Source organism: Arcanobacterium bovis, from assembly GCF_004331995.1.
GTDB lineage: Bacteria > Actinomycetota > Actinomycetes > Actinomycetales > Actinomycetaceae > Arcanobacterium_A > Arcanobacterium_A bovis.
The window spans coordinates 1-57,671 of record NZ_SJDT01000006.1 but is presented as its reverse complement, the minus strand read 5'-3'; the positions used below and the strand labels follow the sequence as shown (position 1 = coordinate 57,671).

38 protein-coding genes, 3 tRNA genes, 1 pseudogene and 1 CRISPR repeat array are annotated in these 57,671 nt (G+C 51.3%); of the genes and pseudogenes, 14 read left to right on the top strand and 28 right to left on the bottom strand.

Annotated features, from left to right (window positions below):
- Nucleotides 1-154 precede the first annotated feature (154 nt).
- Nucleotides 155-754: a mycothiol-dependent nitroreductase Rv2466c family protein gene (locus EZJ44_RS07560; RefSeq protein ID WP_131281963.1), complete on the bottom strand. Its 600-nt coding sequence runs from the start codon at nucleotides 752-754 to the stop codon at nucleotides 155-157.
- Nucleotides 755-936: 182 nt separating this feature from the next.
- Here EZJ44_RS07560 and pepN point away from each other — a divergent pair, with 182 nt between their 5' ends.
- Complete coding sequence (pepN, locus tag EZJ44_RS07555; RefSeq protein WP_131281961.1) at nucleotides 937-3,486, top strand: aminopeptidase N; 2,550 nt, start codon at nucleotides 937-939, stop codon at nucleotides 3,484-3,486.
- A gap of 179 nt (nucleotides 3,487-3,665) precedes the next feature.
- On the opposite strand, the gene EZJ44_RS07550 is transcribed toward pepN, so the two are convergent.
- Both EZJ44_RS07550 and malQ read right to left on the bottom strand, forming a co-directional pair.
- Entirely contained in the window at nucleotides 3,666-3,929 is a 264-nt protein-coding gene (locus EZJ44_RS07550) for a hypothetical protein (RefSeq protein WP_131281959.1), read from the bottom strand.
- 30 nt (nucleotides 3,930-3,959) lie between these two features.
- Nucleotides 3,960-6,125 carry a 4-alpha-glucanotransferase gene (gene malQ / locus EZJ44_RS07545; protein WP_131281957.1) on the bottom strand — a complete coding sequence of 722 codons (2,166 nt, stop codon included), beginning with the start codon at nucleotides 6,123-6,125 and terminating at the stop codon, nucleotides 3,960-3,962.
- Between the two features lie 185 nt (nucleotides 6,126-6,310).
- Here malQ and EZJ44_RS07540 point away from each other — a divergent pair, with 185 nt between their 5' ends.
- Nucleotides 6,311-7,222: an acyl-CoA thioesterase gene (locus tag EZJ44_RS07540; RefSeq protein WP_131281955.1), complete on the top strand. Its 912-nt coding sequence runs from the start codon at nucleotides 6,311-6,313 to the stop codon at nucleotides 7,220-7,222.
- Between the two features lie 92 nt (nucleotides 7,223-7,314).
- Here EZJ44_RS07540 and EZJ44_RS07535 read toward each other — a convergent pair whose 3' ends face one another.
- The 5 genes from EZJ44_RS07535 to EZJ44_RS07515 form a co-directional block, all read right to left on the bottom strand.
- A complete protein-coding gene (locus EZJ44_RS07535) occupies nucleotides 7,315-7,515 on the bottom strand; it encodes a hypothetical protein (protein WP_131281953.1) in 201 nt (66 codons plus the stop codon).
- A gap of 56 nt (nucleotides 7,516-7,571) precedes the next feature.
- Nucleotides 7,572-9,254, bottom strand: coding sequence for an energy-dependent translational throttle protein EttA (gene ettA / locus EZJ44_RS07530; RefSeq protein ID WP_131281951.1), 1,683 nt, complete (start codon nucleotides 9,252-9,254; stop codon nucleotides 7,572-7,574).
- Nucleotides 9,255-9,409: 155 nt separating this feature from the next.
- Nucleotides 9,410-9,997 (bottom strand): single-stranded DNA-binding protein, encoded by a 588-nt coding sequence (locus EZJ44_RS07525; RefSeq protein WP_131281949.1) that lies wholly within the window; start codon nucleotides 9,995-9,997, stop codon nucleotides 9,410-9,412.
- Nucleotides 9,998-10,224: 227 nt separating this feature from the next.
- Complete coding sequence (locus EZJ44_RS07520; RefSeq protein ID WP_165496148.1) at nucleotides 10,225-11,730, bottom strand: GTPase; 1,506 nt, start codon at nucleotides 11,728-11,730, stop codon at nucleotides 10,225-10,227.
- A gap of 8 nt (nucleotides 11,731-11,738) precedes the next feature.
- A complete protein-coding gene (locus tag EZJ44_RS07515) occupies nucleotides 11,739-13,295 on the bottom strand; it encodes a GTPase (protein WP_165496147.1) in 1,557 nt (518 codons plus the stop codon).
- A gap of 314 nt (nucleotides 13,296-13,609) precedes the next feature.
- On the opposite strand from EZJ44_RS07515, the gene EZJ44_RS07510 reads away from it, so the two are divergent.
- Nucleotides 13,610-13,682 (top strand) — tRNA-Arg (locus EZJ44_RS07510).
- Between the two features lie 66 nt (nucleotides 13,683-13,748).
- On the top strand, nucleotides 13,749-14,408 hold the full coding sequence (gene orn, locus EZJ44_RS07505; RefSeq protein WP_277751404.1) for an oligoribonuclease: 660 nt from the start codon (nucleotides 13,749-13,751) through the stop codon (nucleotides 14,406-14,408).
- 268 nt (nucleotides 14,409-14,676) lie between these two features.
- On the opposite strand, the gene EZJ44_RS07500 is transcribed toward orn, so the two are convergent.
- Nucleotides 14,677-14,749, bottom strand: a tRNA-Lys gene (locus tag EZJ44_RS07500).
- A 202-nt stretch (nucleotides 14,750-14,951) separates the two neighbouring features.
- Between EZJ44_RS07500 and EZJ44_RS07495 the strand changes: the two genes are divergently transcribed.
- The 4 genes from EZJ44_RS07495 to EZJ44_RS07480 all read left to right on the top strand — a co-directional run bounded on the left by EZJ44_RS07495 (nucleotide 14,952) and on the right by EZJ44_RS07480 (nucleotide 19,810).
- Nucleotides 14,952-15,881: an ATP-grasp domain-containing protein gene (locus EZJ44_RS07495; protein ID WP_131281943.1), complete on the top strand. Its 930-nt coding sequence runs from the start codon at nucleotides 14,952-14,954 to the stop codon at nucleotides 15,879-15,881.
- A 211-nt stretch (nucleotides 15,882-16,092) separates the two neighbouring features.
- A tRNA-His gene (locus tag EZJ44_RS07490) sits at nucleotides 16,093-16,167 on the top strand.
- 219 nt (nucleotides 16,168-16,386) lie between these two features.
- Nucleotides 16,387-19,029, top strand: a complete 2,643-nt coding sequence (locus EZJ44_RS07485; protein WP_241658644.1) for a DEAD/DEAH box helicase — start codon at nucleotides 16,387-16,389, stop codon at nucleotides 19,027-19,029.
- Nucleotides 19,030-19,084: 55 nt separating this feature from the next.
- Nucleotides 19,085-19,810 carry a YggS family pyridoxal phosphate-dependent enzyme gene (locus tag EZJ44_RS07480; RefSeq protein WP_131281939.1) on the top strand — a complete coding sequence of 242 codons (726 nt, stop codon included), beginning with the start codon at nucleotides 19,085-19,087 and terminating at the stop codon, nucleotides 19,808-19,810.
- A 271-nt stretch (nucleotides 19,811-20,081) separates the two neighbouring features.
- On the opposite strand, the gene pflA is transcribed toward EZJ44_RS07480, so the two are convergent.
- The 6 genes from pflA to EZJ44_RS07450 all read right to left on the bottom strand — a co-directional run bounded on the left by pflA (nucleotide 20,082) and on the right by EZJ44_RS07450 (nucleotide 27,939).
- Nucleotides 20,082-20,969, bottom strand: coding sequence for a pyruvate formate-lyase-activating protein (pflA, locus tag EZJ44_RS07475; RefSeq protein WP_131281937.1), 888 nt, complete (start codon nucleotides 20,967-20,969; stop codon nucleotides 20,082-20,084).
- A 62-nt stretch (nucleotides 20,970-21,031) separates the two neighbouring features.
- The gene (gene grcA2, locus EZJ44_RS07470; RefSeq protein WP_131281935.1) at nucleotides 21,032-21,283 is read right to left on the bottom strand and encodes an autonomous glycyl radical cofactor GrcA2; all 252 of its coding nucleotides are present in this window, start codon (nucleotides 21,281-21,283) and stop codon (nucleotides 21,032-21,034) included.
- Between the two features lie 98 nt (nucleotides 21,284-21,381).
- Nucleotides 21,382-23,448 carry a formate C-acetyltransferase gene (gene pflB, locus EZJ44_RS07465; protein ID WP_131282080.1) on the bottom strand — a complete coding sequence of 689 codons (2,067 nt, stop codon included), beginning with the start codon at nucleotides 23,446-23,448 and terminating at the stop codon, nucleotides 21,382-21,384.
- Nucleotides 23,449-23,875: 427 nt separating this feature from the next.
- Nucleotides 23,876-25,492 (bottom strand): citramalate synthase, encoded by a 1,617-nt coding sequence (cimA, locus tag EZJ44_RS07460; RefSeq protein WP_131281933.1) that lies wholly within the window; start codon nucleotides 25,490-25,492, stop codon nucleotides 23,876-23,878.
- Nucleotides 25,493-25,643: 151 nt separating this feature from the next.
- The gene (locus tag EZJ44_RS07455) at nucleotides 25,644-26,783 is read right to left on the bottom strand and encodes a branched-chain amino acid aminotransferase (RefSeq protein ID WP_131281931.1); all 1,140 of its coding nucleotides are present in this window, start codon (nucleotides 26,781-26,783) and stop codon (nucleotides 25,644-25,646) included.
- A gap of 100 nt (nucleotides 26,784-26,883) precedes the next feature.
- Nucleotides 26,884-27,939, bottom strand: a complete 1,056-nt coding sequence (locus tag EZJ44_RS07450) for a 3-isopropylmalate dehydrogenase (RefSeq protein WP_131281929.1) — start codon at nucleotides 27,937-27,939, stop codon at nucleotides 26,884-26,886.
- A gap of 141 nt (nucleotides 27,940-28,080) precedes the next feature.
- Here EZJ44_RS07450 and EZJ44_RS07445 point away from each other — a divergent pair, with 141 nt between their 5' ends.
- The 4 genes from EZJ44_RS07445 to cas2 all read left to right on the top strand — a co-directional run bounded on the left by EZJ44_RS07445 (nucleotide 28,081) and on the right by cas2 (nucleotide 35,121).
- Nucleotides 28,081-30,357 (top strand): hypothetical protein, encoded by a 2,277-nt coding sequence (locus EZJ44_RS07445; protein WP_131281927.1) that lies wholly within the window; start codon nucleotides 28,081-28,083, stop codon nucleotides 30,355-30,357.
- A 252-nt stretch (nucleotides 30,358-30,609) separates the two neighbouring features.
- A complete protein-coding gene (gene cas9, locus EZJ44_RS07440) occupies nucleotides 30,610-33,882 on the top strand; it encodes a type II CRISPR RNA-guided endonuclease Cas9 (RefSeq protein WP_131281925.1) in 3,273 nt (1,090 codons plus the stop codon).
- Nucleotides 33,870-34,811: a type II CRISPR-associated endonuclease Cas1 gene (gene cas1 / locus EZJ44_RS07435; RefSeq protein WP_131281923.1), complete on the top strand. Its 942-nt coding sequence runs from the start codon at nucleotides 33,870-33,872 to the stop codon at nucleotides 34,809-34,811. The genes cas9 and cas1 overlap by 13 nt, the downstream gene beginning before the upstream one ends.
- Nucleotides 34,801-35,121 (top strand): CRISPR-associated endonuclease Cas2, encoded by a 321-nt coding sequence (gene cas2 / locus EZJ44_RS07430; protein ID WP_131281921.1) that lies wholly within the window; start codon nucleotides 34,801-34,803, stop codon nucleotides 35,119-35,121. The genes cas1 and cas2 overlap by 11 nt, the downstream gene beginning before the upstream one ends.
- Before the next feature lie 50 nt (nucleotides 35,122-35,171).
- Nucleotides 35,172-38,732: a CRISPR direct-repeat array (repeat unit 36 nt; unit sequence CAAGTCTATCAGGGAGTTAGGTAACTGATTCCCAGC).
- A gap of 171 nt (nucleotides 38,733-38,903) precedes the next feature.
- On the opposite strand, the gene EZJ44_RS07425 is transcribed toward cas2, so the two are convergent.
- The 8 genes from EZJ44_RS07425 to EZJ44_RS07395 form a co-directional block, all read right to left on the bottom strand.
- Nucleotides 38,904-39,218, bottom strand: coding sequence for a hypothetical protein (locus EZJ44_RS07425; protein WP_131281919.1), 315 nt, complete (start codon nucleotides 39,216-39,218; stop codon nucleotides 38,904-38,906).
- A 5-nt stretch (nucleotides 39,219-39,223) separates the two neighbouring features.
- Nucleotides 39,224-39,781, bottom strand: coding sequence for a type 1 glutamine amidotransferase domain-containing protein (locus EZJ44_RS07420; RefSeq protein ID WP_131281916.1), 558 nt, complete (start codon nucleotides 39,779-39,781; stop codon nucleotides 39,224-39,226).
- A 13-nt stretch (nucleotides 39,782-39,794) separates the two neighbouring features.
- Nucleotides 39,795-39,959 carry a hypothetical protein gene (locus EZJ44_RS08840; protein WP_206661876.1) on the bottom strand — a complete coding sequence of 55 codons (165 nt, stop codon included), beginning with the start codon at nucleotides 39,957-39,959 and terminating at the stop codon, nucleotides 39,795-39,797.
- A 226-nt stretch (nucleotides 39,960-40,185) separates the two neighbouring features.
- Entirely contained in the window at nucleotides 40,186-41,208 is a 1,023-nt protein-coding gene (locus tag EZJ44_RS07415) for a lipase family alpha/beta hydrolase (protein ID WP_131281909.1), read from the bottom strand.
- Nucleotides 41,209-41,451: 243 nt separating this feature from the next.
- Nucleotides 41,452-43,581, bottom strand: coding sequence for a beta-glucosidase family protein (locus EZJ44_RS07410; RefSeq protein ID WP_131281906.1), 2,130 nt, complete (start codon nucleotides 43,579-43,581; stop codon nucleotides 41,452-41,454).
- Nucleotides 43,582-43,813: 232 nt separating this feature from the next.
- Nucleotides 43,814-44,842: a ketol-acid reductoisomerase gene (gene ilvC, locus EZJ44_RS07405; protein ID WP_131281904.1), complete on the bottom strand. Its 1,029-nt coding sequence runs from the start codon at nucleotides 44,840-44,842 to the stop codon at nucleotides 43,814-43,816.
- Nucleotides 44,843-44,985: 143 nt separating this feature from the next.
- Complete coding sequence (gene ilvN / locus EZJ44_RS07400) at nucleotides 44,986-45,519, bottom strand: acetolactate synthase small subunit (protein WP_131281901.1); 534 nt, start codon at nucleotides 45,517-45,519, stop codon at nucleotides 44,986-44,988.
- Between the two features lie 9 nt (nucleotides 45,520-45,528).
- Entirely contained in the window at nucleotides 45,529-47,298 is a 1,770-nt protein-coding gene (locus EZJ44_RS07395; RefSeq protein WP_206661880.1) for an acetolactate synthase large subunit, read from the bottom strand.
- 489 nt (nucleotides 47,299-47,787) lie between these two features.
- On the opposite strand from EZJ44_RS07395, the gene EZJ44_RS07390 reads away from it, so the two are divergent.
- On the top strand, nucleotides 47,788-49,137 hold the full coding sequence (locus EZJ44_RS07390) for a threonine/serine exporter family protein (protein ID WP_241658639.1): 1,350 nt from the start codon (nucleotides 47,788-47,790) through the stop codon (nucleotides 49,135-49,137).
- A 93-nt stretch (nucleotides 49,138-49,230) separates the two neighbouring features.
- Here EZJ44_RS07390 and EZJ44_RS07385 read toward each other — a convergent pair whose 3' ends face one another.
- The 3 genes and pseudogenes from EZJ44_RS07385 to EZJ44_RS07375 form a co-directional block, all read right to left on the bottom strand.
- A complete protein-coding gene (locus EZJ44_RS07385) occupies nucleotides 49,231-50,859 on the bottom strand; it encodes an aspartate:alanine exchanger family transporter (protein ID WP_131281896.1) in 1,629 nt (542 codons plus the stop codon).
- A gap of 152 nt (nucleotides 50,860-51,011) precedes the next feature.
- Nucleotides 51,012-52,801: pseudogene (gene ilvD, locus EZJ44_RS07380) on the bottom strand (dihydroxy-acid dehydratase).
- Nucleotides 52,802-52,950: 149 nt separating this feature from the next.
- Complete coding sequence (locus EZJ44_RS07375) at nucleotides 52,951-53,694, bottom strand: class I SAM-dependent methyltransferase (protein WP_241658638.1); 744 nt, start codon at nucleotides 53,692-53,694, stop codon at nucleotides 52,951-52,953.
- A 150-nt stretch (nucleotides 53,695-53,844) separates the two neighbouring features.
- Here EZJ44_RS07375 and nhaA point away from each other — a divergent pair, with 150 nt between their 5' ends.
- On the top strand, nucleotides 53,845-55,209 hold the full coding sequence (gene nhaA, locus EZJ44_RS07370; RefSeq protein ID WP_131281894.1) for a Na+/H+ antiporter NhaA: 1,365 nt from the start codon (nucleotides 53,845-53,847) through the stop codon (nucleotides 55,207-55,209).
- 48 nt (nucleotides 55,210-55,257) lie between these two features.
- Here the strand turns inward: nhaA and EZJ44_RS07365 are convergent, their stop codons facing one another.
- Nucleotides 55,258-56,940 carry an FAD-dependent oxidoreductase gene (locus tag EZJ44_RS07365; protein ID WP_131281892.1) on the bottom strand — a complete coding sequence of 561 codons (1,683 nt, stop codon included), beginning with the start codon at nucleotides 56,938-56,940 and terminating at the stop codon, nucleotides 55,258-55,260.
- Between the two features lie 106 nt (nucleotides 56,941-57,046).
- Nucleotides 57,047-57,355, bottom strand: coding sequence for a metal-sensitive transcriptional regulator (locus EZJ44_RS07360; RefSeq protein WP_131281890.1), 309 nt, complete (start codon nucleotides 57,353-57,355; stop codon nucleotides 57,047-57,049).
- Between the last annotated feature and the right edge of the window lie 316 nt (nucleotides 57,356-57,671).

Genomic DNA, 57,671 nt, shown 5'->3' with positions numbered 1-57,671 from the left:
TGTGCTGATGGGGTGTGGGTGGCGCTGTCACGATTGTACAGCGCCACCCACACCCCATCTCTAGACAAATACTCGGCCGGTCAGGCGGATACTACTCGGTTTAAATACAGCTCAATACCGCGCTTCAATACCGCGCAGATTGTGCGCTTGTTACTCAGTCAAACACTGGACCAGTAGTACGCGTCCGCTTTAATTCAAAGAAACCAGGCACCCGCGCCAAGGCGAGTGTTCCATCCCAGAGCTTGACGGCGTCGTCGCCATGAGGAGCGGGAGACAAAACTGGACCGAAGAATGCAACGCCATCAACTGCGATAATAGGCACTCCGACGTCTTGACCTACCAGCGCGAGCGCCCGATCAGTCGATTCATCTCCATGCCGATCAAATTCGCCCTCCTTCGCGCGCTCAAGAATGCCTTGATCCAGATTGCATTCAGCGAGCGCGGCAGCGATAGTGGCTTCGCCTTTCTCAGCACCTTCGTTGAAAAAGCGTTTTCCCAGAGCCGTGTAGAAATCACCGAGTTGGTTAGGAATTAAGTGATGCACCCCCGCAGTTACCTGCGCGCCGAGTTTAACTTGCGCGAGATGTTCACGATAGTCAGCCGGGATGTCTTTTCCTTCATTGAGATGCCACAACCGGAATGGATTCCACTCAATCTCCAGATTTCGCAATTGCGAAACTTCAACGAGCCAACGAGAGGTAATCCACGTCCACGGGCAGGCTGGATCGAACCAAAATTCAACGCGCTCGGCCATCTTTCCTCAATTCTTCACTTCTCAATTCTCAAAACATGCGAATCAGCATGTATGACAACTAATACCTGATCACACATTCAGTATGGCACAATCGATTTTCCAATCGCCTCACCAACTTCGCACAAATTCACGATTGAGCTAGGCTTAAGAGTGGAAAATGCCCATGCAACGAGAGGAAAAACGTGCCAGGAGAAAACCTTACTCGGGTTGAGGCAGCCGAGCGCGCCGAACTTATCCAGACTCACTCATACCTAGTGGAACTCAATCTCACGGGAAGTGATACTTTTACCTCCCGATCCACGATCAATTTTGGTGCCAAAGCGGGGTGTTCATCCTTCGTTGATCTCATTGCCGAATCAATTGAACACATTTCTTTGAATGGCGTTGAACTGCCAGTTTCTAGCTATGCCGATTCCCGCATTCCGCTTGCGAATCTTGCAGAGACTAACGAGCTTATTGTTGAGGCTACCTGCAAGTATTCTCATACTGGCGAGGGCCTTCACCGCGCGATCGACCCCGCTGACGATCAAGCTTATCTATACTCCCAGTTCGAAGTACCAGATTCGCGCCGCATGTTTGCGGTATTCGAACAGCCGGATCTGAAAGCAAACTTCACTTTTGTGGTCACTGCACCTGAACACTGGAACGTCTTTTCTGTCTCGCCCACCCCAGAACCAACGTCGCATGGCGATGGCACTGCAACGTGGGAATTCACACCTACTGAAACGATTTCATCCTACCTGACCTGCATCGTTGCTGGTCCATATAAGGGCGTGGAAGGCGAATACACCTCAGTTGATGGACGCACAATTCCTATGGGTGTTTATGTGCGCGAATCTTTGTACGAATACCTTGATGGCGAAGAAATCATCGAGATTACCAAAGCGGGAATGCCTTTCTTCGAAGAGGCATTCGCTCAGCCATATCCGTTCCGCAAATACGATCAGATCTTCGTGCCCGAATATAACGCAGGCGCGATGGAGCATCCAGGCTGCGTGACGATCCTCGATGATTACGTATTCCGCTCCCGCCCATCTGAAGCTATCGTGGAACGACGTGCCGTCACCGTATTACACGAGCTAGCGCATATGTGGTTTGGCGATCTCGTCACCATGAAATGGTGGGATGACTTGTGGCTTAATGAGTCTTTCGCTGAATACATGAGCCATGTGGCGACGGCGCAAACCACCCGCTGGACGGACGCTTGGGTTACGTTCAATTCTTCCGAAAAGTCTTGGGCGCAGGCCCAAGATCAGCTTCCGTCAACTCACCCGATCGCTGCTGATATCCGCGATCTTGAAGATGTGATGGTCAACTTTGACGGAATCACTTACGGCAAGGGCGCATCCGTATTCCAGCAGCTCGTAGCATACGTTGGCTGGGATGGTTTTATCACTGGCGTTCAGAAATATCTCGCCAAGAAAGCGTGGGGAAATGCCACGCTCAACGATTTGCTGGTTGAACTTGAGGCCGCATCTGGCCGCGACCTGCACGAATGGTCCCGACTCTGGCTCGAAGAATCAGGTATCAATATTCTCAAACCAGAAATTGTGGACGACGGCGGTAAGCTCGTTTCGTTCTCAATCCGACAAGAATCCGATGGTAGGTCCTCGTTGCGTCCCCACCGAATTTGCGTGGGAGGATACAACATTGTTGACGGACGTTACCAGAAGGTTGCGCACGCTGAACTGGACATCGCTGGTGAACTCACTGAGGTTAAGGAATTTGCAGGCATTGAGCGCCCTGAACTAATCCTTATCAACGACGGCGATTTCGCGTATGCCAAGGTCCGGCTTGATGAAGTATCGCTACGAAATGCTGTGCAGAACATCAATTTGTTCACCGACCGCCTCACCCGCACGCTCGTGCTTTTCTCAGCGTGGGATATGTGCCGCGACGGCGAAATGCCAGCTACGGACTTCGCACACCTCATTCTCACTGCTTTGGAGACAGAAGATCACGGCACTGTGCTACGCACGATCCTCAATCAGTTAGCCACTGCCACAAATCTTTACTCAGCACCAGCTACGCGTTCTGAGCTGCAACTCGACGTGGCAACACGCCTCGCGGAGATTGCTGCTAATACCGAACCTGGATCGGATCGCCAGCTGCAGATCACAACCTCGGCTGTAGCCTTGGCTCATACCGACGACCAGCTCAAAACCATCGCAGGGTGGCTTGAAGGAGTCGATGTGCCCCAAGGTCTCGTGATGGACAACGCTATGCGCTGGTCCGTGTTGCAGCGCTTAGCAGCTGCTGGTCAGGTATCGGAGGACGACGTCGAGCGCGAGCGTTCCGAACGCGACAATACGGCGTCGGGCGCCGTTGCTGCTGCGCGGGCACGGGCAGCTATTGCTGATCCGGCAGCCAAACAACGCGCTTGGGACGATCTCACAGGCGGCGAAGTTCCAAACTCTTTACAGCGCGGATTAGCTTTAGGTTTCTCCGGTGGCGATGCAGCGCTTCTCGTACCATTCGTGGAGAAGTATTTCGCTAGCGTGGAACAGCAGTGGGCAGAGCGCACAAAAGAAATCGCTTCAAATATGATTTCATACTCCTTCCCCACGAAACTCGCTGGTCGCACCGATCTTGGTGTAGACATCGTCGAATATGGCCAGGCGTGGCTTGCAGAGCATCCCGATGCAGCTCCTGCAATGCTTCGACTCGTCTCAGAAGCGCTTGATGGCGCTCGACGTGCCATCACCGCCCAAGAATGTGACGCACAGCGTTAAAACTCTCGGGCTTAAAGGAGTAGGCAACTTTTGAGAGCTGGTGGGGTCGATTCGCGAATCGACCCCACCAGTCTTATGTGCGTTATCAAAAATTCTCTGTGCTTGCACACATTAGCGTTCCCAACAGGCAAAGCTCGAGAGAACGTCAATTTAACAAGTTGTGCTAAGCCAACAAGAGATTAATCGTCTGGTTCAGTATTGACGATCAGCGCTAATTCTTGCAATAACGGCTGCGCTTGAGCTCCAAGAATGAGTTGGATCTTATTGTGTTGAATAACAAGGCTCAACGCCATCGCTCTGAGGCGCACAATATCAAGAGCTGCAATGTTATGAACTGAAATTTCGATACGGCTTATCGCACCGTCAACCTTCGCAAGGTTGTCCAGCCCACCACATGCAGTGATAATACTGCTAGCGGTTAGTTCCTCATGTGCTTGCGCCATCAAAGCCACCTAATTTATGCATTACCTAATTTAGTGCCCAAGATTATTCTTAAAGCTCCGCACCAAGGAAAGCAAGCGTGGATTTGTAGACAGCTCCTCAACAAGCACAACTTTCTCTGTGCCATCTGCCAAAGGAATGCGCCAGTTCGGATACTCGCGATCAGTACCAGGTTGGTTTTGAGCGCGACGTTCGCCAACGGCGTCGGTCAATGAAATACCCAATAGTGCAGCCGGAGTTTGAGCGATATATCCGTGCAATGCTTCAACGATCTCTCGCTCAGAGGCATCCGCACCCAATAATTCGTATTCGCGAAGCCGATCTAGCACTTGCCCGCGCTCGCGGCGCGCCTCGAGGCGCGTCTGCTCTTCAGACTCTTCCAACAATCCCAGACGTGCGCGTAGATCCACATGTTCCTCGGCTAGATAGCCAGCTGCCGGTGGCAAATCATGAGTATTTACGGTAACAAGTACATCGCGTCGGTAAGCGCTCGCCTGCTTGGGGGCGCCGTCGTCTTCCTTTTCAAACCAGAACACAGAGGTACCCAAAATACCGCGCTCAGTCAGATACTCGCGTACCCACGGCTCCACAGTGCCCAAATCTTCACCAATGATAATGGCACCACTGCGGTATGCTTCCAGCAGCAAAATACCCACCATAGCTTCATGGTTAAATTGCACATAGGTGCCGTCCACAGGAGAATTACCAGCCGGAATCCACCAAAGCCGGAACAAGCCCATTACATGGTCAATTCGCAATGCGCCCGCATGGCGCAATACAGTGCGAACCATATCGCGCAATGGAGCGTATTCCATTGCTTCCAATTCGGTGGGCTGCCACGGTGGCTGATGCCAGTTCTGCCCCTGCTGATTGTACATATCTGGGGGTGCGCCTACGCCCACGTTCTTGGCAAATGCGTGCGGGATAGTCCACGTATCTGCACCCATCGGATGGACGCCAACCGCCAAGTCATGGCAAATTCCATATTCCATACCGGCCGACTTCGCCACCGATTGTGCTGTGCGAAGTTGCTCGTCCATAATCCACTGAAGCCATGCCCAAAAATCGATACGCTCTGCCAAACGAAGGCGTTCTTGAGCGACAAAAGGCGAGGATATGTCACGCAAACGTTCGGGAATCACACCATCATGTGCCTCATTTATCGCGCACCACAGGGCGAAATTCTCGAGCCCTTCGCCCTCAATTTGCCGAAAACGCTCAAAGGCTCGCTGACGAGCTTCCGAACGTTCCACATGGAAAATTACTTCAAGTGCTTCGCGCTTGGCTTCCCACACCTTGTTGCGATCAATGAGCTGATTTTCCAGAGAGGTCTTCTTTATCTCCTCTCCAGCCCAGGTCACAAGAGAGCGTTGCGGTGCGCTCATATAAGCGACTTCAAGAATATTTTCCGGCCTGATATAAATCGGGTTGAAGAACCGTCGCGTTGCAGGCAAATAGGGCGACGGCGACATGTCGCCAACAACCTCAGCGGCATGCAATGGATTGATGAGCAAGAAATCCGCGCCTAAATCACCGAAAGCTGAGCTCATTTCCGCCAGATCGTCGAGGTCACCAATTCCCCAAGAACGCTGCGAGCGCACCGAATAGAGCTGAGCCATCATTCCCCACGACCGCCCCCATGCTCGTTTACCCTCGGGAAGGCGATTTGGCGTAACGATCAGACTCGCTTCATACTCAGTGCATTCAGCACTTCCTGCACCAGGTTCGTGCGCGGAAATAACAGCGGAATTAACAAATGCACGCAATGTGTGGTAGCCGAGCTGAGTTCCCTCGGGCACACTAAAAGTTGCCTGACCAGTTAGAACTCCGTTGATATGACGCGGCTCGGTGAAATCCTCACACTGGTTGAGAGCCAACCGCCCGCCGTCTTCCAATATCAGCTCAACACGCACTTCGGAACCGTGCGGAATATGCACGTGGATAGGAGTGCTACGATCGTTTCGTACCACACTGCAAGCAGGCAAAACGCTGTACCATTCACGGTTTCGACGCCGCTCTAGCTCGCCTTCGAGCGTGGCATCAGTTAGGTCAGTTACCCCCATAGATTCGAGCACTGCGATGAGGGTATGATCCTCAACCTGGCGCAAGTTTCCGTCGTATCCCCAAAACTCGGTAGCAACACCGTAGGCGTGCGCCAGCTGAACCAATAACTCACGGTTATGAATATACGAAACCATCAAAGCTCCCTCGCTGCACTGGCGAAATTCTCGGGGTCGGAAATATGTTGAAGTCAGGCCGCAAGGCGCAACAATAACTCTTGATAATTTTACTCAATCCGCGTGTTGAAACCTAGTTGGAAACACATTTTCCGCTGTGCACATAAGCGGATAGAGTAGAGGTATACATGCAGGAGGAGGAGAAGATGATGAGGATTTCCATTCCAACGTCCAATGATGAGCCTTTGGCAGCTGTTCTTAACACCCTTCGAATGAAGGTAAAAGAGAGTAATTCCTTCGAAGGAAACAACTTGCCGCAATTTTCTGGTCGCGTTTATGGAGGTCAAGTCTTTGCCCAAGCGGTAGTCGCTGCAGCATCGAGTCTGATCGACGCTGGAATGCCGGAGCGAAATATCCATTCAATCACTGCTGCATTTTTAAGACCTGGCCAGATAGATGAGCCAATCACTTTTGATGTCGAAGATGTACTTGATGGTCGATCGTTTTCAACGCGACGCATTTATGCTTCTCAGTTCGGGCAAACGATTTTTAGTGCGCGCGCCTCATTCCAGGCGCAACAGCCCGGCGTCGAACATCAATCAGCAATGCCGGTTGCGCCGCCGCCAGAGGAATTAGAATCTTCGGTGGATTTCTTCGCGTCCCTTGATCTGCCCATCGCACGGTTCATGAGCTCAACTAATGCCATTGATATGCGCCATGTCGATGGTGCAATCTGGACGCGCGCTCAAAAGCACCCTACCGATTCCACGCTCTTGTGGTTCAAACTCCGAAATCCGATGCCACGCGAATCTGATCAATTACTCCATCGCGCGATCCTTGCCTATGCCACAGACCAGTTCATGCTCGAACCAATTTTGCGTATGCACGGAATGTCTTGGTTGCACCCAGACCTCTCGCTAGCAACTCTTGACCACGCAATCTGGTGGCATCGCGACGTCGACATGTCTGATTGGGTGCTCGCTGAACTAAGTTCCCCGTCGGCTCAGGGCGGGCGCGGACTCTCTATCGCCAAATTCTTCCAAGCCGGTGAGCACATCGCCACTATGGCACAAGAAGGCATGGTGCGAACCAGAAACCTGCCCAATTTGCCGCAGTAACAATTCCAACTTGCCGTAGTAGAAAGTATGGGGACAGTTCAGATCGATGAACTGTCCCCACTACCTATCGCACTGATTAGTGCAATATGGCGCTATTGCTGACTTCCCTGCACAAAGCGTTCGGCTAAATCTTCGGGCGATTCCTTGAGGTACGTGCGAACCGGCGCGTCGAGATCTTGGACTTGATCTGAGTTCCAGTGTTTGACCATATACACAATCGCCACAATCATTGCCAGGGCAAATACCGCTCCACCAGCAATAAAGATAAACGAGGCAATGTTATACACAAGCACCACAAATCACGCTCCACACTAAGAATATTTTGCCAACAATGCTCAGTCGCTACCGTTCAGTCGCGAGTTAGCTTCCGGTATGCCATTGAACTTGGGCGAGCAGCGTCTGGACCAAGCCGCTCAACCTTGTTCTTCTCATAAGATTCGAAGTTACCTTCGAACCAGTACCAGTTGTATGGCTCTTCTTCTGTGCCTTCCCATGCAAGAATATGGGTTGCCACGCGATCGAGGAACCAGCGATCGTGGGTAATGACAACCGCACAACCAGGGAATTCAAGCAAGGCATTTTCCAGTGATCCGAGTGTTTCGACGTCGAGATCGTTGGTTGGTTCATCGAGCAGAATTAGGTTTCCACCCTGTTTCAACGTAAGCGCCAAGTTGAGACGGTTACGCTCGCCTCCCGATAGCACCCCAGCTAGCTTCTGTTGATCTGCACCTTTGAAGCCAAAGGCAGAAACATAGGCACGCGAAGGCATTTCGACATTGCCGACTTTGATGAAGTCCAGGCCGTCGGATACAACTTCCCACAGGTTCTTATTGGGGTCGATGCCTGCACGGTTCTGATCCACGTAGGAAATCTTTACCGTCTCACCGATTTTCAGATCGCCACCATCAAGCGGTTCGAGGCCAACAATCGTCTTGAACAACGTAGTTTTACCCACACCATTTGGACCGATGATACCCACAATGCCATTGCGTGGGAGGGAGAACGAAAGATCTTTGATGAGCGTGCGCTCTCCAAAACCCTTAAGCAAATCTCTGGCTTCAATCACCACATTTCCAAGGCGTGGACCTGGTGGAATCTGGATTTCTTCGAAGTCAAGCTTGCGTGTGCGCTCAGCCTCGGCAGCCATTTCTTCATAGCGCGCCAAACGTGCTTTCGACTTGGCTTGGCGCCCCTTAGCGGAGGAACGTACCCATTCGAGTTCTTCCTTCAAGCGCTTTTGCAACTTGGCATCCTTCTTGCCTTGGATTTGCAAGCGATCTTGCTTCTTCTCCAAGTAAGTGGAGTAGTTCCCCTCATAAGGATAGAGCTGACCACGATCAACTTCTGCAATCCATTCAGCAACGTGATCCAAGAAATAGCGATCGTGTGTCACGGCGATTACGGCACCAGGATATTTGGCCAGATGCTGCTCAAGCCATTCCACCGACTCGGCGTCAAGGTGGTTGGTCGGTTCGTCGAGCAGCAGCAAATCCGGTGCCTCGAGCAGCAGCTTACACAAGGCAACACGACGTCGTTCGCCACCCGAAAGCACATTCACTGGCGCGTCCGGCGGTGGGCAGCGTAGTGCGTCCATCGCCTGCGCCAACTGTGCATCAAGATCCCACGCATTTGCCGCATCGATCTCTGTTTGGAGCTTGCCCATCTCTTCCATCAATGCATCAAAATCGGCATCTGGCTCAGCCATTTCAAGGCCGATCTGATTGAATCGCTCAACCTTGGCAAACATCTCGCCGGCAGCTTCTTGAACGTTTTCAAGTACCGTTTTGGACTCATTGAGTGGTGGCTCTTGCAACAAGATTCCCACCGAATAGCCTGGCGACAGCCTTGCCTCACCATTCGAAGGCTCATCCAAGCCCGCCATAATCTTCAAAATTGTCGATTTTCCAGCGCCATTCGGACCCACCATACCAATCTTGGCACCAGGTAAGAAGGCCATCGTTACATCGTTCAGGATTACCTTGTCACCAATGGTCTTACGAGCCCGAACCATGGAGTAAATATATTCAGCCACGTTTCCTCATCATCTCTTGACGTGTCATGCAAATTGCAGAATTTTCCATAGTCAAGCCTAGCGAAAACGAGTCTTGAATTAAAGCTCATAGATCACTAAGCCAATACTGCCTTGCATCTCTATGAGCTTCAATTCATCAGTAAACGAACAGCTGCTTAGCTCACCCCGACGAGAACACCTGCCGGATCGACGTTATCGCCGATGCACTCATGCTCCTGCTCGGACCTCTGTTCATGCAGCTCATCCGTTTCGGCGTCGTCAACAGAGATTTCGCTCATGGAAATGTATTCGTCGCTATTGTGCACGCGCCCAACTTCCCACTTATTCGCTTCGCCGTCCACCTCAGGCAGTGCCGCATGCGATGCCTTCACAAATGAAGCTATCCCATTGTTGAGATCAATGCCGATTGAATCTGCCATGATGATATTCGACGTGCGTGTAGAGCCTTCTTTATCCACATAAGATCGAGTCACAAGCCGACCCCTCACCAGCAATGGAGTTCCTTTATGCACGCACATTGACACATTTCGGGCAAGTGATCCATAGCAGCGGACCGAATACCACGTGGTGTTACCGTCCTCGAACTGTCCAGATTTACGACTGAAAATACGCGCCGTAACCCCCACGTTTACTACTACCGTTGAGATCTTGGTTTGATTTCCATCGGGCGAATCCGAATTTGAGTAGATGATCGGATCATTTCCCGCCCATCCGCGCACTGAGATTGTAGTTTCGTTCGACATATCTTCTCCTTAAAAATTGGAACTGACACGTCAAGTCTCAACCAAACTTTTTCCTGATTCAGCAAGCCAAAAATATCTGTGGAAAGCCAACGCACTTCGCGCGATTGTGGACAACCACCTTTATCAAGTCCTTCGCACAACCGCGACAGTTACGAAATGCAGCCAGTTACGAAATGCAGCCAAGCCAACTACGCCACGATCTACAACCAACTACGAACCGCAGCCAGTTACGCTTCCAACATTTCCCGTGCACGCCGGTGCTGAGAAACTACTTCATACGGTCCAGAAACCAATTGTTCGCGCAGTATCTGTTCAATTCCACGATGTACAGCTTGTGCATACTGCTGCGATGCTCGCACTACGGAGCGCTTATGCCAATTGCGTGCGAGCCACCACACTGCTAAAGCAATAGCGACTCCCCCGGCACCCATGCCCACACGTACCGGAACCTCAGCGGAAGGAAAGCCCACTGCAACGCCGATACAGCCCGCCGTCACCAGCATAAACGCGAAAAACATCGCAAGCCACAGCGAAGTTCTTGAAATCTTGGGCAACGCGACTTCCTTCAACGCATGGCCCACAGAACGCCGTAGTCGTTCGGCCCCAGACACATTCGCTACTACCGCTTCGCGCCATTCCGGTGGCAATGCTTCGCTTACATAATTCGTCCATGCATCTCTGATCGCCACGATCATCGTATGTGAAGGCTGGTCGGGCGCAACGAGCGCCGTGTTCGTCACTTTCCCACCGGCGTCGGCGATTGAGGCGACGACGGCGGGCACACCCGAAGCCCGGACAACCCGGTCGACGATCTCCTCGAAAGCCTGCCCTTCCAGCTCGGGCTCCTTCGGCGCCAAGTAACGAGCAACACGCTGTGAAATAGCATCGATCTCGCTCAATGCTGTTTGCGCTGCCAGTGAGCTCGCCTGCACCGCTTTCTCAAACTCCTGATGGACGGGTTCTAGCCCGATCCTATGCAAAGCTGAAACCGGATATACCGGCACATCTCCTAAGCCATCCTTGCGCAATAATGCACGCAAATCTTGGAGCAAATCAGCAACGCGCTCACTCGGCACGGTATCAATATGGTTGAGCACCACGATCATCGAATCGCTTCGCTGACGCAGATTTTCGAGATACTGCTGGTGCAAAATTTGGTCGGCATATTTCTGCGGATCAAGCACCCACACCAGCACGTCAATCATAGGGATTAGCTTTCCTACCAGCATCGAATGTGCCACGCGGATTGAATCGTGATCCGGCAAATCGAGGAGCACTAGCCCGTTCAACTCTGAGTCGTCAACGAGCACGGAATTATGACTAATGCGCCTGCTTGGCTCCACACCAAGGTAGTCCAGCAAAGTTGTAGTATCGATCCCCCATGTACACGCCGTAGCACGTTCAGTGGTGGGACGCAGTTCGCCGGCATCAGCAAAATCGAAGCCAGTTATCGCATTGAACAGCGTAGACTTCCCCGATCCAGTACCTCCCACCAGCGCCGCAACCGTTATACCCGCACCAAATTCGGTCCGTTCACGCACCTGAGCAAGATCTTGTCGTGCACGCTGGATTACGGCGAGATTTACGTAGTTTTCACAAGCGTCAAGCGCTTCAGTGAGCGCGGCTAACCGATGTTTGACTCTCGCATCGTCGTCTCCGGCGGTGACTCTCACGTCGTCGTCTCCGCCAGCGGCCGACGCCGAATGCTCACCGCGCGCAATATTTTCTTTCACGAGATCCCTCACTTCACATAATTCAATAACTCGCCGGCACGCAAGCGCAATACTGTACTATCGCCAAAATTGAGTTCGTCAAGTGGCGAAGTATATACAGCTACCAGTGAATCCAATGCTTCTCGCACGACTTTTGCAAGTATCGCACGCGCTTCCCACGCACTCTTTTCCATACCGAGCGATACTGCCACCTTCATCGCGCCCGCAATGCCTCCAGCGGCAGATCCGATTATCGCCGCATTTCCTGCCGGCCCAAACCACGCATTTTGCGGTGCCGTTTTACCGAGTGCAGCAAGTTGCGTCTTCCACTGAGCGAGGGCGTCTTGCACGATTGCTTCACGATTGAGTTTTTCCTGTGCGGCAGCAAGAAAATCGCGGGTATCGACGACGTCGTTGCGCCACGCGTCGTTGATAGCGTTTTCCGAGGCTACTAAGCCTTGCGTCAATGCGACCTGTGCCGAGGTGAGCACTGAGTCAAAAAGAGTCGTTGCGGCATTATCGCGCGCTTCGGTGCGCTTTTGAAATATGCTCGGCTTTTTGCCAGAGATGAGCGAGGATAGCGGACCGCCAGTTGACGCAAGCGACAACCATGCCGTTGTTGGTGCGCCCTGACCAAATCGCCCCGCCGAAATATTAGTTGCTAATTTCTCGATTGGCGCCTGCGCCCCTTCAACCGCTTTATCTTTCAAATCGACGATAGCATTTTCCTGCATCTCCACCACGTCAGCAAGATTGAGCAAATCTGCACGTAAGATCGGCAACGTTGCGGCGGTTGTGCGATCAACTAGCGTGTTTCCCATCCGAGATTTGGCAATTGCAACAAGCCATGCTCGCAGTTCCGACACCGTCGCTGGTGGCAGCATTCCCACCATTGGCCCTTGATCAGGAATAATAAAGAGAGGGCTGTCTTCAAGACCCAAGGCGACCATACGTTGCGCGAGGTCACCACGCACAGGCTTCATAGCGCGTTCGGAAACTCGGTTGAGCACAACACCGCATGTCAAGCCGCGTTTATGCGCCATATCGAGAATCGCCCACGCGAGTGCATCGCCGTAACGTGCCGCCGTCGTCACAAATAACCACAAATCAGCAGAATCTAGCAAACGGTTTGAAAGCTCGCGATTGGCGTCCTCTACTGAGTCCAAATCGGGCGCATCTATAACCACGATTCCTGGCAACGCGTGTTCGCTTACCTTATAGGTGCTAAAACTCTTAAGAATGTGAGTGTCCATAACCGAAGCATCGCTCGGATGAATGAGCGCAACCGGAACTCGCGTCGTTGGCCGCAGCACCGACGCCTCCGTCACCTCTGCCCCAACCAACGAATTGACGATCGTCGATTTTCCAGCGCCCGAAGAGCCACCCAACACAATAATTGCAGGCAGATTTGACGATTCAAGATGCGGTAAAATCCGAGCTTCCAGCTGCGTGATTAATTTTTGACGTGCAGCTTCGATCTCGTATGTGCCAGGCAAATCGAGCGGCAAATTAGTTGCCCGCAAAACCTGCAAAGTGCGACGCACGAGATGGGCCAATTCAGCGCGATCAATAGGAACATTACTCACTCTTCTATTTGTACCCCATTTTCGTGGATTATGTTTCTCATCGGCCATCTTTACGGCGCGAATTTACCTAGTATGTTGCGATTTTTCTGATATGTTCCGCTAGGTGTTTCGTACGCCCAACGCATCGTCGCGTTTGTTTCGGATTAGGCTCAGTATGACGACGTCGTACGCGCAGCCTGTTGCGTAAGCGCGGTTTCTTACGACCTTGGGTTTTTGGGAGAAAGATTCGGCATTAGCCAGATAACCACACGCACAACACACCTAGTTAGCGGTTTGCCGGCAAAAACGGTAAATTAGTGATGGATTTCGTCCTTGCCTCCATAGCTCAATGGATAGAGCACCAGACTTCTAATCTGTAGGTTGTGGGTTCGAGTCCCGCTGGGGGCGCTTATCTCCCACCGAAATAGCTTTTCGGTGGGAGATTCTTATTTGCCGATTTGATAGGCTAGTTCGGTGAGTAATTTTTCTGCGCAAAATACGCCTATTGTTTGGATCGACTGTGAAATGACCGGTCTCGACCTCGACGTCGATGCTCTCGTTGAAATCGCCGTCGTGGTTACCGATGCGGAACTCAATCCGCTCGACACTGGCCTTGACCTCGTCATTCGCCCGTCCCAAGCAGCCGTTGAACATATGAATCCTTTTGTTCGTAACATGCATACCACTACTGGTCTAATTGACGAGTGGGACGAGGGCTTGAGCATGGAAGAAGCCCAGGCACAGACTCTTGCCTATATAAAGCGTTTTGTTCCGGATGCCGGAAAAGCCCCGCTGGGAGGCAATTCCGTTGGCACGGACCGCACCTTCTTGGCCCGCGACATGCCTGAGCTCGTGGATCATCTTCACTACCGAGTAGTCGATGTGTCATCCATCAAGGAACTCGCAAAACGTTGGTTCCCACGCACATACTTTGCCTCCCCAGAAAAGACTGGAAATCACCGCGCATTGGGAGATATTTACGATTCTATCGATGAGATGCGTTACTACCGTTCAGTGCTCTTACCCCACGGTGAAGGGCCGACTTCCGAGGAAGCGCGCGCACTAGCAGCAGAAATCACTAAAGATTTAACTGCCGATCGTGCACAACGCGCACACGAAAAACTTAAGAACTGATGCAAGTTTGAAACTTAGGCCGTGTACTTAGGAGCTTATGCAAGCGCTAGCTGGGTGATTTTTTGGTGGGCTACCGCGCTTGTATGGGCGTGGCTGCCCACCAAATCGCTTGTTGATGCGCCTAGTTTACAGACGCAGCTTGCATGCGCGTCGTCGTAAAACGGCCGATTAGGGCGAACGGACGAACGCAGCACCCAAGCTCGGCCGAGCGTTCTGCAAGCTCAAGACAACGCAAAAGGCTCGTCTTTCGACGAGCCTTTTGGTTTCGTACACCGCCTGGGACTCGAACCCAGAACCCTCTGATTAAGAGTCAGATGCTCTGCCAGTTGAGCTAGCGGTGCGCAACGTGTTATAGCTTAGCGAACCAAGCAGAAAATTTGCAAGCTAACTCCATCAATCAAGCCTGTGACCTCAGGCACAACGACTCTCGTGCATGAAGAATTACCATTTTCCCAAAAGTCAGCGTCACATCGCATTTTATATCTCAGACCGATAAACTAAAGTCGAATTCCATATTCAAAAGCTATCTTGAAGAGGAAAAGCGTGTCTACACCTATCGTTACGCTCGCAACGAGCTCACAGTTCCCCAATCTTGATCCAGACGAACAAGGTTTGCCCGACGCTCTACGCGAGCGCGGAATTGAACCACGCATTGCCGTTTGGGACGACCCAAGCGTCAATTGGGACGACGCCGGCGTCGTCGTCGTGCGCTCAGTGCGCGATTACGCCCTGAACCGGCAGAAATTCATCGATTGGGCGCGATCGGTACCACGCATCCTCAATTCAGCTGAAACGATGGCTTGGAACACTGACAAGCACTATCTCCAAAGCCTTGCCAAGCGCGGCCTTCCAACCATTCCAACAATCTGGCTTGAACCGGAACAAAACCTCAGTAAGCAACAGATACATTCGCGTTTCCCAGCTTCTGGCGATTTTGTTGTCAAACCGACCGTGTCATCGGGCGGTCGTGGCACCGGCCGTTACACCTCTACAGACGCTGCATCCCGCTCTGAGGCGATAGACCACGCCATGTATGAACTTTCCGAGGGACGCTCAGTTATGGTGCAGCGATACTTGGACGTCATCGACCGTCAAGGCGAGACTTCGCTTATCTACCTCAACGGATTGGCTTCATACCAGGTAGAAAAGGAGCCAATGCTCCACCCACGTTTCCGCTCCGCCAAGGACTCACACGTAGTCGACGAAGTCGCACATCTTGCCGACGCCTCTGAAGAAACCTGGCGTTGGGGCGAACAAATCCGCAAGGCCTTGCATGGATACATCAAAGACGTAACCGGCCGTGATGAGCTTTTGCTTTTCAATCGCGTTGACATTGTGCGTGGCGACGAACAATCAGATTCAGAGTTCTACGTGATGGAAGTTTCACTGATTGACGGCTCACTTTATCTAGGTTCCGACGACGATCTTGTCGGTCGTTTCGCAGACGCAATCCAAACACGCATTTCTTGGTAAAACAGATAATCAGCTGAGCAAATACGTTGATTGCTGTAGTCGCGCACGATTTCAAACGTGGCCATAGAAGCCAAATACGTGCGCGACTACCGCATAAGTTCACAACTTCAGTTCTCAGCAACTACCAGTGGTGACACTGATCACGGAGCGGAAATTATTCCCTCGACACAAATACTTGATATAGTTTTTATTCGTTGCGAAAGCACACATGGTGGCTATAGCTCAGCGGTAGAGCACCTGGTTGTGGTCCAGGGGGTCGCGGGTTCAATCCCCGTTAGCCACCCCAATAAAACATCAGCGTCCCCGTGGAGCTGGTGTTTTTCATTTCTTGCCCGAGGAACTCATGTACAGTAGTTGCGAAAATCGCCCCTCAAATCCAAGCCATCAACAATGAAACCGCCTAAACAGGTAAACTTGATCTGTGGCTAGTTACTCCGAAAATCCAAATTTCTGCACCTCTTCGCCCTCGTCGAAGCCTGCACCTACGTCTGCAGCACTCAACGTCATTCTCGACGCACTCGAGGATAGCCACGGAATAATTCCACAACCCGATGCCATTCTTGAGGCTTTCACCACCTGGGTAAATTCCACTGGAAAGACGATGTATCCTCATCAAGAGGAAGCTCTTTTAGCTATCGTCAGCGGCGAACACGTCATCGTTGCCACGCCCACCGGATCGGGAAAATCCTTGATAGCGATGCAAGCGCTCTTCGCTGCGCTCGCCACCGGCCGCACAGCCTATTACACTGCGCCGCTCAAAGCTCTCGTTTCGGAAAAGTTCTTCGATCTCATTGATCTTTTCGACGCTCAAAACGTCGGAATGGTCACTGGTGACTCTTCTATCAACGCCGACGCACCGATCATCTGCGCAACAGCCGAAATCTTGGCAAATATCGCGCTCCGTGAGGGAGAAAGCGCAGATGTAGGCGTCGTCGTCATGGACGAATTCCACTTCTACGCCGATCCACAGCGCGGGTGGGCATGGCAGGTTCCGCTCTTAGAGCTACCACAAGCGCAGCACATCTTGCTCTCTGCGACCCTCGGCGACACGAGCTTTTTCGTCGAAGATCTCGAAAAACGCACCAATCGCAGCGTAAGCGTGGTGGACGACGCCGTGCGCCCAGTTCCATTGCATTTTACGTGGTCTGTGGATCCGATACACGAAGTTATTCAAGATCTGGTGGCAACGCATATGGCGCCGGTGTACGTGGTCCATTTTTCGCAGCGAGAAGCTGTTGCCCAAGCGCAATCATTGCTTCCGATGTCGCTAATTTCGAAAGAACAAAATGCCAAAATTGCTCAAGCTTTGGGAAACTTCAAATTTGGTGCAGGCTTTGGCCAGGTACTTTCTAAACTTCTCCGCTCCGGCATAGGAGTTCACCATGCAGGGCTTTTGCCACGATACCGCCGCCTTGTTGAAAAACTCACGCAGCAAGGTCTACTGAGCGTAGTGTGTGGAACTGATACTCTCGGCGTCGGTATCAACGTGCCTATTCGCACGGTACTCATCACCTCGCTGGCAAAATTTGACGGCAATAAAATGCGACACCTCACTGCCCGCGAATTCCATCAAATTGCTGGTCGCGCTGGCCGCGCAGGTTTCGACACCGTCGGTTACGTGGTGGTGCAGGCGCCCGAACATGAGATTGAGAACGCCCGTCGCATCCGCAAGGCAGGCGATGATCCGCTCAAGCAAAAGCGTGTGCAGAAAGTGAAGCCGGAGGAGGGAAAGCTCCAGTGGTCAGAGAAAACATTCGAACAGTTGCGTGAGAAAAAACCTGAAACACTGCGTTCACAACTACGCATCAACCATGCAACAATCCTCAACCTCATGCAACGCCCTGATCCAGTGGCCGCAGCAACTCACCTGCTCACCGCCAATCACGAGCCGAAAACCGCGCATAACCAGCTCATTCGTCAGGCAATAGAGATTTACAGCTCGTTACGACTAGCAGGCGTAATCGTGCACGAAAATCGGCAGTGGCGGGCCGCTCATCCAGGCGAACCAGCACTGCGCTTTGCGAAAGAAGTTCCTTCCGATTTCGCACTCAATGCACCTTTATCTCCTTTTGCGCTGAGTGCCTTAGAGCTCCTTGACCCTCTTTCGCCAACTTACGCACTCGACGTCGTCTCGGTGATTGAGGCCGTCCAAGAAGAACCTACAGCCGTGCTCATTGCCCAGAAAAAGGTATTGAAAGGCGAATTGATTGGCAAGCTCAAAGCACAAGGAGTGGAGTATAACGAGCGTATGCAGCTCACCGATGAAGTCACGTGGCCGATGCCGTTAGCGGATTTACTACAACCGGCGCTGGAGATTTACGCACAGACCAATCCTTGGGTAAAGAGTCATGATCTGAGTCCGAAGTCTATTGTGCGAGCGATGATTGAGGACGCGATGACGTTCTCAGAATTCGTCTCCCGCTATGATTTATCCAGATCAGAGGGGGTATTACTCCGGTATCTCACCGATACCTACCGCGCTATGCGCCAGATCATCCCTCTCGACGCTCGCACCGATGAGCTTGCAGAAATCATCTCCTGGCTCGGGCGTTTGGTGCGTTCCATCGATTCTTCTTTGCTCGACGAGTGGGAAGCCCTCGCCGATGGCCGCATCACTACCCAAGAGTTGGCGATGCTTGAGGCTAACGATTCGAGCGACGGCGAAGAGGGAGCGTTCGGCGCAGACGAAAATGGTCACGTACTATTCACCCGCAATAAACACGCACTTCGCACGGCAATTCGAAATACACTTTTCAGTGCAGTGAGTGCCTTTGACCGTGAAGACTTCGATTTCCTCGCCGAGTTAGATGCTGGCACACACTGGGGTTACGAGCGTTGGGCTGACGCCGCTGATGCCTATTTTGACGAATATAACTACGTGGGCACAGACACGAAAGCACGTTCTGAACAGTTCTTCCAGATTCTCGAGGATCCTTCCCTAGCCGACTTGATCCAAGCTGGCGCCGACGAGGAATTTGCTAGCGAGGTTCTCGAAGCTCACCTACCGGGTCGCTTGTGGCTTGCGATCCAAATAATCGACGACGGCAATGACGATCTCGCTTGGGCAATCTGGGCAATCATCGATCTCGATAAGTGCGACGAACGTGATGCCCTCGAACTACGCATCATTAACGTTGGCCCACGCTAGGCACGGACCACCGCGCAGAAACATTTAAGCAGAAGTATTGAAAGAGAGCGAAATAATGGACAGCATCGATATCGAAGGAAATATTTGCGCAGTTCGTAACCGCATCCGAGCTGCTGCCCTCACCGCAGGCCGTGATCCTAAAGAAATCAAACTCATGCTTGCCGCTAAATACCAACCCGCCGCACATATCATGCGCGCACTCGCCTGCGGAGAAACTTTATTAGGGCACAATTTAGTGCATCAGCTCGAAGAATCCGAGCGCGATCTACTCGCGCTCAACGCTCCGCCCCACACGACTACCGTCATCGGGCACGTTCAATCAAATAAGCTGAGCACGGCAATGACCTACGCGCAGCGGATCGACACCGTGGACAGCCTCAAATATGCCCAGCGTATCAACCGGCGGCAAGAAGCACGCTGCGCTACAGGCGAGGCCGACGCGCCATATCCCATATTGCTTCAAGTTAATTCTTCCGGAGCTACCACCCAGTTTGGATGTGAACCAGATAAGCTACTTGAGCTCGCACAAAGCGTGGTATCTCTCCCCTACGTTACAGTGCAGGGCTTGATGACTATTGGTGCCAATTCCCCAGATCCCGACGCCGTTGCCACAAGTTTCGCTACTACCCGCAAGCTTTTATCTGAGATGAATCAAATTGACGGACTTGAAAACGCAGGGGAACTTTCCATGGGAATGACCAGCGATCTTGAACTAGCAGTTGCGCACGGTTCAACACTTGTTCGCGTCGGAACCGCAATTTTTGGTGCAAGAAATGTTTAGGAAAACTGCTTGACTGAATTTAAGCGAAATCTTTGAACCGCGTGAAAAGGATATTTCTTTAAGAGGGCCCGGACTCCGTTGTCCGGGTTATGTCTCTACTGCTAGAGTAACGACACTTAACCTGGATCACAAATTAATTACCGGCTTTGAGAAATGGTGCGATTTTCAATTCAACATATTTCAATGCTCAATTATTTTAACCGCACATTAGACGGGAATATATACTTCAAAATGTTCTCCTGAAAGCCAGGAACACTAAGATAACGGCTCGTCAGTGAACAGTTAGACCACGCGCGCGGAAAATTTCCCGCACAGCTTCGGTATCTTCGTTTGACGGCGGGACGACGTCGTCAAGTTCGTATTCCATCCCCAGCGTCTCCCACTTGTCGCGGCCCATCTGGTGAAAAGGAAGAACTTCAACGCGTTCTACAGACTTCCAAGCGCTCACAATATCCGCAACTGCGTTCACATTCTCTGGTGAATCGGTCAAGGTAGGCACAAGAACAAAGCGAATCCAAATCGGCTTACCAGCATCTGAAAGTCGCTGTCCGAAACGAAGCGTAGGCTCCAATTCGCGACCCGTCGTCTTCTTATAAACCTCAGGGATACCACTCTTGACGTCGAGAAGTACTAAGTCGAGATCGTCCATCATTGTATCTGTGAGGGCAGTACCGAGGAAGCCGGAAGTGTCAATGGCGGTATGGATTCCCATTTCTTTGCATCCGCGCAATAATTTCGCCAAAAAAGCAGGTTGGAATAACGGCTCCCCACCAGAGAAGGTGACTCCACCGCCCGTCGCCCGAAAAACTGAACGATAACGCGAAATGCGTGCCAGTAGATCCTCTGTACGAACTGCTGTGCCGTCCCGCATCTTCATCGTGTCGGGGTTATGACAATATAAGCATCGCAGTGGGCAACCTGCGAAAAAGGTAGTCATGCGCGTACCTGGACCATCAACCGCAGTGACCAGCTCCCACGAGTGCACTGATCCTACTTCGCCAGCACGAACCGCCATCATTTGCTCCGTGTGGCTCATGTGCCCAGCAAAGGTAACGCCGGAAAGTCCAGCGCCACCAAGGCGCGGAACTTCGATTTCAAGCGGTTCGGGGCGGTACTCCCCTGTTGATCCCTCAGTTGCCCGAGTTTTTAACAAAGTCATACCGCCCCGATCCTTAAAGTTGCTTTTTGTTTGCCGCCACACTTAAATGCAGCGGCGATGCGTCACATTCCTTCGTGGAAGGTGCGCGAGATTACGTCCATCTGCTGCTCGCGAGTAAGACGCACGAAGTTCACTGCGTAACCAGAAACACGCACAGTGAGCTGTGGGTACTTCTCAGGATGCTCCATGGCGTCCTCGAGAGTATCACGGTTGAGCACGTTGATATTTGCATGGTAAAGCCCCTGAATGCCACCCTTGGCTTCACGGCTTGCCTTCATTGAGGCTTCACGCTCTGCGTATGTTTTTGTTGCCATGAGATTCTCCTAAACGGTTTTATTAAATATGTTTTTCCCAATACCGATTTTAGTTGCTTGGCAACATATTTCTACTGCCAAGCAACGTGTTTTCGGACTCAGTCTTGCTTAATGAAGCCAGCATCCATGATGCCGACCAGATTTTCGATCTGCTCCTGTTGGGTGCGTCCCAACGAGGAAGGAACAATAGTGTTGGTCAAGGAAATACCGTCCAGAGCGTCGTCGTAATCGAGCTTTCCTACCGAAAGCATCGAGGCGAGCATGCCGTGGGTGTCCGCACCATTTTCAGGGTTTGCACCTGGAGCGAATGGCGTTCCTGCGCGGTGACCCGATGGGAAGTTTCCAGTTGCCTTGCCATAGACCACGTTTGAGGTAATCGTAAGAACCGACTGCGTTGGAATAGCATCACGGTACATCGGGATGGCCTTGATCTTGCTCATCACGGTGTGAACGATGGTAGCAGCAATATCATCTGCACGATCGTCGTCATTTCCGTAACGTGGGAAATCGCCTTCCGTCTTATAATCAACAATCAGACCGGTTTCGTCGCGGATCGGCGTGACCTTGGCATACTTAATAGCCGAGAGCGAATCTGCAACGATCGAAAGACCTGCGATTCCACAACCCATCGTGCGAACGATATCGGAGTCGTGCAAAGCCATTTCCATAGCTTCGTAAGCGTACTTATCGTGGCTGTAGTGGATGATGTTGAGGGCTTCAACATAGGTACCGACTACCCAGTCAAGCATGTCCTCATACTTTGCCCACACCTCGTCGAAATCGAGTTCGCCATCGCTTTCGATTGGCGAATAGCCCTCGACGATCTGCTTGCCGGACATCTCATCGCGTCCACCATTCATGGCGTACAAAAGAGCCTTTGCAGCATTGACGCGAGCGCCGAAGAACTGCATCTGCTTACCCACGCGCATTGGCGAAACACAGCATGCGATAGCAGCGTCGTCGCCCCAATGGCAACGAATCTGCTCATCTGCCTCGTACTGGATTGACGACGTTTCAATCGAAACGCGAGCACAGAAGTTCTTGTAACCAACTGGAAGCTGATCCGACCAGAAGATCGTGATGTTTGGCTCCGGTGCTGGGCCAAGATTCATGAGAGTCTGGAGGAGGCGGAACGAAGTCTTGGTAACAAGAGTGCGGCCGTCTTCCGAGAAGCCACCGTCGGACCATGTTGCCCAATACGGATCGCCTGAGAAGATCTGATCGTAAGCCTCGGTGCGCAAGAAACGAACGATGCGCAACTTGATAACTAGGGCGTCGATGATTTCCTGAGCCTCGGATTCAGTGAGAATTCCGCGCTGGAAGTCACGCTCGAAGTAGACATCGAAGAATCCAGAGAGACGACCGAAGCTCATTGCTGCGCCGTCTTGGGACTTCACCGAAGCCAAGTAACCGAAATAGGTCCACTGCACTGCTTCTTTAGCGGTGGTAGCTGGCTGTGAGATATCGAAACCGTAACTTTCCGCCATACGCTTGAGCTTCTTGAGAGCCTTGATCTGCTCTGAATGCTCTTCGCGGTAACGTGCCCAGTGCTCAGAGAATGGCTGATCGGCAACTGAATCGCGCGCTTCGATCTTCTCGTTGATGAGGTAATCGACGCCGTAGAGAGCGACGCGGCGGTAGTCGCCAATGATGCGGCCACGCCCATAGGCATCTGGCAGGCCGGTAATAATATGCGACGAGCGAGCAGCACGAATACGCGGCGTGTAAATATCGAAAACACCTTCGTTGTGGGTCTTGCGATACTTGGTGAAGATTTCCTTAACGCGCGGGTTAATCTCCTTACCAGCTTCGTTAATTGCTGCCTCAACCATGCGCCATCCACCATTAGGCATCATGGCACGCTTGAGAGGCACATCCGTTTGCAAACCAACGACGACATCGTCGTCTTCCGAAATGTAGCCTGGACCGAAGGCATCAACATCTGCTGGGATATCGACGTCGACGTCGTACACACGCTTTTCACGCTCAACCGAAAGATACTTCTCATCAAGCGTCTTCCACAGATTGAGGGTTTTTTCGGTGGGACCAGCCAAGAAGGAATCGTCACCCTCGTACGGGGTGTAATTCTCCTGGATAAAGTCACGGACATTAATTTCTGATTTCCAAGTTTCTCCAGCGAAACCTTCCCAACCAGCAAATTGCATTTCATTTACCGATGTTTGACCTGCGTTCACGCTCACAGCGCTTCTCTCCTTAGATAAAGTTTTATCTGTACTTCCATACTAGGAAGCGGCTGGCGAAGTTACTAAAGCTCAGACGCAAATCACATTCTCATATTGCCACATTTGGGACATTTCGGACAGGGTGAAATTTTACATTTGTTCTAACGGGACTAATGACCCTTCGGGCGCTTGACGCTCATCACAAACACTGCGATATTTCCCCATAACATCAGCAATTTTCAACAATCACCGAGCATAGGTTGGTAGCTAGGACTTTTTGTGATCTGGATCAATACGGAAACTTAACAATTTCAAGCTAAACATGTGGGCACTGTCGAGATTGTTAAGCCCCGCGACCCCGTAATCAGCAATCTATCGGATTGTGAGCCTCACGCGATCTACCGGAATTTCATTTGCCGCAATCGGGCGCGATTCCATTGCGCATCAATCCACAGATATAACCGTCAATCAAGGCTTCCCATGACGCTTCGATAACGTCCACTCCTACGCCAACGGTGGTCCATTCACCGGCGTCGTCTTTCAAAGTAATCAAGACGCGCGTAATAGCAGCCGTACCACGAGTAGAGTCAAGAATACGAACTTTGAAATCGACGAGTTCGAAAGAATTGAGCAAAGGATAGACGTTCTTTAGCGCAGTTCTCAGCGCGGAATCAAGAGCGTCTACAGGTCCCACTCCCTCACCAATGCGCATAATTCTCCGCCCGCCAGCATGGATTTTCACATTAGCTTCAGAGTACGTTTGCGAGACATTGTGAGCTTGTGTTGCCACATGTGTAGACCACGATTCAATCTCGAAATAGCATGGGCGCTCACCAAATACTATCTCTCGGATAAGCAGCTCGAAAGACGCATCGGCGGCATCATAGGTATATCCTTGTGCTTCGGCCGCTTTCACTCGATCCGTGATCTGAGCCAATGCAAATTTATTGCTGCTCAAGTCAATACCAAATTCACGTGCCTTGAGCTCAATCGATGCTCTACCTGCCATATCAGAAACAAGCATTCGCATATCATTTCCCACCACCATCGGATCAATATGCTGGTAGAGATCGGGGTTTATCCGAATCGCGGAAGCATGGAGACCCGCCTTGTGAGCGAATGCAGAAACGCCAATATAGGGCTGACGCCGAGCAGGAGAAATATTGGTAATTTCCGAAACCGCATAGGCAACTTTCGACAAATTACTCAGTTGAACCTCGGTAACCAACTGATACGGCGTCTTGATTTGCAGATCAGCTACGCACGTGATGAGGTTGGCGTTTCCAGTGCGCTCACCGTAGCCGTTTACTGTGCCTTGGATTTGCCGGCATCCCGCATCCACCGCCGTGATCGTATTGGCAACTGCACATCCGCCGTCGTCATGAGCATGAATTCCCAAGTTAGGCGCGTCAATACCACTGTCGCGCAAACGATTTCGAAGATCACCAATCGTCGCAGCAATACGAGACGGCAACGTACCACCATTAGTGTCGCATAAAATTACCCAGCTGGCGCCGGAACTAAGCGCTGCAACCGCCGCCGACGTTGCATACTCAGGATCAAAGGCAAAACCGTCGAAGAAATGTTCAAGATCGATCATCACTTCCCGGTTCAGGCTTCGCAAATACTTCACTGATTCAGTGATCATGCGTAAATTTTCGTCACCAGTGGTACGTAATGCCTGTTCAACATGTCGAATATCAGACTTCGCCACTAAGCACAGGATCGGCGCCTCGGATGCGATCAAGGCTTGGATTTGTGGATCGTCGTGCGGAGCTACTCCCACTTTGCACGTTGCACCAAAAGCTACCAATTGTGCAGTTTGCAGTGGATTCGCTGCTCTTACGCGGGCAAAGAATTCGGTATCGCGAGGAATAGCACCTGGCCAGCCGCCTTCAATATAATCTGCTCCCATGGCTTCAATAATCGGCAGCAACGCCAATTTATCGGCAACAGACAGATTCATCCCTTCCTGCTGCGCCCCGTCACGCAAGGTCGTATCGTAGACGAACACCTTTTCTGTCATGTTTTACCTCAATTAGTAACTGCACGAATAACATCTGCACGAATGTTTCCGCAAGAACGGTTTTCTACGCGAAATCTGCCTTGGAATCCACTAGCCTTGGAACCCACTCCAAGGTTAGTTGAAAAATTACCACTTCACAGCGCGAAATCTATCAAGCGAGTTGATAGAGCCACCCAAATGAGTCCTCTTTATTGCCCAGTTGGATTGATGTCAATTCATCATATATATGACGCGTAACCGTATTGTTCGGAAGAGAGAGGTCAAAATTCTCACCGGCAATCCGCCCAATCGACGTAACAACGGCAGCCGTGCCACAGGCAAACATTTCTTGGATTTCGCCTGCTTCGATCCCCTCGCGAAGCGCGGCAAGACTGATCGTACATTCATCCACCGCCGTTCCCTGAGCCTCTAAGAAACGAATAATCGATGAACGCGTAGCGCCAGGCAAAATATTGCCCGTCAATTGTGGAGTTTTGACGCTTCCATCTTTGAGCACCAAAAAAACGTTCATTCCCCCCAGTTCGTCAAGATTCGAGTTCGTTGCTGCATCCAGGAACAGTACCTCATCAAATCCGCGATAGTGAGCATCAATTTTAGGCAGCAAAGACGACGCATAGTTACCGCCCGTCTTAGCGTCTCCCATTCCTCCAGGACCCGCTCGGTGATACTTCTGATCAACCCACACCTCAATCGGCTTAAATCCATTGGTGAAATAAGGACCAGATGGCGAAGCAATAACCACATATTCGTAACGAGTTGCTGCTCGCACTCCCAAGAAAGATTCAGATGCAAAGATAAATGGACGCAGGTAGAGCGAAGCGCCTTGACCGGTTGGTACCCATCGTTGATCAGCGCGTACTAAATCAACTATCGATGCAATAAAATCCTCAATTGGCAGCTCCGGAATAGCCAAGCGTGCACCAGAATAATTGAGCCGTGCACCGTTATAACTTGGACGGAAAGTCCAGACCGTTCCGTCGTCGTGCCTATACGCTTTGAGGCCTTCAAAAATTTCCTGGCCATAATGTAGTACCGACGCACCCGGATCTAGCGCGATCGAACCATAAGGTTCGATTACTTTGTTATGCCAACCAGCATCGGCAGTCCAGGTGGCACGTGCCATGTAATCTGAAAAATCCACGCCAAACCCGAGGTTGCCCATAATCTTTCCATACTGCGCATCAGTTTTGCGGTGGTCATGATGTTGCAACACAAATCGACCGGCCAGCTCGGATGCTGCCGGTAGCTCACGTCCAGCAATCTTTTCAAGATCCGTTTCTTGATGTGCCATTTCATTCACCTCTCCATTGATGCGCATTCGCAACTATGAACTCGTCTCGGTACGTTTTCATTCTACTGCGACGCTACCGCCAAAAATCGTGACCATACGATCAGAGCAGATTCAAAATATCGCGCCCAATTTGCGTCGTACTGCGCTGTAACTTCTTTCCTTCAGCAGCTGGTTTCGCGCGCTGCGCCATGTCAGCTTCAACTGCAGCGTTGACGCTCTGTGCCAATTGCGGATGCCCCAAGAAATCGAGCATCATCGCAACAGAAAGAATCGTCGCCGTCGGATCAGCTTTCCCAGTTCCAGCAATATCAGGCGCCGAACCATGAACTGGTTCAAACATCGACGGAAACTCGCGCTCCGGGTTGATATTTCCCGAGGCAGCAAGGCCAATACCTCCAGTAATGGCTCCTGCCTCGTCGGTGAGAATATCCCCAAACAGATTGTCGGTCACGATCACGTCGAAACGTTGTGGATCGGTGACTAAATAAATTGTGGCGGCGTCCACGTGAATGTAATCAGTAACGACGCTCGGGTACTCACGTCCCACCCGCTCCACCGTGCGGCGCCACAGATGCCCTGCATGAACCAAGACGTTGTGTTTGTGAACCAAAGTCAGTTTATTGCGCCTGTTCACAGCCTGTTCGAATGCAAAACGAACAACTCGTTCAACACCGAAAGCAGTATTAACCGAGACTTCGGTGGCCATTTCTTGCGGAGTTCCGACGCGAATTGCGCCACCATTTCCGCAGTACAATCCCTCAGTTCCTTCACGCACCACCACAAAGTCCACACCGCGCGGATTTGCGAGCGGGCTGACGACGCCGTCGTAATAACGTGAAGGACGGAGATTTACGTAGTGATCCAGTTCGAATCGGAGTTTGAGTAGCAAGCCACGCTCGAGGAGTCCAGAAGGCGTGGACGGATCACCCACCGCACCCAGCAAAATCACATCTTTGCGTTTGATGCTCGCCAGATCATCGTCGGAAAGAACATCCCCGGTGCGATGCCATCGAGAAGCTCCGAGATCATAGCATGTTTCGTTAAGTACAATGCCTGCACGATCCGTTACCGCGCGAAGAACTCGCAAGCCTTCGGCTACAACTTCCGGGCCAATTCCGTCACCAGGAATCACTGCTAAATCAATACTTTGCGCCATATCGAAAGCCTAGACTAGCGACCACACTACGGAATATTAATTTCAAAATATGAGAAGCGATTTTTAACCATTTTTTGACTTTTCTGTAATTCGTGATTTCATTATGTTAATAAAACGAATATGAGAATAATAGGCACTAAAATGAGTCACATATCTAAAAAGACAAAGTTCCACGCAGTTCTTGCTGCATGCACAGCTGCCCTGATTGCGTCTCCGTTCGCATTTTGCGGCGATATTGCACATGCAACACAAACTCCGGCAGGAACGACGTCGGTACCAGTAGTTGCGAACAGCGGCAAGAGTAACGGCAGCGATCAGTGGGGCTATATCGGCGAAATCGATACCCAAAATGGCACCGGAACAGTGTTTACGTACGGTCTGGCTTTCGACCCCACCGATCAATCGCTGGTTGTAACTGACTCTGGAAAAGTACTTTCCAGTAGGTTCGGATGTTTCATCGTCGGTAAGTCTTCGCCATGTCAGGTAGGCACCCCACAAATCTTTGATTACCCACTCACGTCCGCAGCTCAAAGTGCCACCAGCGAGAAATCCTTCTCTGATTACTTGGTCGATGGCACATACTCGAGCTTGGCTCCAGGGACAGCAAATGGGGCGAATGCCGGTCTGGGCAAGCGATACGTTGATCTCGCCAATCGTAATACCGTCACATTTCCCGCCAACGAACAGCTTGTACACGGCCCGCGTGGTGCAACTTTCACCGCCGATGGCACAGCTTGGATCGTTGACTCCGAGGCTGTAGCGCCACTATCGGGTTTACCCGGAGCAATCAAACGATTCGGCCAAGACCTTTCAAGCAGTCTGGGAGGAGCAGGCTATCGCCAGGCAACGGGCACGGACTCGTGGGCAAATAAAGACAAACCCGGTATGCTGCAATACTCCGTGGGAATAACAACCACACCGCAAAATACGGTATTGGCAAACACAGAAGTTAGTAACTACATACAAGAATTTAACGCTGACGGTACATTTAAACGCACCATTAAACTCAATTTACCTCCAGGCACGTACGACGCAAGCGATTCTGGTTTTCGAGATCCCTACGGAGTCGCTGTAGACCCAGTAGATTCGAGCATGTATATCGCGCTGGCTGAATTCAAACTTGACTCAGCACGCTGGAAAGACAAGCCAATCTTCATTGAAAAGCGCGATAAAGACGGGAAACTCCTCTCCACCTTCGGGCAAGGACACCTCGGTGCAAACGATGTAGTGTTCAACGTCGTCGTTGAGCCCAAGACTCGCGACGTCTACGCATGGACAGGTAGCGGGAATATTCAGCAGTTCACGAAAGACGGCGTGTGGGTACGCGAGTTTACAGCCGCAGAATTTCCTGGTCTGAGCACGGTACGCGATCTTGTGTTTGATGCGAACGGACGTATGTACATTTCAGTTGCCGAGGGAACCTCCAGAACGCGCGTTATGATACTTGGAAAGACGCCGTCACCCATCGTCAATTCCCAAGCTCAGTGCTCAGCGGATAACGGCGGAACAGCCGCGTTGAACTGGTCAAGCGATTCGGCTAACGCAACCCCGTACCAACAAACAGACATATTGGACTATGTGGTAGAAAAGCGGCTGAAAGGAACGACGGACTTCGCCGTCGTCGCAAAAACAACCGCTTCAACTGAAACCTCCCGAACACTCACAGGACTTGGCGACCCTTACCAATACGAATACCGCATTTCGGCGTGGAATGAAGCAGGAAATTCCGACACCCAGATTGTTTCTTGCGATATTAAGAAGAGCGGTGTGAGCGTTGCGGATCCTAAAGGCGGAATTTACACTGCTCAGTATTCCATTGATGTAATGAATCCAAGCTCGTCTGAGACGCGCACATACGACCCAATTGTGGACACTCCTGACTTTACTCAAGGGGTAAAGGTAGTAGGCGCCTCGTACACTTTGACGGCTGCCGATGGCACCAAACTGAGTGGCGATCTAGGCTCTGCCGCTCCATTCAAGCTGGGCTCGACACCGCGGACTATTGCGGCAAACGGAACGGATCACTACACCGTCGCTGTTCAGTACCAGCTCACGGAATCTATCGACCAGCCAAGCAAATGTGGAACGACGCCGACTGCCGGGCAAGGACTTTTCAACACAGCAACGCTGGTGTGGACGACGAACGGTACAGCTACAGCAAGTTCGTCCAGCTCAGCTTGCTTGAATCCGAGTACGGTGGTGGAAGCTGTGCCTACACCGCCCGTGACTGTTGAGCCGACGCCGCCAACACCCGTTCTCGATGGTGACTCCAGTGCGAGCGCGCCAGCTTCGAAGTTGGCAAGCACTGGAGGCGCAGATATCAATGCATGGGCAGTACTTGGTCTTATGTTGGTCTTTGGTGGCGGGGTTATGACCGTAATCGGAGGCGCTGCCAGACGCCGGGCGTTGGCGGTTTAACCATGCTGGCCTCGCGATTTAATATTTCACAAATCAATACAGAAAACAGTTGACAATTCAAAGTATTCGAACTTATGATTGATCCATAACTGATTCTCAGTAAGCTACGCCACGTTTGCGTAGTCGAATGCTAAAAGCATTTATTGCTTAATCGGGCGCCATGGGCGCCCGATTTGCATTTCCGATCAGATATTCAACAACTTACCTTACAAAAGTCACACATTTGCAAAAGATATTGTGAATAATAGTTGTATGAAGACAATGAATTATAACGTCGGCGTTGACGTTGGAACGAACTCTGTTGGTTTATGTGCACTCGAGATCGGCGAGAATGGCCTTCCGACTCGAATCCTAAATTCTGTTGTTTATGTGCATGATTCTGGCGTAGATCCAGAGCAGCGTAAGAAAGCAATTACACGACTGGCCACAAGCGGCGTTGCACGACGTACACGACGCCTATATCGGCGTCGTAAGCAAAGACTCCGCGCATTGGACGATTTCCTTACAGCAAAGGGATACCCAATCATAAATCTCGAAGAAATCGCTGACCCTCACGCTCCTTGGCATATTCGCGCCAAACTTGCTCGTGAAGAGCTGCCTGCTGATGAATTCCCTTCAGCGCTTTCTATCACACTTCGCCATATGGCAAGGCACCGCGGATGGCGCAGCCCGTACGCAAGTGTGAAGTCACTGCATTTGCCCGCTGCGGATTCTGAAGAGTTCAAGAAATTAAAGGAACGACTTACTGAATACAACGGCGTTATGCCTGACGAAGATGCCACTCCAGCCGAAATCATCGCCGATATGATTGCGGACTATACGAAAGTACGTGGCGAGGGCGGCATTCTCGGAGGCAAACTCCGTCAATCTGACAACGCAAATGAACTACGGAAGATTGCCGCAAAACAGGGCATATCAACAGAAGACATCAATGACATCATCGATGTAGTATTCGATGCAAAATCACCAGTGGGTAGCGCAGCGTCTCGCACAGGAAAAGATGAACTACCAGGCCAACATCATCTCCCCCGCGCAGAAAAAGCGCACCCCGCTTTCCAAAAGTATCGCATCGTGTCAGTTGTAGCGAACCTGCGTATTCGTGAAGACGCCGGAACCACACGTTCGCTCACCAAAGACGAGCGTCTAAAAGTGGTGGAATTCCTTATGGAAGCTTCTAGTGACGACGCCGTAACATGGACGGACGTAGCAGAACTGCTCGGCGTCGTCCGCGATAATTTGGAAGGAACTGCAAAAGAAGGACCTGATGGCGAACGTCCTTATGCAAAACCTCCTGTTAACGTGACGAACCAGCGGATTGTTAAAGCAAAACCTAAGGCTCTGTCACTATGGTGGCAAGACGCTTCTGAAGACGAGCGCGCAGCATTAATTGCGTTGATGTCCAACGCGGACATTCTCGAAGACGATGCTGATGGAGCTGAAGCAGCGCAGAGTTTCCTCGCAGGATTATCTGATAAAGAGTTAGAAGAGCTCAGTGGGGTCGACTTGCCGGCTGGCCGTGCCGCGTACTCTGTGGACTCGTTGACGCGCTTGACAAATCGCATGCTTAACGAAGGTATAGATCTTCATGAGGCACGCAAAGCAGAGTTTGGAGTCGACGATTCATGGAAACCATCCGCTGATCCCATCGGCTTGCCAGTTGGAAATCCGGGCGTCGATCGAGTATTGAAGATCGTCAACCGGTGGCTGACGAGTGCTATAAAAGAATTTGGCTACCCGAACGTCGTCAATATTGAGCATATGCGTGACGGCTTCGTGTCGGAAAAAATGGCGCGCGAATATGAACGTGAAAACGGCAAGAGAGCTGAGCGAAACCGTAACATCGTTGAGCAGATCCATGCTGATCAAGGTTCAGGGCGCGTGCGAAAGTCCGATATAACCCGATACCTTGCAGTAAAACGCCAAAACTGCCAGTGCGCATATTGTGGCGCCCAAATTTCAATGAACGACTGCGAAATGGATCATATTGTTCCACGCAAAGGCGTGGGTTCGACCAATACGCGTAATAACTTGGCGGCAGTCTGTATCTCATGCAACCGCTCGAAGGGCAACATCCCGTTCCGAGTCTGGGCGCAACAAAATCCTAACCCAGAAATCACACTTGCAAAGGCGGTTGATCGTGTTAAGCATTGGCACTATGAAGAAGGATTGAGCACCAAGCAGTGGAACAATTTCAAGAAAGATGTAATAGACCGCCTGTCACGCACAAGTGAGGATCCTGAACTCGATAACCGGTCAATGGAATCTGTTGCCTGGATGGCTAACGAGCTCCGCCACCGCATTGAGTATTTCCTCAAACAGGAAAACCCCAACTCAAAGGTAGGAGTATATCAAGGAAAAATTACTGCACAAGCTCGTAAAGCATCAGGTTTTGAAGATCGCGTTGAGATGATTGGCGGCGGCGGCAAGACTCGCTTGGATCGGCGTCATCATGCGATGGATGCGGCTACTATTGCATTAATGTCTCCTGGTATCTCGAAAACACTTGCTGAGCGTATCAACCTCCGAGATACCGAGCGGATGCTTCGCAAGGCTGAAACATGGAAAGAATACCGCGGACGATTTGATGGAGCTAAGCAGAGCTTTGGCGAATGGATAAATAAGATGGATCGGCTATCTTTCTTGTTTAATGACGCGCTAGCAACGGACTCCATTCCTGTTATGGAGAATCTACGGCTCGGGCTCGGGAACGGACGAGCTCACGACGATAGCATTCGAAAGTTGACTTATAAGGAAGTCGGCTCGGCATGGACAACAACTGAAATTGACCGCGCCTCAAGTGAAGCTCTGTGGTGTGCGCTCACACGCTGCGAAGATTTTGATGCGAAAACTGGCTTACCGGAAAACGACACACGCCAGATTCGGGTAAAGAATGAGTACTTCACAGCGAAAGATACTGTGGGTATTTTCGGCACAGGAGCAGCTGCTATTGCTGTTCGTGGAGGCTATGCAGAAATTGGCAATACTATTCATCACGCACGTGTCTACCGTATCAATGGAAAGAAGCCAGTTTTTGCGATGGTTCGCGTATTCATGTGCGATTTAATCTCGCACCGCGGTGAGGATCTCTTCAACGTGGAACTCAAGCCACAAAGCATCTCAATACGCGCTGCTGAACCGAAGATTCGAAAGGCGCTGGCGGACGGCACAGCTGAATACCTCGGTTGGCTGGTAGCTGGTGATGAGATGGTTATTGATATTAGCAATCCGAAACTAATTTCTGGACAGATAAAGGAAATGTTGGATGATTTCCCAGGTCAGAATAGATTTAGGGTGGCTGGGTTCTATTCGAATGCAAGACTCAGATTACGTCCTGCAATGCTCTCAGCAGAAGGATTAAAAGATCAACATTGCGAAAGTTCGTACAAAATTATTGACGGCGGTGGTTGGTTTCCTGCAATCAACGTTATCTGTCAATACGGAAGTCCTCATGTCATTAGGAGGAGCGCACTTGGTGTTCCACGAACGCACTCGAAACACGGCCTTCCAGAATCATGGCACGCCTAAATGCGGAGCAATGGAGGATCCTCGATTTTTCAAGCTTTCAAGGGAAGGTTTCGCCTGATCGAGGATCTCTCCTTATTACGCCTGACGGCGGCGATGCCGTTAGGGTTCCTACTGCTGACGTTGGAATCGTTTTTATCGGTGTAAACACACGTTTTTCGGCTGGTGCGCTTCACCGGTTATTTGGAGACGATGTTTCGGTGATCTTCTGTGACTGGAAAGGCGTACCAATTGGTGGTGCTTATGCTTGGAGTGAACACAGCAGGGTTGGTGCTAGGCAGATTGCACAGATGGAAAGCTCATTGCCACGGCGTAAATCTGCGTGGGCAAGCGTGGTTAAGGCCAAAATCCTCGGACAGGCGAACGTACTAGACTTCTGTAGAAGACCAAACGCAGGATTGCTACGTAGACTTGCTAAGGAATTAAAATCAGGCGATTCGTCCAATAATGAGGGACAAGCAGCTAGAATCTATTGGAGTTCTTTGTGGGGCGACGAAGGGTTTCGTCGTCAACCCGGCGTGCGAGATGACGTATTTACATCAAACGCTTTGCTCGATTATGGATACACCGTGCTGCGCGGCCATGCAATGAGAGCAGTGCTCTCTGCTGGGCTCACTCCAGCACTAGGGATGTTTCATCGCGGGCGATCAAATAACTTCAATCTTGCGGACGACCTCATAGAGCCTTTCCGTCCTGCCATTGACGCATGCGTAGCATCAACGTTGTGCAACGAATCGATCGACTCCAAAGAAGCTCGAAAAGAGTTAGTCCAAGTTGCCGGCGATAGTTTCGGCGAAAGCGGAAACTCAATTCCTGCGGAACTAGTAAATCTGGCACAACATTACGGTCAATACCTAGAAGGCGATATCAATAAGCTCTCTATAAATGTGTGGAAACCCACACTAACGCTCGGGATCTACGATGGCGAGTGAACCAATGTGGTGCGTTGTCATGTTTGATCTTCCAACCAAAACAGCGCAAGACAAACGGGAGTACTCACGTTTCAGAAACTCCCTGCTAGATATAGGTTTTTCCCGGGTTCAATATAGCGTTTATGCCCACTATTCCCCTACCGGACTCATTGGCACTCGACTCGTCAAAGCGATTAAAGCGAATCTACCCGTCGGTGGCGAAGTTCGTATCTACCATTTGACGGATAAGCAGTGGGCAAAAGCTATCCGTTTTTCCAATCATCATGAAGAACTTCCCGATCCAGAACCCGAACAATTGATGATTTTTTGATTGAAATGGCGCCAGAAAGTGGCTTTCTGGCGCCATTTTCTAACTCTCCTCAAGTCTATCAGGGAGTTAGGTAACTGATTCCCAGCCAGACGACATAAGAGTGTCAAAACTCTTCAAGTCTATCAGGGAGTTAGGTAACTGATTCCCAGCCATGATCCTTCCTCCCCTAAATCTGATTCAAGTCTATCAGGGAGTTAGGTAACTGATTCCCAGCGCTTTCTCATTCCATTCGAGCGCGTCAACAAGTCTATCAGGGAGTTAGGTAACTGATTCCCAGCGAATCGATTTACGCACTGCCAAGCGTGGCAAGTCTATCAGGGAGTTAGGTAACTGATTCCCAGCGCTTTCTCATTCCATTCGAGCGCGTCAACAAGTCTATCAGGGAGTTAGGTAACTGATTCCCAGCGGTCATTCGGATTACCACTATAAGCACGACAAGTCTATCAGGGAGTTAGGTAACTGATTCCCAGCATCTGATGCGCTTGAGCGTCTCGTTCCGCAAGTCTATCAGGGAGTTAGGTAACTGATTCCCAGCTCGTTTACGCTACTGGTCAAGTTGCCAGCAAGTCTATCAGGGAGTTAGGTAACTGATTCCCAGCTTGTTTATTGGCATCGCGCAGACCACGGCAAGTCTATCAGGGAGTTAGGTAACTGATTCCCAGCATTAAAATATGACGTACCAGTCTTGTCCCAAGTCTATCAGGGAGTTAGGTAACTGATTCCCAGCACAGCAGTGTAGTCATACCCAGCCTGAGCAAGTCTATCAGGGAGTTAGGTAACTGATTCCCAGCGTTATTTCGGGTATTGGCGTCGCATACGCAAGTCTATCAGGGAGTTAGGTAACTGATTCCCAGCCCTATGACCTGTGGAATACCTCTGATGACAAGTCTATCAGGGAGTTAGGTAACTGATTCCCAGCGTCTTGGAGTGCTTGTCTGAGTCGTTGGCAAGTCTATCAGGGAGTTAGGTAACTGATTCCCAGCTTGGCACGGTGACTTCGCCGCAGGTATCCAAGTCTATCAGGGAGTTAGGTAACTGATTCCCAGCCCAGCTGTAATACTGTGTGTCTGTCTTTCAAGTCTATCAGGGAGTTAGGTAACTGATTCCCAGCATGCTCATGATGGTTTCCTTTCAAAAAACAAGTCTATCAGGGAGTTAGGTAACTGATTCCCAGCCACGAATGGTGGGCGTGAGTATTTCCAGCAAGTCTATCAGGGAGTTAGGTAACTGATTCCCAGCTCGAAGGCTTGCAAACCGGATTTTCCGGCAAGTCTATCAGGGAGTTAGGTAACTGATTCCCAGCCCCATCTAGCTGTCCGGGAAAACCAGACCAAGTCTATCAGGGAGTTAGGTAACTGATTCCCAGCTTACCTCTACGATTGCTAATGTTAGAGTCAAGTCTATCAGGGAGTTAGGTAACTGATTCCCAGCGTTTTCGCTATCCGACTCTACGCGGCACCAAGTCTATCAGGGAGTTAGGTAACTGATTCCCAGCTGTTTTCTGTGCGAATGTAATCAACGTTCAAGTCTATCAGGGAGTTAGGTAACTGATTCCCAGCCTTTAACACCAATCCACATTTTAATTAACAAGTCTATCAGGGAGTTAGGTAACTGATTCCCAGCACGTAGGACTGCCAGCACTAGTGATGAACAAGTCTATCAGGGAGTTAGGTAACTGATTCCCAGCAATGCGTTGCAGCTGACGCCTGCGTCGCCAAGTCTATCAGGGAGTTAGGTAACTGATTCCCAGCGAGCCGCGCATCACAACGCGGTCATGCGCAAGTCTATCAGGGAGTTAGGTAACTGATTCCCAGCAACAGTCTTCACCATGCTCGATCCGATGCAAGTCTATCAGGGAGTTAGGTAACTGATTCCCAGCTTCGAAAATCGTTCATATCAAAGCTCGGCAAGTCTATCAGGGAGTTAGGTAACTGATTCCCAGCTAAAGGCGTGCAAAACTCGGCGCAAGCGCAAGTCTATCAGGGAGTTAGGTAACTGATTCCCAGCATGTCCCCGATCTTAAGAGCGGTGATGACAAGTCTATCAGGGAGTTAGGTAACTGATTCCCAGCCGTTGTCGGTGATGCGTTCGGCGATTGTCAAGTCTATCAGGGAGTTAGGTAACTGATTCCCAGCTTGATCTGGTTGGGGTGGTCGATCACGTACAAGTCTATCAGGGAGTTAGGTAACTGATTCCCAGCTTTCTTGCAAATGTTCCTTTTCTGTTCTCAAGTCTATCAGGGAGTTAGGTAACTGATTCCCAGCGTGCCGCGACGCGGGAGAATGACAACGACAAGTCTATCAGGGAGTTAGGTAACTGATTCCCAGCGAATCGCTCGAGGGAGGAATGCCCGCGCCAAGTCTATCAGGGAGTTAGGTAACTGATTCCCAGCTAGGTTGAATAATCATATTTTTTACATTCAAGTCTATCAGGGAGTTAGGTAACTGATTCCCAGCTTACTTCGATTCTTGAGCAGGTCAAAGCCAAGTCTATCAGGGAGTTAGGTAACTGATTCCCAGCCAGAGCCCATGAAATTAAAACACGTTCGCAAGTCTATCAGGGAGTTAGGTAACTGATTCCCAGCTGCCCCACCAGCGGTAGAGTAGGCTAGACAAGTCTATCAGGGAGTTAGGTAACTGATTCCCAGCCTTAGCTGTTTTACCTGACGAAGTGCCGCAAGTCTATCAGGGAGTTAGGTAACTGATTCCCAGCAACGGCTTCTTGACCTACCTGCCGCGCAGCAAGTCTATCAGGGAGTTAGGTAACTGATTCCCAGCGACACGCCGTATAGCTTATAACTGTACACCAAGTCTATCAGGGAGTTAGGTAACTGATTCCCAGCTGGCTGCTGCTGGAAATAAACGAGAGTACAAGTCTATCAGGGAGTTAGGTAACTGATTCCCAGCGGTACAGAATACCTTTACTGTGACGTATCCAAGTCTATCAGGGAGTTAGGTAACTGATTCCCAGCCTATTGAAGAGGAGTTGCGTAAACTAGCCAAGTCTATCAGGGAGTTAGGTAACTGATTCCCAGCTCTGATTCATTCCTAAAAATTTAGCGATCAAGTCTATCAGGGAGTTAGGTAACTGATTCCCAGCCGTTACACAGCCTACCGTGCAGCGCTGGCAAGTCTATCAGGGAGTTAGGTAACTGATTCCCAGCAGAATTTGGAGCGCGCGGTAGACGGATTCAAGTCTATCAGGGAGTTAGGTAACTGATTCCCAGCCCACCGAATCCGGCAGCGAGATCAGCGCCAAGTCTATCAGGGAGTTAGGTAACTGATTCCCAGCAGAACTACGCAGCGATACTCGGCGAGTACAAGTCTATCAGGGAGTTAGGTAACTGATTCCCAGCCTGTTACTACGCCTATGATCTTGAAATCCAAGTCTATCAGGGAGTTAGGTAACTGATTCCCAGCGCTATCGCTCTACCCTTACCAGAAAAAACAAGTCTATCAGGGAGTTAGGTAACTGATTCCCAGCTCAGAGATTAAGGCTGCAGCGCCAGCCGCAAGTCTATCAGGGAGTTAGGTAACTGATTCCCAGCCGTGCGCTCAGTCTCCCACTCCTCATACCAAGTCTATCAGGGAGTTAGGTAACTGATTCCCAGCTTAATTATCTGATTGTGCGCAATCCTGCCAAGTCTATCAGGGATTATGCAACTGACTCGGACCGTGTCCCATCCTATGCAGACCACAATACTCTGCAGTGGCTCATCCAACCACTCGACACCACCAAAACAGACCGAGCACTACATTCACCCGATACCTACCCCACTACATTCACTCGTTGAGCAAGTACCGAATGTACGTCTCCAACGACCCATCGGCGATTGCTGCATCAACTTCATCTTGCACAGCCGGATTCTCAATCTGGAACAAATACGTCCAGTCCGATTCTTTGCTGCCTTGATACGCGAGCACGGCTTCGCCGTCTTCAGTGCCTTGGTGTCCGATCACTGGCTCCCAGCCACAAGCGCGCACCGCCTCAAAAATAGTCTCAAGACGGCGTTCATAGTTGGGAGTGAAACGCTCGCCCTCCCAGCTCCACGCTGCTTTTTCGCCGTCGGGCTCTCTTGGAAATTCCTTTTCTTTCACGTCACTCACCTCTCCTGAACTGCTACTTCTTCGAAAACAGCAATAATGCCACGGTTGAACGCATCAATATCGCGCGGACTGCGCGAGCTCAATAAATTCCCATCGCGATGAAACTCGGTGTCCACCCAGTACGCGCCCGCATTAATCAGATCTGTACGAATACGCGTAGTAGACGTGAGCGTTCGCCCAGCCAAAGTACCTGTCTCGATCAGAATCCACGCGCCGTGGCAAATCGGCGCCACTGGCTTGCCCGCATCCATAAAGGCTTTCACAAAAGCCTGCGCCTTCTCATTCGTGCGGATTTTATCGGAATTCAAGGTTCCGCCAGGTAGCACAAGCCCCAAGTAATCGCTTGGATCAGCTTCGTCCAAAGTCAGATCCACCGGCACATCAATGCCGCGATCCCAGTCCCCTACCAAGCCAGTGATCAGTCCCTTTTCCTCCGAGACAAGCACCGGTTGTCCTCCGGCTTCGAGCACCGCTTTCCAGGGTTCGGTGAGCTCATCCTGTTCAAAGCCTCGCTTGGCTAGGAATGCGATCTTGTAACCGTCTAATCCGGCCATCTTGTCCCCCTCCTCAGGTTTCGTTGTCAGGCACGCCTTCTGGTGGACGACGCCGCACGCTTACCGACGTCGCGTGGACGCAACACCCGTGCTTACCGACGTCGCGTATGTACCAGGGCAAACGCCCAACGCACGACGCCGAATCCCACGCGGACTTCGCAGCCCCGGCGTCGTCCATTCAATTCTTACTGCCACTCTAGTGATCCTCGCGTTGCAATGCCGCGCTTTTTCTTGCCAGCGAACACGTTGATACCAACTGCCCAGATTTAGCTACGAAACAACGCAACTATCCCAACCTGCGATTGCCGCAAAAGCTTCCCAGTAATGACTCTGGGGGTAGCGGCTAAATAAAAAGCCACTGCCCCCAGAACAGTCCCATACAGACCAGAGTTAGCTAATCTGCATTACTTGAGATCATCGGCCGTGAGATACTCAGGAATCCATGTGCAGTTAATCGGCTTAGCTGCAGCAGGATTGAGAGCATTGAGACTCAACTGGAAAGCAACCTCGTCGTACGTCATGTTTTGATGTCCATGAGTATCGAGCGGGCACACATCCTGAACGTTCATATTGGTTACGTTCGGTGCAGCCGGCAAATATGACCTCGTATGCGGCGTGATCATCGTGTCAAACACAGTTGAGACTACTGTGTATTTAACATCTGGATACGTCATCTGACCAGCATTGAGCTCAGTCATGAACTGAGAGCCAATGAGCTGTTGCAGAAGTGCCTGCGAGTTATGCTCATTGAGCATCTTCGTCTCGATATTCGGGAACCATTCGAGGAGCTGCAAGATGAGTGCATCCATGCCCATCATCGTCGTGCCAGTATTGGAAGGCACGAGTCCAACAAGCTTGTCGACCTTCTTGTCTCCGCCATACCACTTGATATAGGCGCGTGGAAGTGCGCCGCCACCTTGGGAATGACCGATAATATCAATCTTCTCAGATCCCGTAGCAGTCAGTACCCGATCGATAAATCCTGCCATGAAAGCGGCACTTTGCTTGATATCGCCCATAAACGAGGCAACATCGTTTTGCGGGTTGGTAGATGGGTTGTAGTTAAACGTAAACACGCAATACCCAGCTTGCTTAAGCCGTGGCGAGAAAAATGCCCATGCGGTATATGCGTCATTTCCAGTGCCAGGAATCAACAACACTGGATTCGTGCCAGGAGCAGGCTTACAGGTGAAATCATTAGCACCGAGTGGGTTGAGACCCGGCGTCTTATGAGACAGCATCTGTGCCCCTACAAAGGTGTGGCGATCAGGACCGAAGCCATTTGCCGGCACACCACCAGGACTGGTGAGCGCTTCTACTCCTCCAGGATTCTCAGGTGTTGGTTCAGCCGCATAAGCAACAGCTCCGGCACTAAAGCTCAGTGCCAGAACCGAAACGGCGGCGCAAATTTTTGCATGAAACTTCATCGTTCTCTCCTTGTCACTCGAAATTGCTGTACCTTCGAGTGATTTCAGTTTAGTTCAGATTTTCTAGGTCGGGTAGTAGCAGTTCGCCAAATTCCAGACATTGCTCACATATTGCATTTTCTAACAATCAGAATCAGCCACGATATGAGACGGTTGGGTGCGCCAACGTCGTCCGTCAGAACCTCGTCCAACAGAACCTCGTCCGTCAGCGCGCCCAACCGCAGCATTTACCAGAAGGTAGGATTATTCAACTGAATAGGCAAGTGTCGCTTTCGCGTCGTCAACAGAATCGGCAACATATACCTTGTAAGCTCCCTTGAGCACGCTATAGGCATGCGTTTGCACGTCCCAGACACTCAGTTCTTCCGCGCCAACCTTGACAGTCACAGTCTTGCTCTCCCCTGGTTTGAGCATTACTTTCTCAAATCCAACCAGTTCCTTCGGTGGAGTGGGCACGCTCGAAGTACCCGGTTTGCCAACGTAGAACTGCGGAGTCACAGCACCTGCCATCGAACCAGTGTTAGTAACCTTCACGCTCACTTCAAAGGAATCCTCCTGCGAGCCCGCTACCTTCGAAATTGCGGCATCACTGTATTCAAAAGTGGTGTACGAAAGCCCCGAACCGAAAGTAAACGCTGGCTTGAGCTCACGCTGGTCAAACCAGCGATAGCCCATGAATACACCTTCGGTGTACTTCATATTAAATCCAGCATTTGCTCCTGGATACTGATCCGAGGTTTCCAGTGCCTTCTGCCCGGCAGCTGGGAACGTCAACGGCAAACGACCAGAAGGATTGACCTCGCCAAATAGCAATCCTGCCGTTGCCTCACCACCAGCCTGTCCCGGGTACCACACATTGAGCACTGCGCGCACGTCATTGATCCACGGCATGAGTACCGGACCGCCCACCTGCATCACCACGATTGTGTTCTTATTATTGGCAGCGGCAATCTGCACTGCATTGTTTTCATGCGGCATGAAATCAAGATTGAGTCGATCAAGCAGCTCAGAAGACTGTTGCGTCGGCACAACGATCACCACATCTGCGTTCTTTGCCTGCAAAGCAATCCCGAGCGGATTCCACTCAGACACCCACGAAACTTCGCTATTCGGCAGGCGCTTCTTGATCGCGTCAAGAGTCGAAACCGATTGCAATGCCTCGGTGTTCGACGATCCTCCACCACTCATCTGCGCTTTTGCAGCATCGCCGACCACCAGCACTCGCTTCACATCGGTTCCAAGCGGCAGCACGCCGTCGTTCTTCATGAGAATCGAGCCTTCTTGCGCAACTTTCAGGGCGACGGCGTCGCCACGACTTGCAGGAATAGCTTTCATATCGCGAGCGCGGTCGCCGCGCGCAGAATCCCACTCGTGGTCAAAGAGACCAAAGCGGAACATCTGCGTGAGAGTTTCTTTGACGCGCAATCGAACGTCGGCCCAACTCATCTGACCATTGCTGATCGCAGTGCGGATTTGATTTGGACTCGTCCAGAACGACCACGGTAGCTCGATATTTAAGCCGTCGCGAATATCCGTTGGCGACCACGCAGCCGGATAATCAGTGAGAACTAATCCGCCAAAACCATGCACACCACGCAGGTCTTTCTTCAAAGTGTCCTCAGATCCACAGGCAGTGTCGCCATTTACCTTGTTATATGAGCACATCACTGCTGCTGGTTGCGCATTGTGAATAGCAATCCTGAATGGCCGCTCGTAAATCTCATGCAAAGTGCGCTCGTCGATATCCATACTCGCCAACGTGCGGTTCAAATCTTGGTTATTCGCCACATAATGCTTGAGGGTGGACATAATCCCCACACCCTGCATACCCTGCACATTTGCGCTTGCCATCCGGCCAGAAAGCAATGGATCTTCGCCGAAGTATTCAAATGTGCGGCCGCCGAGCGGGTTGCGCGCCAGATTGAAGCCTGGTCCGAACAACAGATCTTGACCACGGTCTTTTGCATCTGCACCGATCGCCTGCCCATAATCATGGGCGGCTTTTACATCCCAAGTCGAGGCTTGCACGATTGGAGCTGGCATCTGCGTGGCTGGCTCACCGTTTCGCAATCCAGATGGCCCATCCGACATCACGAAAGCAGGTACTTTCAGTTCAGGAATCGGCGGAATATAGCCAATAAATCGCGGCCCTCCCTGCGGCGCTTGCCCGCCCGTGAGCATTCCTTGTCCGTGCAACATATGAATGAGTTGATCTTCATTCATCACATCAACGAGCAACTCAGCCCTTTGTTCAGGCGTTTTACTGCTGTCTAACCACGGCATATCCTGTTGAGCAGCAGCAACAGACGGCACCACCATGAGCGACAGCGCCCCCACAATTCCAGCTACCCGTACAAGCAGTCGATTCTTCATCGATTCACTCCTATTAGCTAAAATCAGGAATCATCTTTGATACCTAAAACTACGTGATACATAAACCACGCCTGTGACCTAAGTTACCCCAATTTTGACACCTGTTCAAAATGTAGTCACCGAATCAACCAAAATATAAGCACCACACATAAACAAAAAACGAAGTGGGCGAAAACGGCCGGTTGCTTTCACCAGCAGTTTTCGCCCACTTTACGAAATTCAGGAAGCTCGACTAGTTCCGAGCCGCAGATCCATCCGTGTAATCTGCGTCCTTCGACTCCCATGCAAACATCTTGCGAAGCTCTACGCCCACCTTTTCAATTGGGTGTTCTTGTCCGCGTTTGCGCAGCTCATTGAACTCAGGCGCACCGGCGTCTTGATCATCAATGAATCGCTTCGCGAATGCGCCGGACTGAATATCAGCCAGCACGTCCTTCATATTCTCCTTGACCTCCGGCGTAATCACGCGCGGTCCAGATACGTAATCACCAAATTCGGCGGTATCCGAAATCGACCAACGCTGTTTCGCAAGTCCACCTTCATTGATCAAATCAACGATCAGCTTCAACTCATGCAGAACTTCAAAGTATGCAATTTCCGGCTGGTAACCAGCCTCGGTGAGCGTCTCGAAGCCATACTGGATAAGCTGCGACACTCCTCCACAGAGCACCGCCTGCTCGCCGAAAAGATCCGTCTCGGTCTCCTCGGTGAACGTCGTCTTGATCGCACCAGCTCGCGTGCCACCGATCGCCTTCGCGTACGACAACGCTAGATCCCAAGCCTGACCAGAGGCATCTTGTTCCACAGCTACGATATCTGGAACGCCGCGGCCTTCTTCAAACTGACGACGCACGGTGTGACCTGGTCCCTTTGGAGCAACCATACACACGTCGTGACTTGCGTCCGGTTTGATGTAACCAAAGCGAATATTGAATCCGTGAGCAAAGAAAAGCGCCGCATCGGCTTTGAGGTTCGGCTCGATATCCTGGGCGTAAATCTGACGCTGGTGTTGGTCAGGAGCCAGAACCATGACGACGTCTGCCTGCGCGACGGCGTCGGCCACCGTTGCGACCTCCAAACCTTGTTCTTGCGCCTTGGCGATCGACGACGATCCCTCACGCAAGCCCACAACCACACTTACGCCTGAATCGCGCAGATTTAGCGCGTGGGCATGGCCTTGCGAACCGTAACCAATCACTGCAACTTTCTTTGACTGTATTAACGAAAGATCTGCGTCGGAATCGTAAAATATTTCTGCCATTTTTATCTCCCTCGGGATTTATTGGTCTCTGACCAGGTTGTTATTGACGTTTTCGAAGTGAATATTGTTGTGTTGTTGATGAAATCTTGACATGTATTGTGCAGCGCGCACCAGCGCAGATTGGGTGTTATTCGCGTTGGGTGTTATTCGCGCGATTGAGCAATCTGCATCTCGCTGATAACCTGCTCGGAAATTGAACGAGCGCCGCGTCCGATTGCCACAGTTCCGGTTTGCACAATTTCCTTTACTCCATAGGGGTGAAGCGCCGTGAGGAGCGCGTTCACCTTGGCCTCAGAACCGGTAGCTTCAACAGTGAGTGCTTCGGGCACCACGTCTACAACACGACCTCGGAACATCTCAACAATTTGCAAAACATTCGTTCGGTTAGCGTCGTTAGCACCAACTTTCACCAAGATAAGACGCCGCTCCACCGCAGTGTCGTCGTGCAATTCCTCAATATGAATCACGTTCACCAACTTGTTGAGTTGCTTTTGAATTTGCTCCAATGGATGCTCATCTGCAACCACAACCAAAGTGATCCGCGATAGCGACGGATCTTCAGTCGGACCCACCGCGAGGGAATGAATGTTGAATGCTCGACGGGCAAATAGTCCTGCCACTCGCGCGAGCACACCTGGCTTATTCTCAACTAATACAGATAGCGTATGGTTACTCATTGTCTTGCCTCACTCATCCAGTCCGCTAAAGTCAGGACGCACATCACGCGCGTATTGAATTTCGTCATTCGACAATCCTGCTGGCACCATCGGCCAAATCATTGCGTCCGGCGACACCACAAACTCAACCACCACTGGCCGGTCATTTATCGCCATAGCCTGCTCGATTGCCGCGTCTACATCTTCAGGTCGCTCAACCCGAATCGCCGCACAGTCATAAGCGTCTGCGAGCTTGCTAAAATCAGGAATTCTGCGCGAGCCGTGCCCAGTGTTCAACTCGGTGTGGGAATATCTCTGCTGGTAGAACAAATTTTGCCACTGCCGCACCATTCCCAATGAGGAATTGTTTATCAGCGCCACTTTGATCGGAATATCGTTGATCCGACAGGTAGCCAACTCCTGATTCGTCATTTGGAAAGAGCCGTCACCGTCAATGCACCACACAGTAGCGTCCGGATTCCCCACCTGTGCACCCATCGCTGCCGGCACGCCAAATCCCATTGTTCCCGCTCCACACGAAGTGACCAGTTGCCGCGGAAACTCAAAGTCAATGTACTGCTGCGCCCACATCTGATGTTGCCCAACGCCAGTGGTAAATATCGAGCGCGGCGCGAGTTTACCCAGCCGCTCAATTACGTACTGCGGACTCATCAGCCCATCAGAAGTCTCCTGATAACCCACCGGATAGGTCTCCTTCAAAGAATTGAGGAAGGTCCACCATGATCGAGTATCTGGCTCACCAAATTGCTCACAAGCGCGCATCACCGCCGCATTCAATTTCTCGAGTGTGCAGCTCAGATCACCTAAAAGGGCGATGTCAGCGGTTTTATTCTTCGAGATTTCCGCCGGATCAATATCAGCATGAATCACTTTCGCATGCGGAGCAAAGGATTCGAGGTGCCCGGTCACGCGATCATCAAATCGCGCACCAAGCACGATAAGCAGGTCTGCTTTCTGCATAGCGACGACGGCGGGTACGGTTCCGTGCATACCCGGCATACCCAGACAATGCGGATCGCTATCCGGGAACGCGCCACGCGCGTTGAGCGTGGTAACGACTGGAAAACCTGTCTTTTCCACTAGCTCTTTGAGTAGTGGCGCCGCACCAGAGCGAACCATTCCGCCACCGACGTAGAACACAGGGCGACGTATAGCACACATAGCCTCCGCGGCGGCGTCGACAAGACTTTGCTTCGGAGTTTTCGGAGGATTATATCCCGGCAAATTCACTGGTGGTGGCCACACGAAGTCACACATTTGGTTTTGCGCGGACTTCGTAATGTCCACGAGCACTGGTCCCGGGCGCCCTGACTGTGCCAAGTAGAATGCTTCTGCGATACGCTGCGGAATTTCTTGAGCATCAGTGATAAGGAAGGAATGCTTCGTGATCGGAAGTGAGGCACCCACAATATCCGCTTCTTGGAATGCGTCAGTGCCGATCGCTTGTGCCCCGACCTGGCCGGTTATGACAACGATTGGAACCGAATCCAAGTTTGCGTCTAGCAAAGCAGTGACGACGTTCGTGGCACCAGGCCCCGACGTCGCGAAACACACTCCAACTTTTCCTGTGGCGACGGCGTACCCTTCCGCAGCATGGCCCGCACCTTGCTCGTGCCGCACCAAAATATGACGCAGTACATGTGAATCGAATAGCGGGTCATAGGTAGGCAAAATGGAACCGCCGGGCAGACCAAATACGTCTGTCACACCTAATTCTTCCAGCGAGCGCACGATTGATCGCGCTCCCGTTGACTCTTCGCGAATTGGCGTTCGTGCCATGGCATCGCGCATTGACTCAGGAAATTCCATCAGCGTGTGCGGCTGATCGGGTATCTGCGTCATTTCGCATCCCTAACCTTTGCTAGACATTTTCGTTGTATGAGTGTTTACAGTCGCGAGGGCATGGACTGCGCGGGTAAGAAAAACCCCTCGATTTCTTCGAGGGGAGCGCGCCAGCCACAATCAGCTCACCTGCTGGTGCGCTGAATAATAAGCGACTGTTGTTTGTTCATGTTTTCATCCTAGGCAACTGGGCGACTCCTGCCAACCTAGTTCTCACTTGTCTCATTATCTGGTAAATAATCTCATTTTTTCGCATCATGAACGTTCCCACACTTCACTCCATGACCCTTCCCGCATCGAACATTGGTAAAAACTTTAACTAATCTCGACCCTAGTTTTGCTATGTTTTCAAGCCCACAGTATTTTTAGGTTATTTTAGGCCGTTAATCCTTTTGATCTGGGTAGTTTGCAACTAGAGTTCCAACCGTGAATATTGACGATCAAAACGAATACACGGCATCAGTAGCAGCACATAATCGACTCGCCCACCAGACTCATGTTGTCCTGCGACTCGGCCAGTACATGCTCACCGCCGGAGCCTCGGCCTACCGCGTGCAAGACGGAATGCAAAGACTTGCCCGCGCAGTCGGCATTGAAAAACTCCACGTGCAGGTAAACTACACTTCAATTTCTGCCACAGCTTGGGCGAACGGCACCTTCCGAAGCGAAGTAGTCGAGCAAAGAAATCACGGCGTAAACGCCGACAAGATCGACCGCTTTAATGCCTACATCCAAGGTTTGCCGCCGTCAGGTCTCATGGTAGAAGACGCTGAGGAAGATATCGAAAAGATTCACACCCGCAAACTTCTCTACTCGAATGTTGTATCAGCTCTCGCCTCTGGCGCCGCTTGTGCAGGATTTACCTTCTTAAATCTGGGCGGAATCGTGGAATGCCTCAGCGTATTCTTTGCGGCTATGATTGGTCAATATTCACGCAAGAAGTTGCTTGCCAAGCACTACAACCACTTCTTTGTGTGGATGGTATGCGGATTCGTTGCCTCAGGCGTTTACACCGGGATCGTCGTCTTACTCCACGCTGCCGGACTCATTGACGCTTCCCACCAAGCAGGAATGGTGTGCGCGGTATTGTTCCTCGTGCCTGGATTCCCGCTCGTCACGTCAATTCTCGATCTGATCCGGCAGGATTTCAGCGCCGGCATTTCCCGCGGCGCTTACGTCGTGATGCTGTTGATTTCGACGGCGACGGCGGTGTGGGCTTTTTCGGAAATCGCCGACTGGGGAATTATGGATGTTCACGCTGGATATTCGCTATCTTTCGTCGGTTTGATGATTGGCAGAGCACTTGCCACTTTCGTTGCAGCATACGGCTTCGCAATGCTCTTCAACGCTCCCCCATTGGCATGTTTGCTGGCTGCTTTCAACGGAGCATTTATCAATGTTGCACGGCTAACGGTTAAAGATTTTGGCATGAATCCAATTGCAGCTGTGGGACTTGCTGCGCTCGTGGCCGGGCTTATCGCGCATGTACTCTCTCGCAAATCCCATTATTCGCGCGTAACACTCTCAGTTCCGGCAGTCGTTGTGATGATCCCAGGTGTGCCTTTGTATCGCGCGATGTCGGCAATGACCAATGGGCAAGATATCTCCAATGCTCTCGATTCTATTCTCACGCTGTTGTTCATCATCACGAGTATCGGATTCGGTCTGGCGACGGCGCGTATCCTCACTGATCGCAATTGGCGAGTGGAAAAGCTACCAACAGTCCCTACAATCGGACATCTTGATAGCGCAAATATCAATAACTTCTTAGCTTAAAATGCGTAAACAAAGTTGGGGAGGTAGCGGCATCAGCTGCTACCTCCCCAACTTTCATCCGCGATCATGTTTTACGAGCGCGGCAAATTCGGTTTATAACGATCCAACAATATATGCGAGCAAAATCTTGATGATCATTGCACCTGGATATGCCAGTGCATAACCCACGGCCACACGAGGATCAGCGCCGGTGCGCGCATTGGCAAAACCGAGCACAGCTGGCTGCGTCTGTGTTCCGCCAATGAAACCTGCAAGCTGGGTTCCACCCATCTTGAAGATGCCGCGTTGAACCAAATGCAAGCCGAAGCCTACCGTCGTCGTAATAATCATTCCGAGAATGAGGATCTTCCACCAGTCGCCACCAGAGAAGGCTTGGCCGATCTGCGGTCCAGCATTCGTTCCCGCACGTGCCAAAAACATAAGCAAACCGATTTCGGCAATAACTTGATTCGTTGAGAACGGTAGCGCAGTAACCAAACGCCCAACTCGCCCAAAATAGCCCATCAAAAGCGCGACGATCAGAATACCTGCAGCATAACCAATAGCAAAATGAGCGCCTCCTGGGAGTGGAATTTCAATCTCACCGATGAAGTATCCCAGTGCAAGGCCAAGACCGAGCGCCACTGGGTTGATATCCGACAAGCCACGGGTCGAATCGCCAAACCACTTCGAAATTTCTTTCAGCTTGTAGGTAGGACCCACTACACGGATGCGGTCACCCAGCTCAACCTGCATATTAGGAATCGCAAGAAAGTCGGTATCGCCTCGGCGTACGCGCGAAATCTTCGCACCCCATTTTTCTTCCAGCATTTCATCAAGTTCGGCAACTGAACGCCCGGCCAAAGAGTGATTCGAAACGATAATCCGGCGGAAATCAAGCATGCGTCGATCCGAACGCAAGGAGTGGCTCGATTCGTGCCCAAGATATTTCACTGCTTCATTAACCACGTCTAGGCCACCAACGATCGTCAAGAGATCGTCCTTGCGAATTACATCGTCTTCAGCTGGAATCCAGATTTTACCCGTCTCACCTTGGCGCATACGCGAGATTTCAATCTTTCCACCCATATGCTCGGTAATGGTTTTGACGGTTGGCAGATCCTCGCGCTCCACTCTCACGTTCATGTGCGTGATTTTTGCAGGCGCATCAGTGTCATTCTTTCCAGCGCGCAACGCCAGACCTGCCGCCAAAATCATGCCAAGCACACCAAACAAATAAGCCACTGCATAGCCCACTGTTGCCATTGCTTCGTTACCAGAGGCTTCACCCGCAGCTGCGAGCGCCGGCGTGTTCGTAATACCGCCGGCGAATGTACCAGCGATCAGAGCAGGATTCATTTCAAACACGAATCGACCTACAAAATAGGCCGTTGCCGCAGCAAATGACAACACCGCCACCATTGCTATAATCGGGCCAGTGGCACGCTTCAATGCCGCAAAGAAATTCTTTCCCGAACTATTGCCAATCGCAAACGCGAAGAGAGCAAGGCCGATAACGCCAACATCAGCTCCGATGATGATGCCACCGTGTCCAGGAGTGGACTTCGTGGCAACTCCTTCGGCAACGCCCCATGCCGAGATGGCAATAGCAAGAAATAGAACTGCGGCAGCACCTAAGCTGACGCCTTTGACTTTGATCTCGCCGAGAAACATACCCACCCCGACGAGGAGGAATGTAAATAGTACGTGATGATCGGCAAGGTACTGCAAAAAGATAGTCACAAGTGCCCCTTCGCTACTTGACTCAATATTTGTAGACGCTTCAATTATCTATGTAGAAGGTTAGGTTTTCTAGGGCAACAGTCCCTGAGGGCAAAAGATACGAAATGTCTCCTTTTACCAGTTCTATTACCCAGTAGCAACCAAACGCTATACTACTCGGACACCTCTCGCACTGCCCCTTTATCTGCACTGGTTGCCATTGACGCATAAGCCTGCAAAGCTTTCGACACAACGCGGTCTCGCCTTCCTTTCCATGGCAGTGCTCCACGTGCTTCACGACGACGTTCCAGTTCGTCGTCATCAACGTCAAGAACGAGACGACGGCGGGGAATATCGATCACAATCGTGTCGCCTTCTTCCACCAATGCAATGGCACCACCTGATGCAGCTTCGGGTGAAATATGCCCAATACTCAAACCAGACGTTCCTCCAGAAAAACGACCGTCAGTAATAAGAGCGCAGCTCTTGCCTAATCCCAAACCCTTCAAGAAGGACGTTGGATAAAGCATTTCCTGCATACCTGGCCCGCCACGCGGACCTTCATATCGGATCACAACCACGTCACCTGGTTGAATTTGCTTACTCAAAATCAATTCGATCGCTTGCTCCTGCGAGTCCACTACCCGCGCAGGCCCAGCAAAGCTGAACAATTCTTCACCGATTCCGGCAGTTTTCACTACGGCACCGTCCTCGGCAAGGTTCCCAAACAACACACACAGGCCACCATCAGCTGTATATGCATGCTCAACACCGCGAATACAGCCATTTTCAGCGTCCACATCGAGCGATTCCCAGCGCTTATCCTGCGAAAAAGGCTCAGTTGTTCGCACGCCCCCAGGAGCAGCCGAAAACAGTTCTCGAGCCTCGGCGCGTGAGTTTGCTGCGCGAATATCCCAATCTGCAAGCCAGGAATCCAGATCCCGCGAGTGCACCGAATGTACCTGTGGATTGAGTAGATTAGCTCGCCGCAATTCTCCCAACAAAGCAGGAATACCACCTGCTCTGTGGAAGTCCTCCATGTGGTATTGAGTCGAATTTGGCGCAACCTTGGCGAGACACGGAACCTCGCGCGAAAGCGCGTCAATATCAGCGAGCGAAAAATCAATTTCTCCCTCATGAGCGGCTGCCAAGGTGTGCAGAATCGTATTAGTTGATCCACCATAGCAATATCCATCGCCATCGCATTCATAAACGCCTCCCGTGTTGCGATATTGCGCGGGAGCACGGAATCGTCGTCGTCCGAATAATAGCGATGGCACAGTTCAACAATGAGGCGACCAGCTTCCACGAATAGATTCTTTCGCTGCTTCGCAGTAGCAAGAGTCGATCCGTTGCCAGGCAAGGAGAGGCCCAAGGCCTCGGTCAAACAGTTCATGGAGTTAGCGGTAAACATTCCCGAGCATGAACCGCAGGTAGGACACGCATTATTCTCAATCTGGGCAAGATCGCTATCGGAAATGTCGTCATCGGCGGATTTCGCAATAGCATCCACCAGGTCAAGCTTGTGATCCACTACCCCATCAACCGATTTTCCAGCTTCCATCGGCCCACCAGATACAAAAATCACCGGAATATTGAGCCGCAACGCAGCCATGAGCATTCCCGGCGTGATTTTGTCGCAGTTTGAAATGCACACCAATGCGTCGGCGCAGTGGGCATTGACCATATACTCCACAGAATCCGCAATAAGCTCACGCGAGGGCAGCGAATACAGCATTCCGCCATGCCCCATCGCGATACCGTCGTCAACCGCAATCGTATTGAACTCTTTGCCGATTCCGCCGGCCTCCTCGATAGCCTTGATAACCAGCTGCCCCATGTCTTTTAGGTGCACATGCCCAGGAACAAATTGAGTGAAGGAATTTGCTACAGCGATAATCGGCTTGCCGAAATCCTCCGAGCGCATGCCAGTTGCACGCCACAGCGCACGCGCACCTGCCATATTTCGTCCTGACGTGGACGTTTTAGAACGCAATTGCGGCATTTTGTCTCCTTCGCTCAACTGTTTCCACTATATTAAGGCAAGCGCGAAGAAAAGTATTGACGACGTTCAGTCTTTGAACACTCCAGCTACATAGACCCAGAATGCCTCTAACGACGCTCAGCAACCCACAAATATGTGTGATATGGCAGCACAATCGGCACGCCGTCGTCGTACCCAAGATGCTCGCGCAAATACCACGCAAGATTTGAACGCATCTTGCGGCGGTTTTCCTGCGTCGAACGAATCCACGAAGCGCGCGTAGTACCAAGCTCGAAAATCTGCTCAATGGTCAAATGATCTTCCCATGTACAGGAAAAGAACTCTGGTTGCGTAAAGTCAGAGCTCAGCTCTGGTGGACGGTCGAAACGATGCACGTCACCGGAACGCATAATTCGCGTGAGTCGATGCACCCAAGGCACCGACACATCTAGTTGATTATTGATAATGGCGATCTTGCCCTCGGGGCGAAGGATCCGCAGCGCCTCTCGTAGCGCCTGCTCACCGTTGAGCCAATGCCAACATTGCCCGTAGGTCACCATGTCGAAGGACGACGCCGGCAAACCAGTATCCTCGGCACTCGCCTCACGCAGTTGTTCAGTGGGGAAATCTCCAAGGGCGCATTGAAAGGCGATTCGCATCTCGTGTGCAGGTTCCACAGCCCAAACATCAGCGCCAGTATCGCACAACATCTGCGTCAATTTTCCCGTTCCCGCTCCAATGTCTAGCACTTTAGCACCCGGATTCAGACCGAGCCGCTCAATGATCTGTTGCGGATAGGACGGGCGCACATCCACATAACTTTGCGCTGGGCCGTCCATGTGTGCGTAGGGATTGAACATATGATCATTCATGCCATAAATGGCGGCCAAAATCCAATTTGGCGCTATAGAGTGCACTCTATCCCAATAATTTGCTTCAATAAAATGTGCTTCGATAGGGTTGTAAAAGGCGCGTCGGGAAGTCTGGTCGACATCAACTAATCCCAACTTATGAAGGAAAACATGTCACAAGTGGCAAAACGAGTGCGCGGCGTATTCTCCCCTGGATCTTATTCCGAATTTCAACGAATCGGAGAAATTTTACGCAAAGAGACTACTGGCGGAATTGCGCTCATCATCGCGTCAATCATTGCAATTTTTTGGGCAAATTCTCCATATTCAGATGCGTATTTTTCGCTGCGTGACGCGAAACTTGGTTTCTCGACGTCGTGGTTCCACCTCGATCTTTCCGTTGGGCAGTGGGCTGCCGACGGCCTACTCGCGATCTTCTTTTTCCTCGTTGGGCTCGAATTAAAATACGAGCTGATAGCAGGAGATCTGCGTAGCTTCCGCAAGGCGGTAGTTCCCGTTGTAGCAGCCGTTGGCGGAGTTGTAGTACCTGCGGGAGTATTCTGGCTCGTCAATCGAGGTAACCCCATAACGATTGCCGGTTGGGCTATTCCTACTGCCACCGACATTGCGTTCGCGGTGGCCGTACTCGCGATTATCGGCTCACACCTTCCGTCGCCACTGCGTATTTTCCTTCTTACCTTGGCGGTAGTGGACGACCTCATTGCCATCACAATCATTGCCATATTTTTCACTCAGAGCATTAACTTTGCGGCACTGGCCCTGTTTCTCGTGCCGGTTGCCGCATTCGCTTTTGCCGTGCAAAAATTCCCCCAATTCTTCGCACGCCACGTGTGGGCGAATTGGCTGATTCTCTTGCCCTTGGCGATACTCGCCTGGGTATTGCTCCACGAATCGGGTATTCATGCCACGATCAGCGGCGTTGTACTCGGACTAGCAGTTCCGGTGCGTCACCGTAACAGTGCTGGCGCCCCAACTACCAGTACCGAAACCGAAAGTTTATCGACGACGCTCGAGCACCGTTTTCGTCCGCTATCGAGCGGTTTCGCAGTGCCAATCTTTGCATTTTTCTCGGCAGGCGTGAGCTTTGGCGGTTTGTCTGGATTAACACAGGCACTCACCTCGCCACTGACCTTGGGAGTCATCGCCGGTTTATGCATTGGCAAGCCCCTCGGAATCGTGCTGTCGACTTACGTAGTTACAAAACTGACGCGGGCATCTCTCGATTCAGAAATCCGGTGGATCGATCTTGTGGGAGTGGGAGCACTTGCCGGAATAGGCTTCACAGTGTCTTTGCTTGTGGGTGAGCTGAGCTTTGAGCTCGGTTCGTCATATAACGACGCTGCAAAAGTAGGCGTGCTCATCGCATCCATTTGTGCAGCTCTTATCGCTTCTATCATCGTGATTCCTCGCAACGCGCGCTACAAAAAGACATCCGAGGGCGATACACGCGACTCAGATCATGACTCTATTCCCGACAACTTTGACAAGGATCCCAACGATCCAACAGTGTGCTAATTAGTTGTGGGGTTGTGCCGCATACCGGCACAACCCCACAACTAATTCTTAGAGCTTTCCCAACTTTTGTGCGATGCGCAAAGAAGCCTCACCACCAGCGATATTGTAGGCTTCAAGTCCGTTACCAAGCAGAATGCGCACCGCCAAATACGAGCGAATTCCGGAAGCACAGTGCACATAAATCGGTTTGCCCGCACTAGCATCCCGAACCTGAGAAATGCGATCCCGTAACTCTCCCAGAGGTATCTTGAGAGAATCTGCAAGCGCCCAATTCGCTACTTCCGCAGGATTGCGAACATCAAGAATGATGCCTTGGCTGCGTGCATCCGGTATATCCTCTGGCTGGATCAACTTTGAGTATCCGCTGAGGTGGTTTTGTGCCACAAAGCCCAGCATGTTCACAGGGTCTTTCGCCGCACCAACCGGTGGCGAATAAGTCAATTCCACTTCGGCAAGATCATCTGCCGTCATACCAGCACGGATGGCTGTAGCTAAGACGTCAATACGCTTGTCGACCCCAGCTTTACCTACTGCTTGGGCGCCGAGCAACGCTCCGTCGTCTTCCGAAAAGAATCCAAGCATGTGAATAGTTTCTGCCCCAGGGAAGTAACCAACATGATGAGGTGCATGAAGGCGCACAGTTACGTACTTGACGTCTGCTTCGTCCAGCTCGCGCCTCCTGCAACCTGTCACGGCTGCAATCTGGTCAAATACTCGCACGACGGCTGTGCGTAACACAGGCTTGCGCGATATGGTTTTCACTCCACACATTGAGTCGGCAGCAATTCGTCCCTGACGATTAGCTGGTCCTGCCAGCATCGCTGAAGCCTGCCCTCCTGTACCCAAAGTGACGGTTGCAGCATCACCTACCGCCCAAATATTTGCATCCGACGTGAGCTGGAATTCGTCAACAACAATCGCACCGTTATCGGCAAGATCCAGGCCTGCATCGCGGGCCAGCTCGCTGCGTGGCAGTACTCCCACCGACAAAAGCACTACATCTGCTCTGGACTCGGTGCCATCATTGAACACGACTGTCGCTTGACCGTTTTCCTCGCCGCGAATCTCATCGGCAGCCACACCAAGCTTTAACTTAACACCACGTTTTTCGAGTTCTTCAGCCAAATAGGGAGCAAGATCCTCGTCAATAGGTGGAAGCACGTGTGGTGCTAGATCCGCGAGAGTCACGTCCAGTCCAAGTTGAACCAGCGCTTCAACGGCTTCGAGACCGATAAATCCACCGCCAATGACGACGGCGCGCGCATGACGTTTTTCTGCTTCCGCACGCTTCCGAGCTTGAGAAATCTTTTCTTTGAGCGAGTCCATCTCTGGAATCGTTCTCAAGGTGTTTACTGCTTGATGGTCGATACCTTTAATGCGCGGGACTACGCCTTTCGCGCCGGTAGCAAGAAGTAGCTTGTCGTATTGGATCTGAATTCGACCTTCAGGAGTGTCAACGTCAAGCACCTTTTCGGCACGATCAATATGAACCACTTCGTGCCGGATACGAACATCAAGATTTGCGCGAGTATGTAAAGACTCAGGTGTGTGCAGCAACAACGAATCGCGCGAAGATATATCCCCGCCCACATGATAAGGCAAACCACAGTTTGCAAAAGACACATACTCACCGGCTTCGAGCACAATAATATTAGCGTCCTCGTCATTGCGCCGGATACGCGCAGCCGCAGACATTCCGCCCGCTACCCCACCAATCACCACTATATTCATTTCAATACTTCCTAAAAGATTCAAATCGGCTACCGCCGTGCCTAGCACATGCGACACGATATATAAACGGTGGCATCATAAATAAATAGCCGCTTGATGCGCTGAATCATGCCAATGACATAAAGATTTTCTTCAGTGCCTCATGGGATTCAGAGTCGGCGTCTGGCGCGGCTTGGCATGCTTCAAATGCGGCTAATAGTAACGCGTACGTCGCACGATCCACGGCTTTGGACGCTGCCGTCATTTGAATAACCGTATCTTTGCATGGCGATCCTGCGTCAATCATCCCGATCACACCATTTAACTGGCCAACTGCACGCGCCAAACGATTGCGCACTTTAAGAATTTCATCTACAGGAATTTGGACATCCGAGCCATCAATGACTGGTGTTAGCTTATTACGCTCTTGTTTCATAGTATCCTCCTAAACACACGATATACCCTAGGGGGTATATCTTCAAGTGGTGGCTACGGATGCGGTTTAGTTTAACTATGATTCGATATCAATCGGCGAAGAACTGAGTTGGGTTTTTCGGTAAATATATGTCTACCAGGCAGCTTCTTTGCTGGTGGTGTGTTTGATGTCCAAGTAGCCGCTCTCCCTTTATCGAGAGTAACATATCTGGGCATAGACGATGCAGCGTGTTGTATTTGGGTTACTGCTGCTGTGTATATGGTTGTGGGGGCTAGAAAAACACTGTTGTGTTTTCTAGCCCCCACACATCCTATAT

Bases quoted from the DNA above. Each gene is read 5' to 3' on its own strand.
- pflB (WP_131282080.1), bottom strand. From the start codon at position 23,448: ATGCAATTTGCTGGTTGGGAAGGTTTCGCTGGAGAAACTTGGAAATCA.
- pflA (WP_131281937.1), bottom strand. From the start codon at position 20,969: ATGACTTTGTTAAAAACTCGGGCAACTGAGGGATCAACAGGGGAGTAC.
- EZJ44_RS07525 (WP_131281949.1), bottom strand. From the start codon at position 9,997: ATGTCGAACGAAACTACAATCTCAGTGCGCGGATGGGCGGGAAATGAT.
- ilvC (WP_131281904.1), bottom strand. From the start codon at position 44,842: ATGGCAGAAATATTTTACGATTCCGACGCAGATCTTTCGTTAATACAG.
- cimA (WP_131281933.1), bottom strand. From the start codon at position 25,492: ATGACAGAAAAGGTGTTCGTCTACGATACGACCTTGCGTGACGGGGCG.
- EZJ44_RS07360 (WP_131281890.1), bottom strand. From the start codon at position 57,355: ATGAAACAAGAGCGTAATAAGCTAACACCAGTCATTGATGGCTCGGAT.
- grcA2 (WP_131281935.1), bottom strand. From the start codon at position 21,283: ATGGCAACAAAAACATACGCAGAGCGTGAAGCCTCAATGAAGGCAAGC.
- EZJ44_RS07410 (WP_131281906.1), bottom strand. From the start codon at position 43,581: ATGAAGAATCGACTGCTTGTACGGGTAGCTGGAATTGTGGGGGCGCTG.
- EZJ44_RS08840 (WP_206661876.1), bottom strand. From the start codon at position 39,959: ATGGACGACGCCGGGGCTGCGAAGTCCGCGTGGGATTCGGCGTCGTGC.
- cas2 (WP_131281921.1), top strand. From the start codon at position 34,801: ATGGCGAGTGAACCAATGTGGTGCGTTGTCATGTTTGATCTTCCAACC.
- EZJ44_RS07415 (WP_131281909.1), bottom strand. From the start codon at position 41,208: ATGAAGTTTCATGCAAAAATTTGCGCCGCCGTTTCGGTTCTGGCACTG.
- ilvN (WP_131281901.1), bottom strand. From the start codon at position 45,519: ATGAGTAACCATACGCTATCTGTATTAGTTGAGAATAAGCCAGGTGTG.
- EZJ44_RS07450 (WP_131281929.1), bottom strand. From the start codon at position 27,939: ATGGCGCAAAGTATTGATTTAGCAGTGATTCCTGGTGACGGAATTGGC.
- cas1 (WP_131281923.1), top strand. From the start codon at position 33,870: ATGGCACGCCTAAATGCGGAGCAATGGAGGATCCTCGATTTTTCAAGC.
- EZJ44_RS07420 (WP_131281916.1), bottom strand. From the start codon at position 39,781: ATGGCCGGATTAGACGGTTACAAGATCGCATTCCTAGCCAAGCGAGGC.
- EZJ44_RS07550 (WP_131281959.1), bottom strand. From the start codon at position 3,929: ATGGCGCAAGCACATGAGGAACTAACCGCTAGCAGTATTATCACTGCA.
- EZJ44_RS07375 (WP_241658638.1), bottom strand. From the start codon at position 53,694: ATGAATGATCATATGTTCAATCCCTACGCACACATGGACGGCCCAGCG.
- EZJ44_RS07365 (WP_131281892.1), bottom strand. From the start codon at position 56,940: ATGAATATAGTGGTGATTGGTGGGGTAGCGGGCGGAATGTCTGCGGCT.
- EZJ44_RS07480 (WP_131281939.1), top strand. From the start codon at position 19,085: ATGGACAGCATCGATATCGAAGGAAATATTTGCGCAGTTCGTAACCGC.
- malQ (WP_131281957.1), bottom strand. From the start codon at position 6,125: ATGGTTTCGTATATTCATAACCGTGAGTTATTGGTTCAGCTGGCGCAC.
- EZJ44_RS07540 (WP_131281955.1), top strand. From the start codon at position 6,311: ATGATGAGGATTTCCATTCCAACGTCCAATGATGAGCCTTTGGCAGCT.
- cas9 (WP_131281925.1), top strand. From the start codon at position 30,610: ATGAAGACAATGAATTATAACGTCGGCGTTGACGTTGGAACGAACTCT.
- EZJ44_RS07455 (WP_131281931.1), bottom strand. From the start codon at position 26,783: ATGGCACATCAAGAAACGGATCTTGAAAAGATTGCTGGACGTGAGCTA.
- EZJ44_RS07395 (WP_206661880.1), bottom strand. From the start codon at position 47,298: ATGGCACGAACGCCAATTCGCGAAGAGTCAACGGGAGCGCGATCAATC.
- nhaA (WP_131281894.1), top strand. From the start codon at position 53,845: ATGTCACAAGTGGCAAAACGAGTGCGCGGCGTATTCTCCCCTGGATCT.
- EZJ44_RS07560 (WP_131281963.1), bottom strand. From the start codon at position 754: ATGGCCGAGCGCGTTGAATTTTGGTTCGATCCAGCCTGCCCGTGGACG.
- EZJ44_RS07445 (WP_131281927.1), top strand. From the start codon at position 28,081: ATGAGTCACATATCTAAAAAGACAAAGTTCCACGCAGTTCTTGCTGCA.